This window comes from Pseudomonas sp. EA_5y_Pfl2_R50 (assembly GCF_963970475.1).
Taxonomy (GTDB): domain Bacteria; phylum Pseudomonadota; class Gammaproteobacteria; order Pseudomonadales; family Pseudomonadaceae; genus Aquipseudomonas.
In genome coordinates, this window is sequence record NZ_CAXAPT010000020.1 from 1 (window position 1) to 57,158 (window position 57,158).

Below are 57,158 nucleotides of genomic sequence, written 5' to 3' on the forward strand. Positions count from 1 at the left end.
TGATTACATCGAGATGTTCTACAACGTAAAACGCCGCCATGGTTTCAACAATCAGCTGTCACCGGTAGAGTTTGAAAAGCGTTACGCAATGAGCTTGCAAGGTGTCTAGAGAATCCGGGGCGATTCAGACGACCCGTTTTTTGAGATCCACTTGGGAGAGCGTAAGCGTGGCAATCTCAGATGAGCGCATGGTCGTTTCCACGGCGATTCGCGCCATCCATCCGAGCATAGGGTTGCTATGCGCATCAGCAGCACCTAGAAACCGGTCCCCTTCGTCCCCTACAAAACGCCGCTCTCGACCCTTTCCAGGCTTGGGCTTCCGAATGCTCGCAACTGGATTGAATGTGAGGCCGAGCCCCCATTCTTTGATTGCCGTTGAGTAAAGATGTCCCAAGAGCGCCAACTCAAGCCGAACGGTGTTGTTGCTGGTCAATGTGCGCTTGCGGGCTGCGGGCTGAGACAGTCGCTTGTCACGGTAGGCTGCGATGATTTCGCTGGAGAGGGCTGCAAGGGAGTATTTACCCAGCTCGGTAGTGAGCTTTTTTGCCTTGCTTGCTTCGCCATTCTGAGTAGAAGGCTTTTTGGTAGGAGTGACCTCAGACAGATAACGCTTCAGCGCCGCTTCTAGGGTCATCCGCTCTGATCCGCTGCGCTGGATGTAGACACCTCTGACCATCTCGTCTTCGGTTCGACGTGACCAATCCTCTGCATCGCGTTTGGTGCGAAACGTTTTGGACGCTGTCGGCCATCCGACTTTTCGGATGACCGCTTTCCAGGTTCCTGATGGGGTTTTTACGAGAGTTGCCATGCTGTTCTCCGAAGACATCGGCACGGACTGTACCGAAACTGTACCTCGGAGGCATTCCAAAACACCCTCTCGAAACTGCAGCATTGCTGCAGCCCTTGGTTTATATGGTGGGCCCACACGGACTTGAACCGTGGACCAAAGGATTATGAGTCCTCTGCTCTAACCAACTGAGCTATAGGCCCTCAGTAGGTCGCGGATTATAGCGACGGTTTCTCGGCTGTGCTATCCGAATAATCCGATATGGTTACATGCAGAAACGTCGCGGCGAATTCTTCGGGTGGCAGCGGCAGGCTGACGATGTAGCCCTGGATCTGCTCGCAGCCTTCAGCAGCGAGGAATTGTTGCTGGGCCTGGGTTTCTACGCCTTCGGCAATGACGGTGAATTGCATGCTGCGACCGAGGGCAATGATGGCCCTGACAATCGCTGCGTCGTGGGGGTCGTCGGGCAGGCCGCGGACGAACGACTGGTCGATCTTGAGGATGTCCAGCGGCAGGCGCTTGAGGTAACTGAGCGAAGAATAGCCGGTGCCGAAGTCGTCGATTGCCAGTTGCACGCCAAGGTGTTTGAGCTGGTGGAGCACGGCCAGCGCCTCTTCGGCCTGACTCATGATGAAATTCTCGGTAATTTCCAGTTGCAGTAAATCCGGCATCAGCCGGTTTTCCTTGAGCAGTTGTTCGATGCGTCCGAGCAGGTTTGGCTGGCGCAGTTGTGCGCCGGCGAGGTTCACCGAGAGCGGCCCGAGGCTGTCGTAGACCTGGTTCCATTCGAACATTTGCCGGCACGCGGTCTCCAGCACCCAATCGCCGATCTGCAGGATCATGCCGTTCTCTTCGGCAAGCGGAATGAAGTGCTCCGGCGGCACGTCGCCAAAGGTCGGGTGCCGCCAGCGGATCAGCGCTTCGGCACCGACCAGACGATGGTCGTCGAGGCTGATCTTCGGTTGGTAGTAGAGAAACAGTTCGTCGCGCTCGATGGCGCGGCGCAGTTCATGCTCCAGTGCCACGCGCTCGATGGCCTGGGCGGTGAGGTCGCGGGTGTAGCTCTCGACGCGGTTACGGCCCTTGGCTTTGGAGCGGTACATTGCCGCGTCAGCGTTTTTCACCAGAGTAGCGACGTCGCAACCGTCGCGCGGGTAGAGGCTGGTGCCAATGCTGGCGCTGATGAAAAACTCGTGTTCGCCGGCCTGGAAGGGCGCACCGAAGCAGTTGAGCAGCTTGGTGGCGATATTGTCGGCATCACTGGCCTGTTGCAGGCCTGGCAAGAGGATGATGAATTCATCGCCGCCCAACCGCGCCACCGTGTCGATATCGCGCAGTTGCTCCTTGAGACGCACGGCAATGCCCTTGAGCAGCAGGTCGCCAACCGGGTGGCCGAGGCTGTCGTTGATGTGCTTGAAGCGGTCCAGATCGAGGAACAGCACGGCGCCCTGGCCACCGTTTTCCTGCTGATTATTAAGCGCGGTGAGCAAACGACTTTCGAACAGGGTGCGATTGGGCAGGCCGGTCAGCGGGTCGTGGTGCGCCTGATAATCGAGCTTGGCCTGCGCGTGCTTGAGGCTGGAAATGTCGGCAAACACCGCGACAAAGTGAGTAATGAACTTGTCACGGTTGCGCACGGCGCTGATGGTCAGCCAGCTCGGGTACAACTCGCCGTTTTTACGCCGGTTGGATATTTCGCCCTGCCAGTGACCTTCGTCAGTCAATTGGTGCCACATCGCCGCATAGAAAGCGCTGTCATGCAGGCCGGAGGCAAGCAGGCGCGGGGTATGGCCGAGCGCTTCGCTTTCGCTGTAGCCGGTAATCTCGGTGAAGGCCCGATTGACCGCGCTGATGTGCTGCTGGGTGTCGGTAATCAGTACGCCTTCGGCGGTGCTCTCGAATACGGTCGCTGCCTGTTGCAGTTTTTCCTGCATCAGATGGCGTTCAGTGATGTCGCGGGCGATGGTCAGCATGCAGTCTTCATCACCGATTGGCAGCGGCCGGCTGGAGACTTCGCAGAGACGAATCTGCCCGTCGCTGCGGCGGATATGGCAGGTGAAGTCGCGGACGAAGCCATCGCGGTGCAGCAGGTCGAGCATCTGCTTGCGCTCGTTGAGGTTGACCCAAATCCCTAGGTCCAGCGCCGAACGGTCCACTGACATCGCGCTGTTGAACCCGGTTATGCGGCTGAAACCTTCGTTGACCTCAAGCAGCAGTCCGTCGCTCTGGCGCGACAGCAACAAGCCGTCCGGTGAGGCGTGGAAGGCCTTGGCAAACTTCTCTTCGGAGGTCTGCAGTTGTTGCTGGGTTTCCTTGAGCTGGGTGATGTCACGCACCACGACCACCAGTGCAGGCGTGGTGTCGAGGTCGAAGGGCTCGGCGGAAATCAGGCCGGTGAACAGTTGGCCATTGTTGCGGCGAAAGGGCATTTCCAGGTTGCGGATGCTGCCGGCCTGCAGGCGTTGCAGCAGGCCCGGGCCGACACCGGGAATCCCCCATATATTGAGATTGGTGGCGGTCTGGCCTATGACGTCTGTTGCTTTCAGGCCGATCTGTTCTTCAAACGCCTCGTTCACCTCCAGCAGGCAGCCGTCGGACAAACGGGCGATCACCAGAATATCCGGGCACTGCTGGAACACCGAGGCGAACTTCTGCTCCGACAGCCGCAAGGCTTCTTCGGTGCGCTTGATTTCGCTGATGTCGATCATCAGTCCGCGCATCACCGGTTCGTGGCCGTGTTCGATCAGGCTGACGATGTCGCGCACCCACAGACAGCGGCCATCGGCGGTGATCACCCGGTAGTCTACGATGTGATCGCGGCCTTCGCGCAACGCCTCTTTGCAGTAGCTTTGCGTGCGAGTCAGGTCAGCCGGGTGAATGATGTTGTGCCAGAAGCCCGGAATCAGCCAGTGCGACTGCGGATAACCAAGCAAATCCTCGGCGTGGGGCGACACATAGCTATAGGTGAAGTCGCTCATCCGCGCTTCCCAGGCGATAGCCGACAAGCTCTCGACCAGGCCGCGATAGTGGTACTCGCTGCTGCGCAGTTCCTGCTCGAGGTCAATGCGCCGGGCGATTTCCGAGCTCAGGCGACGATTGATGCGGATGACCACGGCGAGGATCGTCACCAGCAATAACAGCCCTGGCAAACCGTAGATCAGCAGATCCGACCAGAATGTCCGGTGATCGAGGACGTTGCCGACCCAATGCTCCTGAATACTGCTGATTTCATCAGGGCTCATGTCCGCGAGGACTTTGTCGAGAATACCGACGAGCACCTTGTTGTCGCGGGGCACGGCCATGGCCAGTTGATAGCGATAGGGCGTTTCGCCGCTGACGTACAAACCATCAAGCTTGAGCTGGCGCAGGCTCCAGACGCTGGAAGCCAGATCGCCGACTACCGCGTCCACCTCATCAGTGGCCAGCGCCTGCAGCGCCGAACTGACGTTGGGCATGGCAACCAGATTAAAATCGGGGTGATGGGTACGCAGCAGTTCGTGAGGGGCGTAGTTTTCGACCACGGCGATTTTCAGGCCGTACAGGTCATTCAGCTTGCGCGGCTGCGCACCACCAATGTGGGCGAGTATGACAATCGGAAAATCAAGGTAGGGTCGTGTGAACGCCAGGTAGTTCTGCCGCTCAGGTGTGGACATGATCCCCGGCAGCAGGTCGATTTGGCCTTGCTTGACCTGTTCCAGGACAACCGTCCAGCTCACTGGCTCGATGGGCGTCAATTTGATCGCCAGGCGTTCGCGGATCACGTCGATATAGTCGGCCGCCAGCCCTTGATAGCGGTTCTGGTCGTCGCGGTATTCAAAGGGCGGCCACGACGCATCAACACCCAGGCGCAAGTCCGGGTGAGCCGCCAGCCAGCTACGTTCTTCATCGGTCAGAGTCAGCGCGTCAGCCGTTGCGGTCCAGATCATCAGTGACAGCAAAAAAAGCACGGACGCCAGTCTGGGCATAACGCTCTCGTTATGGCTCGGGGATGATTGTTTCGAGTGTAGACGGGGTATGCGGGGGAGGGGCGTCGCGAAGGATTTAATCTGCCATATAAACAAAACCCCCGGCCTGGGCCGGGGGTTCTGGTATCACTCGTCGAGGAAGGAGCGCAGATGCTCGCTTCGCGTCGGGTGGCGCAGCTTGCGCAGCGCCTTGGCTTCGATCTGACGAATCCGCTCACGCGTTACGTCAAACTGTTTGCCCACTTCTTCGAGTGTGTGGTCGGTGTTCATGTCGATACCGAAACGCATGCGCAGTACTTTGGCTTCACGGGCAGTAAGGCCGGACAGCACTTCGCGAGTCGCTTCTTTGAGGCTCTCAACAGTGGCGACATCGATTGGCGACTGCATCGTCGAGTCTTCGATGAAGTCACCCAGATGGGAGTCTTCGTCATCACCGATTGGCGTTTCCATGGAGATCGGCTCTTTAGCGATCTTCAATACCTTGCGGATCTTGTCCTCAGGCATTTCCATGCGTTCGCCCAGCTCTTCCGGGGTCGGTTCGCGACCCATTTCCTGCAACATCTGCCGGGAAATACGGTTGAGCTTGTTGATCGTCTCGATCATGTGCACCGGAATACGGATGGTGCGGGCCTGGTCGGCGATCGAGCGAGTGATCGCCTGACGAATCCACCAGGTTGCATAGGTCGAGAACTTGTAACCACGACGGTATTCGAACTTGTCCACCGCCTTCATCAGGCCGATGTTGCCTTCCTGGATCAGATCAAGGAATTGCAGGCCGCGGTTGGTGTATTTCTTGGCAATCGAGATCACCAGACGCAGGTTGGCTTCAACCATTTCTTTCTTCGCGCGGCGGGCCTTGGCCTCACCGATCGACATGCGACGGTTGATGTCCTTGATTTCAGCGATGGTCAGACCGGTCTCGGTTTCCAGCGCGATCAGTTTCTGCTGGCAACGGAGGATGTCCGGCTGAACGCGACCAATGGCTTCGGCGTACTTGCTCTTGCCTTTGGCCAGGGCGTCGGACCAGCTTTCGTCGACTTCGTTGCCCGGGAACTGACGCAGGAAATCGGCGCGTGGCATGCGTGCATCACGCACGCACAGCTGCATGATCGCGCGCTCTTGCTGACGCAGACGATCCAGAGCACTGCGAACACGCTCGACCAGGCCTTCGAATTGCTTCGGCACCAGTTTGATCGGCATGAACAGCTCGGCCAGTGCGAGCAACTCGGCAATCGCTGCCTTGTTGTTGCGACCGTGCTTTTTCAGCGCCTTGCGAGTGATTTCCATCTGATCAGCCACGGCGCCAAAGCGCTGGGCAGCGATGACGGGGTCCGGACCGCTTTCGGCTTCTTCTTCGTCATCGGAAGATTCGGCGTCATCGTCGTCGGTGTCGTCGTCGGCTTTCGCGGCTTTCGCATCGATTGGCGGCGGCACTTCTGCCGCAGGCGGTGCAATGCCGTCGTCCGGGTCGATATAACCGCTCAGAACGTCGGACAGGCGACCACCTTCGGTGGTGACACGAGTGTACTCGGAGAGAATGTGGTCAACCGTGCCAGGGAAGTGCGCAATTGCGCTCATCACTTCACGGATGCCTTCTTCGATCCGCTTGGCGATTTCGATTTCGCCTTCACGAGTCAGAAGCTCGACCGTACCCATTTCACGCATGTACATGCGCACCGGGTCAGTGGTGCGACCGATGTCGGTCTCCACCGCCGCCAACGCAGCGGCTGCTTCTTCCGCAGCGGCCTCGTCGGTATCGGCGTCGGCCAACATAAGGGCGTCCGCATCCGGAGCACTCTCGTGTACGGGGATCCCCATGTCGTTAATCATGCGGATGATGTCTTCCACCTGCTCTGGATCTGAAATATCCTCGGGCAGGTGGTCGTTGACCTCGGCGTAAGTCAGATACTTCTGCTCACGACCCAGTTTGATCAACTCAATAATACGAGACTGCTGTTGCGCTTTTCCGGACATAACACCCTATCCACTGAAGGTCTTGGCGGGCAAAAAACAAGCCGAGGATTATACCTGAGCTATGACCTCACGCGCCAGTTGAGGTCGGGTTTGATGCGGAAACATTGCGACTTAGAAGGTCGCGCAGTTGATTTTTCTCTTCGATGCTCAGTTCGCTTTGACGGGCTTTCCTGAGTAACTGTTCAAGATTTCGCTCGCGTTGGCGGGCTGACAAGCTAGTAATGGTGTCGAAAAACTGTTGTTCAAGGTTATCTCCGTCAATCAGCCACTCCTTTTCCGCCAGCGCCTTCAGCAAGCGACCCTGTTCAGTGCCGTGCCATCGCGCGATCAACTGAAACGAGTTTAGCTTGGGATTCTTCTGTACGGCTTCGAGCAGGGCCACGAGTAGCTGGGCATTGGTCTGATTCTCGTCGGCAATGTGCCCGGCGTCCTCGACGCGCTCGGCCAGTTGCGGGTGGTGGAGCAGTGTGCGCAGGGCGGTCAGGGTCGGTGATTCGACGCCAATCGGTGTGCGCGGACGTTGCTGATCACGCTCGCCCCCGCGTTTGCCGTTCTTGTCCCACGGCTTCTTGTCCCACTTCTTGCCGCCTGCGCCGGGTTTCTTTGGCGTCCACTCCTGCTGCGGCACATACATGTCCTGTGCCTGCGGCTGATGGTAGTCGCTGTAGTCCGGCATTGCGTCGTAATCGATGCCCGGATCATAGGCGGGCGGCGCTTCCTGCGGCGCGCTTTGCGCCAGCTGGCTGACGGTCTCGCTGCTCAGTCCGGTGATTTCGGTCAGGCGCTGACGCATCAGGATGCGCAGGTTGGCCCCCGGCACCTTATCGATCAGCGGTGCGGCGAGGGTGGCCATGTGCGCCTTGCCTTCGAGCGAGCGCGGGTCTGATTCTTCGGTCAATTGCTGGAAGAAATAATCCGCCAGTGGCTGCGCATGCTGATTGATTCGTGCCTTGAAGGCGTCGGTGCCTTCGGTGCGGATCAAGGTGTCCGGGTCTTCGCCTTCGGGCAGAAACAAAAAGCGCGCGCGGCGTCCGTCCTGCAGGCACGGAAGTGTTGCTTCCAGTGCGCGCCAAGCGGCATTGCGGCCAGCCTGGTCGCCGTCGAAGCAGAACAGTACGTTCGGCACGACACGGAACAGGCGCTTCAAATGCTCTTCACTGGTCGCCGTGCCCAGCGTCGCGACGGCATTCTTCAGACCTTGCTGGGCGAGGGCGATGACGTCCATATAGCCCTCGACGACGATGATTTCGTCGAGGTTGCGGTTGTTCTTGCGTGCTTCATAGAGGCCGTAGAGTTCCTGGCCTTTATGGAATACCGGGGTTTCCGGTGAGTTCAGGTATTTCGGCTTGTCGTCGCCGAGTACGCGACCGCCGAATGCGATGATCCGGCCGCGAGTGTCGCGGATCGGGAACATCACGCGATCACGGAAGCGGTCATAGCGTTTGCCGGTTTCGGCGTTCTCGATCAGCAGTCCGGCGTCGATCATGGCTTTTTGCTGAAGCGTATCGCTGCTCAGGTGCTTGAACAGATTGTCCCAGCCCGGCGGTGCGAAACCGAGGCCGAAGTCCCGGGCTATCTCGCCGGTCAGGCCACGGCCCTTGAGGTAATCCACGGCAGCCTTGCGGGCGGGATGGCTCTTGAGGGCCTGCTTGTAAAAGTCAGCGGCGGCGGTGAGCAGCGGGTAAAGCGGCGAATCGGTCGGTTGCCGTGGCTTGCGCTCGCGGCCGCTTTCTTCGCGGGGGATTTCCATGCCGGCCGCTTTGGCCAGATCTTCGACAGCCTGGGGGAAGTCCAGGTTGTCGTGATCCATGAGAAAGCCGAGGGCATTACCGCCGGCGCCGCAGCCGAAGCAGTAATAGAACTGCTTGTCGGGGCTGACGCTGAACGACGGGGTTTTCTCTTTGTGAAACGGGCAACAGGCGGTGTAGTTCTTGCCGGCCTTCTTCAATTGCACGCGCGAGCTGACCACGTCGACGATGTCGGTGCGGTTCAGCAGGTCGTCAATGAAGCTCTGGGGAATCAGCCCGGCCATGGCGTTCTCGTCGTCTGCGCTGCAATAGGTCCGATGCGTAAGGCTGTTGGACACGGGTCGTTGTTTGAAGCGCGCAAAAGGTGCGGCTCGACCTGTGTCGTCTGCGTAATCGCTGTCGGGAAGTGTATCTGCCGAAAATCCACTGACGTTAGTACCTATCAGTCTTCGACTATCTGAAAGTGTTGCGCTGAATCCGCTGATGGCCGGTCATGGCCTCGGATAGCTCAATAAAGCGGGCACGCATGCAGGTGCCTTGGGCTGATCGTCGTAAGAGGAATCAGTGGGTGTGCTCGTCAGTAGCCTTGAAAGGCTCGTCAGAAAAGACGTGCACCGCTGGCAAAAAAGCCAGGTCTGACGTGTAAAGCAGATTTGTCTCGGTCGCGTGTGCGGCTTCGACATTGAAGCATCAAGCGTTTTACGCAAATGCCATTAGCCCGGCTGAGGGCCGGGCTTAGGCAAGAAGCTTGCTACGATCGTCTGTGTATTAGTACAGACGAACGGCGCGGCGCTGTTCGCGCTGAACTTTCTTGGCGTGACGCTTAACAGCGGCTGCTGCTTTGCGCTTACGCTCAGAAGTTGGCTTCTCGTAAAATTCGCGGCTACGAACTTCAGCCAGTACACCGGCTTTTTCGCAGGAGCGCTTGAAACGACGCAGAGCTACGTCGAAGGGTTCGTTCTCTTTAACTTTGACGGCTGGCATCCAGAGCTACCTTCATTCATTACCGGGGTCAACATCCTCGCGGCAAAAGAGCACTTGAAGACGTCGGTTTTTAAGGGTTGCGGATGTTAACCCCTCATCGCTCGGAATGCAAAGCCTCTGATCGAAAACCGCTGGTCGGGGCATCACGTGGCGACTATTATGCGCGCCTTCGAATTCAGCCTAAACAAGGCGCAAACCCATGCTAGTACTGGGATTAGAAACCTCCTGCGACGAAACCGGCGTCGCATTATATGACAGTGAGCGCGGTCTGTTGGCCGACGCGCTGTTCAGTCAGATCGACCTGCACCGTGTCTACGGCGGTGTGGTGCCGGAGCTCGCCTCCCGTGACCACGTCAAACGCATGCTGCCCTTGATTCGTCAGGTGTTGGCCGAGGCGGACTGCGTGCCCACGGAGATCGATGCCATCGCCTACACCGCGGGTCCTGGCCTGGTTGGGGCGTTGCTGGTCGGCGCATCCTGCGCTCAGGCGCTGGCGTTCGCCTGGGGCATTCCGGCGCTCGGCGTGCACCACATGGAAGGGCATTTGCTCGCGCCGATGCTCGAGCCAAAACCGCCGCAATTCCCGTTCGTCGCTTTGTTGGTCTCCGGCGGTCACACCCAGTTGGTTCAGGTCGATGGCATCGGCCAATACAGCCTGCTCGGCGAGACCCTCGACGATGCTGCCGGCGAAGCCTTCGACAAAACCGCGAAGATGATGGGCCTCAATTATCCGGGCGGACCGGAAATCGCCAAACTGGCCGAGAGGGGCGTCGCAGGGCGTTTCACCTTCCCGCGTCCGATGTGTGATCGGCCGGGCCTGGATTTCAGCTTTAGCGGCTTGAAGACCTTCGCCCTCAATACCTGGCAGCAATGTGTCAGCGCCGGGGACGACAGCGAGCAAGCCCGTTGCGACATCGCGCTGGCGTTCCAGCAGGCCGTGGTGGAGACTTTGACCATCAAGTGCAAGCGTGCCTTGAAGCAGGCGGGCATGAAGCGCCTGGTAATTGCTGGCGGCGTCAGCGCCAACAAGGCTTTGCGCGTTTCGCTGGAGAAAATGCTCGGCGACATGAAGGGCGATGTGTTTTATGCCCGTCCGGAGTTCTGCACTGATAACGGCGCGATGATCGCTTTTGCCGGTTGCCAGCGCTTGAAGGCCGGTCAGCACGAAAGTCTGGCGATCAGCGTGCAGGCGCGCTGGCCGATGGAGCAGTTGTCGGCGTTGTGATGAGCGGCGCTCAGGTGCGGTATTTAAAAATGCCGTTCGCGCCCGGCAAACAGGTCGCGTAGATTGCCGCGGTGGCGCCAGACGATCAGCAGCGTAAGCGCGCTCATCGGCAGCAGCGCCTCCGGTTCCTGCCAGGCCAGCAATGGCAGGGTCAGCGGCGTGGCGATCAGCGCAGCCAGCGAGCTGGTGCGGGTCAGGTAGAACGTCAGCAGCCAGGCGCACACGGCCAGCAGTGCGGCCGGAGGATACAGGCCGAGCAGCATGCCGGCGGCGGTGGCGACACCCTTGCCGCCACGAAAGCGGAAGTACAGTGGGAACAGGTGACCGATCACGGCGCACACGCCGATCCAGGCCTGATCCTGTAGCGAAAGGCCCGCCGCTGCTGCGACAAGCACCGGCACCAGGCCTTTGCACAGATCACCCAGCAGGGTCAGGATCGCCAGTTTGCGACCGGCCAGGCGCAGCATGTTGGTGGCGCCGGCATTACCCGAGCCACTCATTCGCGGGTCCGGATTTCCGGTCAGGCGGCTGAGCAAAATGGCGAAGGACAGCGAGCCGAGCAGGTAGGCGAAAGTCGCCAGTAACCAAAACATGCTAACTATTCCGGGCGAGGACGCCCTGATTCTAACGGCGCATCGCGCCCTTGTCGTGCAGCGGAGAGAAGTGCTTGGACAGAGTGTTTATCGAGGGCCTGGAAGTCGATACCGTCATCGGTGCCTACGACTGGGAGCGCGGCATCCGACAGTGCCTGCGCCTTGATCTGAGCTTCGCCTGGGACAACCGCCCGGCCGCCGCCGGTGATGACCTGACCCTGGCGCTCGACTATGCCAGTGTTTCCACGCGGATCATGGCGTTTGCCGAGCAGGCGCAGTTCCAGTTGGTCGAGACCTTTGCCGAGCGTCTCGTCGAAGTGCTGATGAGCGAATTCAACATCACCTGGGTGCGCCTGAAGCTGACCAAGCCCGGCGCGGTTCCGGCTGCCAAGGGCGGTGTCGGTGTGGAGATCGAGCGCGGATGTCGCTGACTCAGGTCTACCTCGGGCTCGGTAGCAATATCGAGCGCGAAACTCATTTGCGTGCCGGTCTTGAAGCGCTGGCCGCATTTCTGGTGGATATCCGTTGCTCGGCGGTGTTCGAAAGCCAGCCAGTAGGGATCAAGAGCGGCCCGTTCTTCAACTTCGTGGTGTCGGCGTATACCGACCTGCCGTTGATGGAACTGGATCGTCGCTTGAAGTTCATCGAGGCGGATAACGGCCGCTACGCCCCGGATCGCAAGGGTTTGCCGCTGGATATCGATGTGCTGCTGTATGGCGATCTTGTGGGGAATTTCGACGGGTTGGTATTGCCGCGAGCGGAAATTCTGAAAAATGCTTTCGTGCTGTGGCCGCTGTCGTTGATTGCTCCGGATCGGGTGCATCCGGGGGTGGGCAAGAGCTTTGCGATGTTGTGGGCTGAGGCTCAGATTGATCAGGTGTTGGCGCCGGTGGAGTTCGAGTGGCGGGGGGAGCAATTAACCCCTGCAGATTTGCGTTGATCTGACTTACGTTTTCGCGAGCAGGCTCGCTCTCACATTGGATCGAGGTCTCCTGTGGGAGCGAGCCTGCTCGCAAAGCTTTTTATCAGGCTGTCGCCGCCTCTTTGTAGGCTTTCAACGCCTTTAGTCGTTCCCGCTTCAGCGCTTCGCCCAGTTCCGGGCCTTTGAATCCCTTCTCCAGCAACGGCTGCACCGCCACCGCTCGCGCAGCGTTCGCCGCTGCGCGCAAATAATCCGCCTGTGGATAACTGCGCTGCTCCAGGCCCTTGCGGCCACGGGCGTCCATCTCGCACGCGGCGATAAACTCTTCGAAACGCTGCGGTCGGCGGTACACATCGAAGCTCTGTAGCAATTCCAGCAACGTCGAAGCCTTCAACTCCAGGGCGCGGTGCCCGTGGGTGTGAAACTTGCCAACGAGCAAGGCCAGTTCCTGGCAATCCTTCGGCGCCTTGAAGCGCTCGTTGACCGCTTTGATCAGCTTCAGCCCGGTGCGCTCATGAGCGATATGCCGGGGCCATTCTTCTTCCGGCGTCAGGCCTTTGCCCAAGTCGTGCAGCAGGCAGGCCCAGCGCACCGTCAGTGGTTGTTTGTGCAAGGCTGATTGCTCCAGCACGCTCAGGGTGTGCAGGCCTGTGTCGATTTCCGGGTGATGGGTCTCTGGCTGCGGCACGCCGAACAAGGCGTCGACTTCCGGCATTAGCTCTTTGAGTGCGCCACAGTCGCGCAAGACCTGGATGAACACCTGTGGATGGTCTTCCATCAGTGCCCGGGAAATCTCCTTCCAGCTGCGCTCGGCAGTCAGCGCCTGCAGTTCGCCGGACTCACTGAGCTGACGCATCAATTCCATGGTCTCGTCGGCGACCGTGAAGCCCAGTCCCGCGTAACGCGCAGCAAACCGGGCAACGCGCAGCACTCGCAGCGGATCTTCGGCGAACGCCGGGGAAACATGGCGAAGGATTCGTGCCTCGAGGTCGCGCTGGCCATGGTACGGATCGGTCACGTTGAGCTGATCGTCCTCGGCCATGGCGTTGATCGTCAGGTCGCGGCGAATCAGGTCTTCTTCAAGCGTGACTTCCGGACTCGCGTAGAACGTGAAACCGCCGTAACCGCGACCGCTTTTGCGTTCGGTACGGGCGAGTGCGTATTCCTCACCGCTTTTGGGGTGAAGAAACACCGGGAAATCCGCGCCGACCGGGCGAAACCCCTGGGCGAGCATTTCTTCAGTGGTGGCGCCCACCACGACCCGGTCGACATCGGTAACCGGTAATCCCAACAAGCGATCACGTACTGCGCCGCCAACCTTGTAAATCTGCATAAAAACCTCCGTCAGTCCGACAGGATAACCCTTGCGTCAGACTTTCGGAGGCCGGAACCGGATCAAAGATGAATCACGGCCAGATCGAGCCGGCCGTAATCGCCTTCGCTGTGTTCACTGCGTGGTGGAACGTGATGGGTTTTCATGATCTGGTCGCCTTGCAGGGTTTCCAGATGAATGTCGAAGCCCCACAGGCGATGCAGATGTTTGAGCACTTCTTCGGTGGAGTCGCCCAGTGGTTTGCGGTCGTGTTGTTGATGGCGCAGGGTCAGCGAACGGTCGCCACGCCGATCAATGCTGTAGATCTGCACGTTGGGTTCGCGGTTGCCGAGGTTGTACTGCGCGGCCAAGGTCTCGCGGATGATCCGGTAGCCGGGTTCGTCGTGAATCGCGGGCACCAACAAGTCGTCCTTCTGATCGTCATCCATGATGCTGAACAGTTTCAGGTCGCGGATCACTTTGGGCGACAGGTACTGAAGGATGAAGCTCTCATCCTTGAAGCTGCTCATGGCGAACTTGATGGTCGACAGCCAGTCGCTCCCGGCAATTTCCGGGAACCAGTGACGATCTTCCTCGGTAGGCTCTTCGCACATGCGCCGGATATCGCGGTACATGGCAAAGCCCAGTGCATAGGGGTTGATGCCGCTGTAATAAGGACTGTCGAAGCCCGGCTGGAACACCACGCTGGTGTGCGAGGTCAGGAACTCCATCATGAAACCGTCGGTGACCAGGCCTTCGTCGTACAGGTCGTTCATCAGCGTGTAATGCCAGAACGTGGCCCAGCCTTCGTTCATTACCTGGGTCTGCCGTTGTGGATAAAAGTACTGGGCGATCTTGCGCACGATCCGCACAATCTCGCGCTGCCACGGCTCCAGCAGCGGCGCATGTTTCTCGATGAAGTACAGGATGTTCTCCTGCGGCTCGGCCGGGAATCGCGCGTTGTCCTTGTCGCTGTATTTGTCCGCGCCCTTGGGAATGGTGCGCCACAGATCATTGATCTGCTTCTGCATGTGTTCTTCGCGATCCTTTTGCCGACGCCGTTCCTCTTCGGCGGAAATCGGATACGGACGCTTGTAGCGGTCGACGCCGTAATTCATCAACGCATGGCAGGAGTCGAGCAGATCTTCCACCGCATCAATGCCATGACGCTCCTCGCACTGCATGATGTACTGCTTGGCGAACACCAGGTAATCAATGATCGAACTGGCGTCCGTCCAGGTGCGGAACAGGTAATTGCCCTTGAAGAAGCTGTTGTGGCCGTAGCACGCGTGCGCCACCACCAGCGCCTGCATGCAGATGGTGTTTTCTTCCATCAGATAGGCGATGCACGGATCGGAGTTGATCACTATTTCGTAGGCCAGGCCCATCTGCCCACGGCTGTAGGATTTTTCAGTGCTGAGGAAGTGTTTGCCGTAGGACCAGTGGTGGTAACCCAGCGGCATGCCCACCGAGGCATAGGCGTCCATCATCTGTTCGGCAGTGATCACTTCGATCTGGTTGGGGTAGGTGTCCAGCGCATAGCGGGCCGCGATCCGGGCGATTTCGCGGTCATAGGTCTGGATCAGCTCGAACGTCCATTCGGAGCCGGTGGAAATGGGTTGGCGCTTCTGCTCTTTGGCGGTCATGTCACTAACCTGCGCTGGAAGAGTTCACGGAAGACCGGATAGATATCCCCGGCCGAGACCAGTTGCTGCTGGGCAAAAGTGTCAGAAAAGGCTTCGGCGATGCGTTCGTACTCATACCACAAGGCCTGATGTTCACGCGGGGTGATCTCCACGTAAGTGTAGTACTGCACAAACGGCATGATCTGGTTGATCAGAATGTCGCGGCAGATTGGCGAGTCGTCGTTCCAGTTGTCACCATCGGAAGCCTGAGCCGCGTAGATGTTCCACTCGTTGCTCGGATAGCGCTCGGCCATGATTTCCTGCATCAGCTTCAGTGCACTGGAAACGATGGTGCCGCCGGTTTCCCGCGAGTAGAAAAACTCCTCTTCGTCGACTTCTCGGGCGCTGGTGTGGTGGCGGATGAACACCACGTCGATCTTGTCGTAGTTCCGTTTCAGGAACAGGTACAAGAGGATGAAAAAGCGCTTGGCGATGTCCTTGGTCGCCTGGGTCATGGAGCCGGACACGTCCATCAGGCAGAACATGACCGCTTTCGAGCTGGGGTTCGGTTGCTTGATCAGCAGGTTGTATTTGAGGTCGAAGGTGTCGAGAAACGGTACGCGATGGATGCGCGCACTGAGTTTTTCGACTTCTGCCTCGAGTTCCTGAATATCGCCGAAGTTGTCCGGCTCTTCGCGTCTTAGTCGCTCAAGTTCTGCTTTGACTTCGCGCAGTTTCGCGCGGCTGCTGCCGGACAGGGCGATGCGCCGCGCGTGCGCTGAGCGCAGGGTACGGATGATATTGATGCGCGAAGGGTTGCCTTCGTTGCTGATCCCGGCGCGCACGGTTTTAAAGGTGTCGGTGCCGCTGAGGTTGCGTTTGACCAGGTTGGGCAGTTCGAGGTCTTCGAACATGAATTCGAGGAACTCTTCCTGGGTGATCTGGAAGACGAACTCGTCCATGCCCTCGCCGGAGTTGCCGGCCTTGCCCGGTCCGCGTCCGCCGCCACCGCCCGGCGGGCGGGCGATATGTTCGCCGGCAGTGAATTCCTTGTTGCCGGGGTGAACCACGGTCTGCTTGCCGCCGCGGCCGTGGTGAAGCACCGGTTCGTCAATGTCGCGACCGGGAATACTGATCTGCTCGCCGTGCTCCATATCGGTAATGGAGCGCCGGCTGACCGCCTCTTCGACAGCCTTCTTGATGTGGTCACGGTAACGCCGCAGAAAACGCTGGCGGTTCACCGTGCTCTTGTTCTTGCCATTGAGACGTCGGTCGATCACATAACTCATAGGAAGCCCTCCGGGCAGCTTCAAGTTGTGAACTTCAAGCTGCAAGTAAAAGCAGGTTCCCGGGCATCAGTGGGTTACGCGCTTTGTTCTTGCAGCTTGTAGCTAGAAGCTTGCAGCTGCTTCACTGCGACTTCCGTACCCGCAGGTACCATTCGGAAAGAAGCCGTACCTGTTTGTCGGTGTAGCCGCGCTCGACCATACGAGTGACGAAGTCGTTGTGCTTCTGTTGATCCTCCTTGCTGGCCTTGGCGTTGAAACTGATGACTGGCAGCAGGTCTTCGGTGTTCGAGAACATTTTCTTCTCGATGACCACCCGCAGTTTTTCGTAGCTGAGCCAGGTCGGATTCTTGCCGTTGTTGTTGGCCCGGGCGCGCAGGACGAAGTTGACGATTTCGTTGCGGAAATCCTTCGGATTGCTGATGCCCGCCGGTTTTTCGATTTTTTCCAGTTCTTCGTTCAGCGCAACGCGGTTCAGGATCTCGCCGGTTTCCGGATCGCGGTATTCCTGATCCTGAATCCAGAAGTCCGCGTACAGCACGTAGCGGTCGAAGATGTTCTGACCGTACTCGCTGTAAGACTCGAGGTAGGCCGTCTGGATCTCCTTGCCGATGAATTCGATATAACGCGGTGCCAGGTATTCTTTCAGGTAGCGCAGGTAGCGCTCGCGGGTTTCGGCCTGGAACTGTTCCTGTTCGATCTGCTGTTCCAGCACATAGAGCAGGTGCACCGGGTTGGCGGCGATCTCATGGGGGTCGAAGTTGAAGACCTTGGACAGGATCTTGAACGCGAAGCGGGTCGATAGACCGTTCATGCCCTCGTCGACCCCTGCCGAGTCGCGGTATTCCTGGATCGACTTGGCCTTGGGATCGGTGTCCTTGAGGTTCTCGCCGTCGTAGACGCGCATCTTCGAATAGATGTTGGAGTTTTCCGGCTCCTTGAGGCGTGACAGCACGGTGAACTGCGCGAGCATCTTCAGCGTGTCCGGCGCGCAATGGGCCTTGGCCAGGGAGCTGTTGAACAGCAATTTGTCGTAGATCTTCACTTCATCGCTGACGCGCAGGCAGTACGGCACTTTGACGATGTAGATCCGGTCGATGAACGCTTCGTTGTTCTTGTTGTTGCGGAAGGTATGCCACTCCGATTCGTTGGAGTGAGCGAGCAGGATGCCGGTGAACGGTATCGCGCCGAGGCCTTCGGTACTGTTGTAGTTGCCTTCCTGGGTGGCGGTCAGCAAAGGGTGCAGCACCTTGATCGGTGCCTTGAACATTTCGACGAATTCCATCAGGCCCTGGTTTGCACGGCACAGCGCACCGGAGTAGCTGTAGGCATCGGCGTCGTTCTGTGGATATTCCTCGAGTTTGCGAATATCGACCTTGCCCACCAGCGCCGAGATGTCCTGGTTGTTCTCGTCACCTGGCTCGGTCTTGGCCACGGCGATCTGATTGAGGATCGACGGGTACAGCTTGACCACGCGGAACTGGCTGATGTCGCCGCCGAATTCGGCCAGGCGTTTGGTCGCCCACGGCGACATGATGGTGTTCAGGTAGCGCCGTGGAATGCCGAAGTCTTCTTCGAGGATCGCACCATCTTCAGTGGCGTTGAACAGACCCAGCGGCGACTCGAATACGGGAGAGCCCTTGATCGCGTAGAAGGGCACTTTTTCAATCAGCTGTTTCAGCTTCTCGGCCAGGGATGATTTACCACCGCCTACAGGACCGAGCAAATAAAGGATCTGCTTCTTCTCTTCCAGGCCCTGGGCGGCGTGGCGGAAATACGAAACGATCTGGTCGATGCATTCTTCCATCCCGTGGAAGTCTTCAAAGGCCGGATAGCGACGGATAACCTTGTTGGAGAAGATGCGTGACAGCCTCGAGTTGGTCGAGGTGTCGAGCAGCTCTGGCTCACCGATTGCCAGCAATAGACGCTCGGCGGCGGAAACGTAGGCACTGCGGTCCTTCTTGCACAGCTCCAGGTACTCTTGCAGCGAGAATTCTTCCTGGCGTGTGGACTCGAAGCGTTGTTGGAAGTGGCTAAAGATACTCATGACGTCACCTCGCTCGATACGTGGAGCCGACGCCGGATCACTCAGTCGATGCTGGCAAGCAACCGCACTGGTCGCTTGTTTACCCCCCAGAACACTTTCGCGGTCAATAACCTTGAAAGTCACTCCCGATGACCCGTGCGCCGGTGTACCGGCTCTCCCCTGTTTTGGATGGCCTGGGCTTAAGGATAGTTGGGAATTCAGGAGGTAAAGGCGAGATACGTAATTAGTTGTGGCAGACCGTTCGTCTGCCACCGCGCCGGCCCACGGAAGCCGGGGCCTGCGGGTTACAAAAAAATTATTCGGGGGTGCCTTGCGCCGTTTCCGAAGGATAAATTGTTCTCCAGAGCTCGAATCCGCCGTCCATGCTGTAGACGTCGGAGAAGCCTTGGCCGACCAGATAAGCCGCAGCCCCTTGGCTGGAATTGCCGTGGTAGCAGACGACGACGGTCGGTGCATCGAGGTCGGCGCCTTGAATGAAGGCGTGCAGCGAATGGTTGTCCAGATGCTTCGAGCCGCTGATGTGCAGCGCCGCAAAAGTGGCAGGGTCGCGGACGTCGACCACCACGGCACCTTGCTCGCGCAGGGCCTGGGCCTGTTCCGGGGGGATTCGTTTGAATTCGCTCATGGCGGTTTCCTGTTGCTCGGCTGAAAGCGCAGTCTAACGCGGCGCGCTGACTGGCGAAGTTTCGGGGATAAGTGGTGCGACGGTTGGCGCGAGTCCGCCGTGTTCATCGCATTTGCATGACACACGCTCGCCGCTGTCGACGTTCATCAGGGTCAGGCTGCCGCCCCAGACACAACCGGTGTCCAGCGCAGAAATGCCTGGTTCGTGGACGTCGCCTTCCAGCGCGGCCCAGTGACCGAAGATGATGCGCAGGCCTTTGGTCTTGCGCTCCTTGTGCTGAAACCACGGTTTGTAGCCGGGCGGGGCAGTTTCGAGGCCTTCCTTGCTCTTGAGGTCGAGTTTGCCTTCTGCGGTGCAGAAGCGCATGCGCGTGAAATAGTTGGTGATCACACGAAGGCGGGCCACGCCTTTGAGGTCGTTGTCCCATTTCGCTGGTTCGTTGCCATACATGCCGTCGAGGTAGGCGAGCAGCATGTTGTCGTCTCGCAGGGCCGTCTGGACTTCATCAGCGCACTTCAAGGCGCGGCGTAACGACCACTGCGGTGGGATGCCTGCGTGGACCATGGCGACATCCCGCTGCTCGTCGTAGTGCATGAGCTTTTGCTGACGCACCCATTCCAGTAGTTCGGCGCTGTCCGGTGCTTCGAGAATCTCGCGCAGGGTATCGGACTTCTTCAAACGCTCGATGTTTTTTGCCGCTGCCAGCAGGTGCAGGTCGTGATTGCCGAGTACGCAGACCAGCGATTCGCGCATGCCATAAAGAAAGCGCAGGGTTTCCAGCGACTGCGGGCCACGGTTGACCAGATCACCGACCAGCCACAGACGATCGAGCTTGGTGTCGAACGCTACTTGCTTGAGCAGGCACTTGAGCGGTTCGAGGCAGCCTTGCAGGTCGCCGACGGCATACGTCGTCATCAGTGCAAGGCTCCAGGCACGGCGAGGCGGAAAGGTTTGATGATGGCGTCGAAATGCTTGCCGTCGTCGGCAACCATTTCGTAGGTGCCCTGCATGGTGCCGACCTTGGTGGTCATCACCGTGCCGCTGCTGTAGGTGTGACTTTGGCCGGCGTCGATCAAAGGTTGCTGGCCGACGACGCCGGCGCCGCGCACTTCTTCGACATGGCCGTCGCCATCGGTGATCACCCAATGCCGCGACATCAGGCGTGCGGGCTGTTCGCCATTGTTCTGCACGGTGATGGTGTAGGCGAAGGCGAAGCGGTCGTGCTCGGGTTGCGATTGGTCTGCCAGATAGTGGGTAACGACACTGACATCGACCTGGTAACGGGAATCGGACATGCAAAAGGCCTTAAACGGAGCGGAACGCGGGGCGTAGCTGATGGGGAATCAGTCTAGGCAAGTATCGGGCAGTAAACCAGAGTGGCGTCCTGCCCGATAGCGTTCATCGCCGCTCAGTCGGCGGCGGGGGCGGTGGGGACTTGAACGGCGAGCTGATCGGCCAGGCGGACGAACGCAGCCAGATCCAGTTGCTCCGGACGCAAGCTGCCATCGACGCCGGCGGCTTCGATCTCGGCGTTGCTGAGCAATTGCTTGAGGGTGTTGCGCAGGGTCTTGCGGCGCTGATTGAAGGCTTCGCGAACCACGCGCTCGAGCAGGCGATGATCCTTGGCCGGATGCGGCAATACCGCGTGCGGCACCAGGCGAACAATGGCCGAATCGACTTTCGGTGGCGGGTTGAACGCGCCCGGGCCGACATTGAACAGGTGTTCCACACGGCAGTGGTACTGAACCATGATCGACAGACGACCCCAGTCACCGCCACCCGGGCCGGCCGCCAGACGCTCGACCACTTCTTTCTGCAGCATGAAGTGCATGTCGCGAATGATGCCGGCGTTGTTCAGCAGATGAAAAATCAGCGGCGTCGAGATGTTGTAAGGCAGGTTGCCGACCACGCGCAGGCTGTTCGGCGCGGCGTTGAGCGTGTTGAAGTCGAACTTCAGCGCATCACCCTGGTGCAGGTTGAAGTTGCTCTTGTCGGCGAACTGCTGGTTAAGGATCGGGATCAGGTCCTTGTCGAGTTCCACCACGTCGAGTTGCGCTCCGCTGCTCAGCAGGCCGGCGGTCAATGCGCCCTGGCCCGGACCGATTTCCAGCAGACGGTCTTCGCCCTTGGCATGGATGGAGCGCAGGATACGGTCGATAACGCCGGCATCGTGCAGGAAGTTCTGGCCAAAGCGTTTGCGCGCCTTGTGTTGGTATTGCTCGGTCATAAACGGGTCTCGGCCATCCGGTAGGCGGTTTCCAGGGCGACTTGCAGGCTGCCGGTGTCGATCTTGCCGCTGCCGGCCAGATCCAGGGCGGTGCCGTGATCAACCGAGGTGCGGATGATCGGCAGGCCCAGGGTGACGTTGACGGCAGCGCCGAAGCCTTTGTACTTGAGCACGGGCAGGCCCTGGTCATGGTACATCGCCAGCACTGCGTCGCAGTGCTCCAGATATTTGGGGGTAAACAGAGTGTCGGCAGGCAGCGGGCCACGAAGGTCCATGCCCTCGCCGCGCAAGCGCTCTAGTGTCGGTTCAATGATGTCGATTTCTTCATGGCCCAGGTGTCCGCCTTCACCGGCGTGCGGGTTGAGCCCGCACACCAGGATGCGGGGCCGGGCAATGCCGAATTTGTTCTGCAGGTCGGCGTGCAGAATCCGCGTGACCCGCTCCAGCCGCTCGGGCGTGATCGCATCGGCAATCTCGCGCAGCGGCAGGTGAGTGGTAACCAGCGCCACGCGCAAACCGCGTGTGGCGAGCATCATCACCACTTGCGCGGTGTGGGTCAGGTCGGCGAGAAACTCCGTGTGCCCGGAGAATGCGATGCCTGATTCGTTGATCACGCCCTTGTGCACCGGGGCGGTGATCATTCCGGCGAAGTCGCCATTCAGGCAGCCGTTGCCGGCACGGGTCAGGGTTTCGAGGACGAAAGCGGCATTGGCCTTGTTCAATTGCCCGGCAACCACGGCGGCGCTGAGCGGGGTATCCCAGACGTACAGGCTGCCTGCGGGTGCGGGGGCGTCCGGCCAGTGATCCGGGCCGACGTCCAGCAGGTTGACGGCCAGCCCCAGCTGCGCGGCCCGCTCTATGAGCAGGTCGCGGCTGGTGATGGCAATCAGGGGGTGTGGCTGGGCTTGCGAGGCGAGCAGCAGGCACAGGTCGGGACCGATGCCGGCTGGTTCGCCGGGGGTCAGCGCGAAACGCCGGGGTTTCACTGCGCTGCCTGGTCTGCACCAGGAAGTTTGATCTCTACGTAAGCTTCGTCACGGATCTGACGCAGCCAGGTTTGCAGCTCTTCATCGTATTTGCGGTTGCGCAGTACGGTCATGGCTTGCTGCTCGCGGGCCTGTTCGGTGCTGTCGGTGGCGCGACGGCCAAGGACTTCGAGAACGTGCCAGCCGTATTGGGTCTGGAATGGCTTGGACAGCTGACCTTGCGGGGTCTTGGCCATCACTTCGCGGAATTCCGGTACCAGTGCGTTCGGATCGATCCAGTTCAGATCGCCGCCGTTGAGGGCCGAACCCGGGTCTTCGGAGTAGTTTTTCGCCAAAGTGGCGAAATCTTCACCGGCCAGGATGCGTTCGTACAGGGATTCAACCAGGGCCTTGGTCTTGGCTTCGTCGCGAATCGGGCTCGGCTTGACCAGGATGTGGCGAACATGCACTTCGTCGCGCATCTGCGCTTCGCCGCCGCGCTTGGCCAGCAGCTTGAGGATGATGAAACCACCCGGGGTGCGTGCAGGCTGAGTGATATCGCCAACGGCCATGCTGCTCAACTCGCGGTCGAATGGCGGTGGCAGTTGAGCGGCTTTACGCCAGCCCATGTCGCCGCCTTCCAGAGCGTTGTCGCTGCCGGATTTGGCCACGGCCATCTGACCGAAGTCAGCGCCTTGCTTGAGTTGCTGGTAAACCTCCATCGCCTGGCGTGCGGCAGCCTGAATCGCTTCAGAGTTGGCGCTTTCCGGGGTCGGAATCAGGATGTTGGCCAGGTGCAGTTCTTCGGACAGTTGCATCTTGCCCAGGTCGGAGGCGAGGAAGTTCTTCACTTCCTGCTCGGAGACCTGGATGCGTTCTGCCACGCGGCGCTGACGGACACGGCTGATGATCATTTCGCGGCGGATCTGCTCACGAGCGTCATCATAGTTCAGTCCGTCGCGGGCCAGAGCGACCTTGAACTGCTCCGGAGTCATGTTGTTGCGCTGAGCAATGGTACCGACCGCCTGGTTCAGCTCTTCGTCGGTGATGCGGATGCCGGAACGTTCGCCGATCTGCAGTTGCAGGTTCTCGACGATCAGGCGCTCGAGCACCTGTTGATCCAGCACGCCGGCAGGCGGCAAGCCGCCACCACGCTTGGCAATGGTCTGCTGAACTTCATGGACGCGCTGGTCCAGTTGGCTCTGCATGACGACGTCGTTGTCGACGATCGCTACCACTTTATCGATGGACTGTACTGCGGCGTTGGCCGCAGTACCCAGGAACAGCGCGCCCAGCATCAGCGGGCGCAGACAATCAGAAAGCTTGGTCTTCACGTTGACGATAACCTTGGATGCCTTTGTCGAGGAAGCTCTCTACCTTGGCGCCAGTGAGGCCGCCGAGTCCCTTCAGAACAATTTGGAGGAAGACGCCGTGGTCGCCTTTTTCGTTTTCCGGGGCGTTCTGACTGAACTCGTCATAGCTGACCCAGTAACGGTTGATCAGGCGCAGTTTCCAGCAGCAGTTGTCATATTCGAAACCACCGAAGGCTTCCAGCGTGCGGTTGCGGTTGTAGTCGTACTGCCAGCGGCTGATCGCACTCCACTGGGGAACAATTGGCCAGATGACCGAGAAGTCGTGCTGCTCGATCTTGTAGTAGTCCTTCACGTAGTTCGCGTCGCCTGGACGGCCGTAGTCACCATCACCCACCGACCATTTGCCGGTGTTCTGGTCGTAACGAACCTGGTCGTTGCGATAGCGATAGCCGAGGTTGACCACCTTGTTCGGGTTGTCTTCAGGCTGGTAGTGGAACATCGCGCTGCCGGAGCGCGGGCTGCGGCTGTCCGGGTCCCAGTTGTAATCGGCCGTGGTGCGCCAGTCGCGGTTCCAGCGGTATTCGTATTCCAGTGCGTATGGCGAAACGTTGGCGCGGGCATCGTCGCGGTCGGCGAAATTCACGCCAGGCAACTGAACCTTGCGATCCTTGAAGTACAAGGCCTGACCGATGCTGACGCGTTGGCGTTCGAAACCGTCGTCTTCGATCCAGCGGCTGGTAACGCCCAGCGACAGCTTGTTCTCGTCACCGACACGGTCGGCACCGGAGAAGCGGTTGTCGCGGAACAGCGAGGCGTAGTTGAAGGTGTATTCGCTGGTGTCGAACACTGGAATGTCTTTCTGGTCTTCCTCGGGTACATAGAGGTAGAACAGGCGCGGTTCCAGGGTCTGGCGGTAGTTCTTGCCGAAATAGGATGTATTGCGGTCGAAGTACAGGCCGCTGTCGATACTGGCAATCGGTACGCCACGATTTTGCGAGCTGCTGAACGACTCGCCGAGTGCGGACGCATTGTTGCGATTGGTGACCAGATCGTTTTTGCCTTGCCCATCGAGATCAAGATCGTACTGAGTGTACTGATACTTGAGCGAAGGCTTGAGGAACCCGTAAGTCCAGTTCATCGGCAGGCTGACGCCCGGCTTCAGATTCAGACGGTTGCCGTTGGCACGATCCAGGCCGGCGACGTTGGTGTCCAGTCGTCGTTCGACAGTGCCATCTTCATTGGTGAAGTTGCCGGTTTCCAGATCACGGTCGAAGCGAACGATCTCGGTCTCGTAATCGAAATTCAGGCCTTCCGGGTGGTACGGCAGCTGACCATTGAAAGTGATCTGCGGCAGACGACCATACGGCGTGATGTTCGAAACGGTTGCCAACTGGTACTGCTGAGCATTCAGGCGAGCAACGTAGCTGTCACCCCGGTACGTAACCGAGCCCTGCTGATTGACGAAGTCGTCGGATTTCACCCCGATCTGATCAGACTGCAGATCCTGGAAGTAGTACGGATCGCTGATCTTGGTGTAGTCAACTTCGGTCAGCACGCGGGAGTCGAGACCACCCTTGTGCTGCCAGTTGTACATGTAGCGGGTCTTGTCGTAGTCGGTCTGGCCTTTACGCTCGTCGTCCTCGTCGTTCAGGTATGCCGCACCGAACTGGCCTTCGCTGGACTTGGTCAGGTAGCGGAATTCGCCTTCGACCAACATGCCGCGCTTGCTCATGTAGCGCGGGTACAACGTGGCGTCGTAGTTCGGTGCCAGGTTGAAGTAGTACGGTGTGACCAGCATGAAGCCGGTATCGCTGCCGCTGCCGATGGTCGGCGGCAGGAAACCGGACTGGCGACGGTCGTCGATCGGGAAGTAGATGTACGGCGTGTACAGGATCGGGATGTCCTTGACCCGCAGCGTCACGTTGGTCGCGGTACCGAAGCCGGTGGCCGGGTTCAAGGTGATGTTGTTGCCCTTGAGTTGCCAGGCGTTGCTGTTCGGTTCGCACGTGGTGTACGTGCCATCCTTCAAGCGGATGATCGCGTTTTCGGCACGCTTGGCGTACAGCGCGTTACCGCGGATGCGCGATTTATGCATCACGTATTCGGCGTTGTCGACTTTGGCTTCACCGGTGTCGAGTTGCACATCGGCGTGGTCGCCGACGATCAGTGCGCCGTTGTCACGGATGCGCACATCGCCATTGAGTTCGGCGCGGCTCTCGGCCTGATACAGGCTCGCCTCGTCGGATTCGACCTGCATGCTGCCCTGACGCAGAACCACGTCACCGGCCAGGGTCCCGACTTGATCATCGGTGTTATAGCGCGAGGCTTTTGCGCCGATAAAGGTCGGAGCGTCGCTTTTGTTCGTCTTGTCATTCATGCCAGGACGAATCGGCTCGATATAGGCACCAGAGCAGTAAGGACCGGTCTCGGCCAGTTGAGCGGCGGTGAGCTTCTCGCGCGGAACCCAGTCGAGGTGACTGAAGTCTTCGCTACGGGATTTCAGGCCGCGGCCCTTGGCTTCGGTGACCAGTGCCGTTTTGGGGGCTGTGTCGGCAACCGAACCGTTCTCGCTCGCCGCGTTGCCGGTGGCGCTGACGGCACTGCCGTCATGCACGGGACGTGGCGGCAACGCTGCAGCGGATGATTTGGGCGCACAGGCCCAACCACCCGAAGCCGAGACGGAGCAGTCATACTGCTCGGCGGCAACAACGAATTGACTGGCCAGAGGTTGCATAGCCAGCAGACTGCCGGTTACCAACAACGGAAATTTTTTACGAAACGCGGGGGATTTCAATGCCATCTTATTAGTCCGGGCTTCCTGCGTGCCATCTGCCCGCGGTGTGGGCCGCACGCCTCTCGATGGTCTGAAAAAGATGCTGGATAATAAAGCATGACCCGCTTGACGGCTAGCGCCGTCGGAGACCCTTGCAATGCCTGACCAAGATGTACGCTTGCAACACCTGAAAGTTTGGCTCGATGAACAGCTGACAATCCTTTTTGCCGATCAGGGCTGGGGCGCAGTACCCCCGGCCACGTTGACTGCGGCCAGCAGTGACGCGAGTTTCCGCCGTTACTTCCGTTGGGAAGGCGCCGGCCGCAGCTTCGTTGTGATGGACGCACCGCCGCCTCAGGAAAACTGCAAACCGTTCGTGGATATCGCGTTTTTGCTGGCGAAATCCGGAATTAATGTGCCGAAAATTTATGCAGAGGACCTCGAACGCGGTTTTCTTTTACTCAATGACCTGGGCAACAAGACCTATCTCGACGTGATCGATGGCGAAAATGCCGACGCATTGTTCGGCGATGCCCTGCAAGCGCTGCTCGCTTTTCAGCAGTTGCCGATGGTGGCACCGCTGCCAGGTTATGACGTTGCGTTGCTGCGCCGTGAACTGGAACTGTTCCCCGAGTGGTACGTGAAACGTGAACTCGGCGTCGAATTCGATTCGACTCAGCAGCAACAGTGGCAGCAGGTCAGCGATCTGTTGATCGACAGCGCACTGGCTCAGCCGAAAGTCCTGGTGCACCGCGACTACATGCCGCGCAACCTGATGCTCAGCGAGCCGAACCCCGGCGTGCTGGATTTTCAGGATGCGGTGTACGGCCCGGTGACTTATGACGTGACCTGCCTGTTCAAGGACGCGTTCCTCAGCTGGCCTGAAGAACGCGTGCGCGGCTGGCTGCAACGCTACTGGCAGCAAGCCTCGGCGCTGAATATTCCGGTGCAGGCGGATTTTGAAGACTTCCTGCGTGCCAGTGACCTGATGGGCGTGCAACGTCACTTGAAAGTCATCGGTATTTTCGCACGCATCTGCCATCGCGACGGCAAGCCGCGTTATCTCGCCGATGTGCCGCGTTTCTTCTCCTATATAGAAGCGGTCATTGCGCGTCGTCCTGAATTGGCGGAGCTGCAAGCGCTGTTCACCAGCCTGCGGGGTGGAGCAACAGCATGAAGGCAATGATTCTGGCGGCAGGCAAAGGCGAGCGCATGCGCCCGCTGACCCTGACCACCCCCAAGCCGCTGGTACGTGCCGGCGGCGTGCCGTTGATCGAGTATCACCTGCGCGCTCTCGCGGCGGCCGGTTTCAACGATATCGTGATCAATCATGCCTGGCTTGGTCAGCAGATCGAGGACTATCTGGGCGATGGCTCGCAGTTCGGCCTGAGTATCCAGTATTCGCCCGAAGGTGAACCGCTGGAGACGGGCGGCGGCATTTTCCGTGCGCTGCCGTTGCTGGGCGACGATGCCTTCCTGGTGGTCAATGGCGATATCTGGACCGATTACGACTTCAGCGTCCTGCACCAGCCGATCAATGGTCTGGCGCATCTGGTACTCGCCGACAACCCGGCGCATCACCCGAGCGGCGATTTTTCCCTGATCGACGGTCAGGTAATCGACGGCCAGCCTGGCGCGACAACGCTCACCTACAGCGGCATTGCCGTGCTGCATCCGCAATTGTTCGATGGCTGCACCGACGGCGCTTTCAAACTGGCACCGCTGTTGCGCAAAGCGATGGCTGACGGCGAGGTCACGGGCGAGCGTCTGAAAGGTCATTGGGTGGACGTCGGCACGCATGAGCGCCTGGCAGAAGCTGAAACCCTTATAGAAGCGAGTCGCTGACATGTTGTGGCCAGGGACTCTGATTGGAGCCGGAGCGGGTTTTGCAATTGCCAGCATTCCGGGGGCCATGCTTGGGGCGTTGCTGGGACAGGCGCTGGATCGGCGTCTGCATTTGCAGAGCTGGGGGCACTTGCGGGAAAGACTCGGCGGTCGGCCGATGCTGCGCAACGACGAATTGTTGTTTGTGCTGCTTGGGCGTCTGGCCAAGAGCGACGGGCGGGTCACCGACGGGCATATCCAGCAGGCACGCAACGAAATGCGTGCGCTGGAAATGGGCGAGCCGGCAACGCGTCGGGCAATTGCAGCCTTCAATCGCGGCAAATCCGGCAGCGATAATCTGCGCGGTTATCTGAAACGTCTGAGTGGGCAACCGCATGCTGCCGAAGGCGTATTGCGCGCCTGTTGGCGGATGGTGTGGGCCGATGGCCGCGCCGGCGTCAGTGAGCGTGAATTGTTGGCGCAATGGGGTAAATGGCTGGGCTGGACGACGCATCAGGTGCAGGCGCTGGCCAGTGATTACGAACCGGGCAAGCGGCCGATTGTCAGCGCCGCGGTGAGTTATCAGGAAGCGATGCGCTTGCTCGGAGTGTCGGCGACCAGCGAACCGGCACAGATCAAGCGAGCCTATCGACGGTTGTTGAGCCGGCATCACCCGGACAAGATTGCCGGCACCGGCGCAACGGCGGCGCAGGTGCGGGAGGCGACCGAGAAAACCCGGGAGCTGCGCAATGCCTACACGCTGGTTCGTGAGCGGCGGGATTTTCGTTAGTCGCTGGTGATGGGGTGCGGCTCAGGGCCTCTTCGCGAGCAAGCCCGCTCCCACATTGGATTGCCTGCGCAGATTCAATGTGGGAGCGGGCTTGCTCGCGAATGGGGGCCACCCGGTCTTTCAGTCAATCCGTATTCTGTGGACTCAACCAGCCCCGCACCCGGCGGAACAATTGCTCTTGTTCAGCTCTTTTATCCGGCAACGCCTGTAGCGCGACCTGGCTGAACGCCGACGTCTTCAAGCGCTTGCTCGCCTGCATGCGTTCCAGCGCCGCGTTGCGATCCAGCGGTTTGTCCATGTAGAAAATATCCGCAGTCGGCAGCTTCAGGGGCGGGGTCAGCTCAGCCAGTTGCGGCTTGGCTTTGGCCGGTGCCTGGGCGTCGACCATGACGAATTTCTCGACCTGCGCGGTTTGTTTCTCGCTCAGATAGCGTGCCGCCCAATAGGCGCCGGTGCCGTGGCCGAGCAACACGATGCGCCGGGTGCTTTGCTGTTCGGCGTAGTCGATGGCAGCGTCAATGCGAGCAAAAATCCGCTCGGCGTCGGCCTTGGCCTGTTCTTCGATGGTTTGCGCGACGACCTGATCGGCCACTTCCGCTTCACCGCCCGCAGCCTGTTCGATAGGCTGCGCGGTGGTGGAATCCTTGGTGCCGGTTTCCGGTGCCTTCGGCGCTGCCGCCGACTCGATGACGCGTGGCGCAATGGCATCGCTTTGCAGGTCGGGCAGCGTGATACTCAGGCTGCTCCAGTCGGCGTCCGGCAGTTTGCGGCGCAAGGGAGCGATTGCCTGCGGCCAGTCAGCCGTTTCACCAGCGCCGGGGATGATGATCACCGCGCCTTTCGGTTCAGGGGTATTGGCCGGTTTCCACAGGGCGAGGAAGGTGTCGCTGCCAGCCTGCAATTGTTGCTGTTCGTGCGCCGGGAGTTTACGTTCCAGTGCCGCGGCCTCTTCCTGACTACGCTCAAGCAGTGGCTGGCGTTCGGCTGGTTTTTCTTCGGCAGGTTTTTCGGCAGCAGGTGCCGGGTCGGCGGCTTCGACGGAAAACGCACAAGGCAGGAGCAGCGACAGGCACAATGCTGGCATTGCCAGGCGGTAGACAGAGGGCATCGGTTATTCCAGGCCAGAAAGTATCCCGGCAGCCTAATGGGTTGGTCAGAATTTGTCAGTTCAAGAGACTTCAATGAAGCGATTTTGCTGCCTGTGGGTTATCGGCTGTTTGTGGTTTCCCTTGATGGGGTGGGCGGCGCCTGCGCCCCCGGCACATTTGGCTCAGTTGTCAGCGAGCCAGCAGCAATGGCTGGCGCAGCACAACGAGCTGCGCGTTGGCCTGGTGTTACAGGCGCCGTATGCAACCTACGACCGTCGCCTGCAACGGCTGTCGGGGGCCAACGTCGAATTGATGAAATTGCTGGCCAAAGCGCTCAACGTCGAATTGAGCTGGCGCAATTTTCAGGATCTGACGCAACTGGAAACAGCGCTGCGAGACGGCGAGATCGACATCGCTCCGGGCCTGAGCCAGACCCCAAGTGCCCTGCGTCTGTGGCAGTTTTCCGATCCGTACATGCGCGTGCCGCAACTGATCGTCAGCGATCAGAAAGCCGGCGCTGTAGTCGATCTGGAAAAACTCGACAGCCAGGCCCGCGTGGCGGTGCGCATGCCCAGTACCACGGCCGATTATCTGCGTAGCAACTATCCGCATCTGAACCTGCAAGGCGTGCCGCTGGAGCGTCAGGCGCTGCAGTTACTGTTGAGTCAGCAGGCGGCTTACGCGGTGGTCGATGAAGCGCAACTCGGGCGTCTGTCCGCAGAACCGGAGTTCGCCGAACTGGTGGTGGTCGGGGATATCGGTCTGCCGCAGTTGTTGCGGGTCGCTTCGCGCCGCGACTGGCCGGAACTGGCCGGCATCGTCCAAAGTGCCTTGCGCGCAATCCCGGCCAAAGATCTGGAGCAACTGCACAATCAATGGCTGCAGCCGAAATACCCGCGACTGTCGGAGTCGCCCGGGTTCTGGCAGAACCTCAGCCTGCTGTTTGCGGTGATGCTGCTCAGTTGCGTGGCCATCGTGTTCTGGCAGCGACGTCAGCAGCACAGTCTCGAACAGCGCTTGCTCGCCGCGCGGGAAGACATCGCCTTGCGCGCGGCGAGTGAAGAAGCGCTGCGGCTGACGCAGTTTTCCATCGATCAAAGCACCGTCGGCATTCTCTGGGTCAACTGGGACAGCCATGTGCGCTACGCCAATCGTGCGGCGGAAGTCATGCTCGGCTACGCCGCCGGTGGATTGATCGAGCGCCCGTTGATCGACTTCGAGCCGGGTCTGCACATGGATCGCTGGCTCAACCTGTGGAAACGCGCGCGGGCCAGTGAAGAGGGGCCGCTGAGCTTCGAAACCAATTGCGTGCGCGCCGACGGCAGTGTCTTGCCAGCGGACGTGTCGCTGAGTTTTCTGCGTTTTCGCGAGAGTGAGTATCTGGTGGTGTATCTCACCGACGTCACCGAGCGCCGCCGCGCACTGGCGGCGTTGCAAGAAAGCGAGGCGCGTCTGCAAGGCATTGCGGCCAACGTGCCGGGGCTGGTGTTCCGCCTGGAGCGCGCACCGGTGACCGGGCAGATCGATTTTGCCTATATCAGCGAAGGCAGCGAAAACCTGGTCGGCTACGCGCCCGCCACCATTGCCCATCGCGACATGGGCCTGCGCGGTCTGGTTCACCCGGACGACAAAGTCAGCTATCACCAGACTCAGGATCAGGCGCTGGACACCGATAGCGACTGGTCATGGCAGGGGCGAATCCTCACCCGTCAGGGTGAGCAGCGCTGGGCGGAGATCAAGGCGATCACCCGGCAACTCGAGGATGGTGCTTATGTTTGGGACGGTATTGTCTGGGACATCACCGAAAGCAAGCGCATCGAGCTGGAACTGGCTGACTCACGTGAGCAACTGCGCGAACTGTCGGCGCACCTCGAAAGCGTGCGCGAAGAAGAAAAGGCGCGCATTGCCCGAGAGGTTCACGATGAGCTGGGGCAAATGCTCACGGTGCTGAAACTGGAGACGTCGATGTGCGAACTGGCCTACGCGCAACTCGACCCCGGTCTGAATGAGCGCCTGAACAGCATGAAGCGCCTAATCGCTCAGTTGTTTCAGTTGGTGCGTGATGTGGCGACGGCGCTGCGACCGCCGATTCTCGATGCCGGGATTGCCTCGGCAATCGAATGGCAGGCGCGGCGATTTGAAGCGCGCACGCAGATTCCGTGTCTGGTGCAAGTACCGGACAATCTGCCGGCGCTGAGTGATGCCAAGGCGATCGGCCTGTTCCGGATTTTGCAGGAAGCGTTGACCAATGTGATGCGCCATGCGCAGGCGCATACTGTGGAACTGACGCTGGAGCTTGCGGGCGACGAATTGTGTCTGACGGTCAGTGATGATGGCGTAGGATTTGTCGCCGCTACCGGTCGGCCAACGTCGTTTGGATTGGTCGGCATGCGTGAGCGGGTGCTGATCATGGGCGGGCGGTTGGTGTTGGAAAGCGAGCCGGGGGAGGGCACCAGTCTGGTGGTGCGGGTGCCGGTGAGTGAGGTTTGAAGATTTGTGGTGTCTGGGCTGACGCTTTCGCGAGCAGGCTCGCTCCCACAGGGTTTGTGTGTACCTGAAAACTGGAGAAAAACTTTGATCCGTGTACTGGTAGCCGAAGACCACACCATCGTGCGCGAGGGCATCAAGCAATTGATCGGCCTGGCCAAGGATCTGCAGGTGGTGGGGGAGGCGAGCAATGGTGAACAACTGCTCGAAACCCTGCGCAACGTGCCTTGCGAGGTTGTGTTGCTGGACATCTCCATGCCCGGCGTCAACGGTCTCGAAGCGATCCCGCGCATTCGGGCATTGAGCAATCCGCCGGCGATTCTGGTGCTGTCGATGCACGATGAAGCGCAGATGGCTGCCCGCGCGCTGAAGGTTGGCGCCGCCGGCTATGCGACCAAGGACAGCGACCCGGCGCTGTTGCTCACGGCGATCCGCAAGGTCGCGGCGGGTGGGCGTTACATCGACCCCGATCTGGCCGACCGCATGGTCTTCGAGGTCGGCCTGACCGATGCCCGGCCCTTGCATTCGTTGCTCTCCGAGCGTGAATTCTCGGTATTCGAACGCCTGGCTCAAGGCGCCAACGTCAATGACATCGCTCAGCAACTGGCGCTGAGCAGCAAAACCATCAGCACCCACAAGGCGCGGCTGATGCAGAAGCTCAACATCACCTCGCTGGCCGAACTGGTGAAGTACGCGATGGAACACAAACTCCTCTGAAGATCATCGTCACCAGAACGGTGGGAGCGGGCTCGCTCGCGAATGCGGTGTACCAGTCACTGAATCAGTTGAATGACCCTCCGCATTCGCGAGCAAGCCCGCTCCCACAGGTTTCTTCATCGTTCCTGCGAGATTGGGCATATCTGATAGCGACACGCGCTTTTGCTTGTTCTTGCAGCTTGCAGCTTGTCACTCGCCACTGCCTTATCCATCAGCGCCATCCTTGTAGGGCAATCCCTACCCCCAACCTTCCATCCGGCTGAGGCGATTCTCTCCTGCGCCCCGATTTGCGTGCCTGTCAGCAACCACTAGGCTTGATCTACAAGCAGTCATCAACAACAAAGGTGTGGGTATGAGCCAGGTCGATACAAACGCAGGGGCCAGTGATGTGCTGGTCAGCTTTCGTGGAGTGCAGAAGAGCTACGACGGCGAGAACCTGATCGTCAAAGACCTCAACCTGGACATCCGCAAAGGCGAATTCCTCACCCTGCTCGGGCCGTCCGGTTCCGGCAAGACCACCAGCCTGATGATGCTCGCCGGCTTTGAAACACCGACCGCTGGCGAGATCCTGCTGGCAGGGCGCTCGATCAACAACGTCCCGCCGCACAAGCGCGATATCGGCATGGTGTTCCAGAACTACGCGCTGTTCCCGCACATGACCGTCGCCGAAAACCTTGCGTTCCCGTTGACCGTGCGTGGCCTGAACAAGAGTGACGTCAGCGACAAGGTCAAGAAAGTCCTCAGCATGGTGCAGCTCGACGCATTCGCTTCGCGCTACCCGGCGCAACTGTCCGGCGGTCAGCAGCAACGTGTGGCCCTTGCTCGCGCGCTGGTGTTCGAACCGCAACTGGTGCTGATGGATGAACCCCTCGGTGCCCTCGACAAACAACTGCGCGAACACATGCAGATGGAAATCAAACACCTGCACCAGCGCCTCGGCGTGACTGTGGTCTACGTGACCCACGATCAGGGTGAGGCGCTGACCATGTCCGACCGCGTTGCAGTGTTCCACCAAGGTGAAATCCAGCAGATTGCGCCGCCGCGCTCCCTCTACGAAGAGCCGAAAAATACCTTCGTCGCCAACTTCATCGGTGAGAACAACCGCCTCAACGGCCGCTTGCTCAGCCAGAACGGCGAGCGCTGCGTGGTCGAGCTGGGCCGTGGGGAAAAGGTCGAAGCGCTGGCGGTCAACGTCGGCCAGACCGGCGAACCGGTAACCCTGTCGATCCGTCCGGAGCGCGTCAGCCTCAACGGTTCGAGCGATCAATGCGTCAACCGCTTCTCAGGGAGGGTGGCGGAATTCATCTATCTGGGCGACCACGTCCGGGTGCGCCTGGAAGTCTGCGGCAAGACCGACTTCTTCGTGAAGCAACCGATTGCCGAGCTCGATCCTGCGCTCGCCGTCGGTGACGTGGTTCCGCTTGGCTGGCAGGTCGAGCACGTTCGCGCGCTTGATCCGCTGTTAGAGGCGAACTGATCGCCCCCTCAATACCAACACCAACCCTGCACGTGGAGAGAACAATAAATGTTGAGATCCCTGAAGTTCACCGCCCTGACCCTGGGCCTGATGGGTGCGACCGGCGCAATGGCCGCTGGCCCGGATTTGACCGTGGTGTCGTTTGGCGGGGCGAACAAGGCGGCGCAAGTCAAAGCCTTCTATGCACCGTGGGAAGCGGCGGGCAACGGCAAGATCATCGCTGGCGAATACAACGGCGAAATGGCCAAGGTCAAAGCCATGGTCGACACCAAGAGCGTGTCGTGGGATCTGGTCGAAGTTGAATCGCCAGAGCTGTCCCGTGGTTGCGACGAAGACATGTTCGAACAACTCGACCCGGCACTGTTCGGCAAGACCGAAGACTACGTCAAAGGCGCCATCCAGCCGTGCGGCGTGGGCTTCTTCGTTTGGTCAACCGTACTGGCTTACAACGCCGACAAGCTGAAAACCGCACCGACCAGTTGGGCGGATTTCTGGGACACCAAGAAATTCCCGGGCAAGCGTGGCCTGCGCAAAGGCGCCAAGTACACCCTCGAGTTCGCCTTGATGGCTGATGGTGTCGCGCCCAAAGATGTTTACAAAGTGCTCGCCGGCAAGGACGGTCAGGACCGTGCGTTCAAGAAGCTCGATGAGCTGAAACCAAGCATCCAGTGGTGGGAGGCTGGCGCGCAACCGCCGCAATACCTCGCTTCCGGTGACGTGGTGATGAGTTCGGCCTACAACGGTCGCATCGCTGCCGTGCAAAAAGAATCCAACCTGAAAGTGGTATGGAATGGTGGCATCTACGACTTCGACGCCTGGGCCATCCCGAAAGGTCTGGACGCCAAGCGCGCGGAAGCGGCGAAGAAATTCATTGCCTATTCGGTGCAACCGCAGCAGCAGAAGACCTACTCGGAAAACATCGCCTACGGTCCGGCCAACACCCAAGCCGTACCGCTGCTGGCCAAAGACGTCCTGAAAGACATGCCGACCACCCCGGAAAACATCGCCAACCAGGTGCAGATCGACGTCAGCTTCTGGGCTGACAACGGCGAGCAACTGGAGCAGCGCTTCAACTCCTGGGCTGCGAAGTAACCCGAGGGCTCGCCCTCCTGTGGGAGCGGGCTTGCTCGCGAAAGCGTCAGTGCATTCAACATCAATGTCGACTGATACGCCGCTTTCGCGAGCAAGCCCGCTCCCACCTGGATCTGTGTGCATCAATCGATCGAGGTGGCTCGCCACCTCTGTAACGATCAAAGATTTGCGGAGTACGTCATGGCCATCGCCGTTCCCCTGAACGAGGGCAACAGCCCCACCTTGAAGCAGAAGCTCAAGCACGCCGAGCGGGTCAACCGCTGGAAGGCTCAAGCGCTGATCGCGCCGTTGGTGCTGTTTCTGTTGCTGGTGTTTCTGGTGCCGATCGTGGCGCTGCTCTACAAGAGCGTCGGCAACCCCGAAGTGGTCGGCGGCATGCCGCGCACCGTGGCGGCCATCGCCAGTTGGGACGGCCGAGGCCTGCCCGCTGAACCAGTCTACAAAGCTGCCGGCGAAGACCTTGCCGAAGCGCGCAAAAACCAGACGCTGGGCGACCTGTCCAAGCGCTTGAACATGGAGCTGGCCGGCTATCGCAGCCTGCTGACCAAAACCGCCCGGGCGCTGCCGTTCGCCAGCGAACCGGCCTCTTATAAAGAAGCGCTGGAAGGTCTCGACGAACGTTGGGGCGACCCCGCCTACTGGCAAGCGGTCAAACGCAACACCAGCAGCATTACGCCTTATTACCTGCTGGCGGCCGTCGATCACCGGATCGACGACCTCGGCGAAATCGCCCCGGCCACCCCGGATCAGGCGATCTACCTCGACATCTTCGCCCGCACCTTCTGGATGGGCCTGGTCATCACCGTGATCTGCCTGTTACTGGCTTATCCATTGGCGTACCTGCTGGCGAACCTGCCATCGCGGCAGAGCAACCTGCTGATGATTCTGGTGCTGCTGCCGTTCTGGACCTCCATTCTGGTGCGGGTCGCGGCGTGGATCGTGTTGCTGCAATCGGGCGGGCTGATCAACAGCGCGCTGATGGCGGTGGGCGTCATCGATAAACCGCTGGAACTGGTGTTCAACCGCACCGGCGTGTACATCTCGATGGTGCACATCCTGTTGCCGTTCATGATCCTGCCGATCTACAGCGTGATGAAAGGCATCTCGCCGACCTACATGCGCGCCGCCATTTCTCTCGGCTGCCATCCGTTCGCGAGTTTCTGGCGGGTCTACTTCCCGCAGACCTACGCCGGTGTCGGCGCCGGTTGCCTGTTGGTGTTCATCCTCGCCATCGGCTACTACATCACCCCGGCGCTGCTCGGCAGCCCGAACGATCAAATGGTCAGTTACTTCGTCGCCTTCTACACCAACACCAGCATCAACTGGGGTATGGCCACCGCGCTGGGTGGGCTGTTGCTGCTGGCGACCGTGGTGCTTTATCTGATTTACAGCTGGCTGGTCGGCGCCAGTCGCCTGCGCCTGAGCTAAGGGGAATTCGAGATGCTGAGTCCTTACATGTCGCCCATCGAACGGGTGTGGTTCTACAGCCTGCGGATTCTCTGCGGCCTGATTCTGTTGTTCCTGATCCTGCCGGTGCTGGTGATCGTACCGCTGTCGTTCAACTCGGGGAGTTTCCTGGTCTATCCGCTGCAGGGCTTTTCGCTGCAGTGGTATCACGACTTCTTCGCCTCGGCAGAGTGGATGCGCGCACTGAAGAACAGCATCATCGTCGCCCCGGCGGCGACGGTGTTGGCGATGATTTTTGGCACGCTGGCAGCGATTGGCCTGACCCGTGGCGACTTCCCTGGCAAGTCCCTGGTGATGGCGCTGGTGATCTCGCCGATGGTCGTGCCGGTGGTGATCATCGGTGTGGCGAGTTATCTGTTCTTCGCGCCATTGGGGCTGGGCAACAGCTTCTTCTCGCTGATCGTCGTGCATGCGGTGCTGGGTGTGCCGTTTGTGATCATCACGGTGTCGGCGACGTTGCAGGGGTTTAACCACAATCTGGTGCGTGCGGCGGCGAGTCTGGGCGCATCGCCACTGACGGCGTTCCGCCGGGTAACCTTGCCGCTGATTGCGCCGGGGGTGATTTCCGGGGCGCTGTTTGCCTTTGCCACATCGTTTGATGAAGTGGTGGTCACGCTGTTTCTCGCAGGCCCAGAGCAGGCAACGTTGCCACGGCAGATGTTCAGCGGGATTCGCGAGAACCTCAGCCCAACGATTGCGGCGGCGGCTACATTGCTGATTGCCTTCTCCGTGATCCTGCTGCTGACCCTGGAATGGCTGCGTGGGCGTAGCGAAAAACTGCGTACCGCTCAGGTCTAGCGGCGAACTGAAGATCCTTTCCCCCTCACCCCAACCCTCTCCCCCATGGGGGGAGAGGGCTAGGGAGGGGCTCTTGGTCTTCTACCCGACCAACCATTCACACCCTGAATAGCAGACAACCCCAAATCACCAGCTAATCTTGTGCCCAGCTCCCACATCTATAAGAGGCTGCGCACGATGAGTCTGTCCCAGTTCAAAATCGCTCACAAACTGATCACCGGCGCCGCAGCCATCGAACAACTGGCTGGCGAACTTACCCGGCTGGACATCGACAATCCCCTGATCGTTACCGACGCTGCGCTGGTCAAATCCGGCACCGTCGCGCTGGCGCTGGTGCAACTCGGCGGGCGCGACTACGAGATTTTCGACCGCGTATTGCCCGACCCGGAAATCGCCATCGTCGAAGACTGCATGCGCGTGTACCGCGAGGGCGGGCACGACGGCTTGATCGGCCTCGGTGGCGGCAGCGCCATCGACATCGCCAAAAGTGTCGCCGCGTATGCCGGTTATCACGGTGCGCTGGAAGACCTGTTCGGCGTCGATCAGGTGCCGCGCAAAGGCCCGCCGCTGATTGCCATCCCGACCACCGCGGGCACCGGCTCCGAAGTGACCAATGTGGCGATTCTCTCGGACAAAGTCGCGCAATTGAAGAAAGGCATCGTCAGTGACTATCTATTGCCGGACGTGGCGCTGGTCAGTCCGCAGATGACCCTGACCTGCCCGCGCAGCGTCACCGCCGCCAGTGGTGTCGACGCGTTGGTGCACGCCATCGAATCCTATCTGTCGGTGAATGCCTCGCCGATCACCGACTCGCTGGCCATCGGGGCGATCAAACTGATCGCCAACGCCTTGCCCAAGGCCTATGCCAACGGCGCCAATCTGCAAGCCCGCGAAGACATGGCCACCGCCAGCCTGATGGCCGGGATGGCGTTCGGTAATGCCGGGGTCGGTGCGGTGCATGCGCTGGCCTATCCTTTGGGCGGGCGATTCAACATTGCCCACGGTGTGAGCAACGCCTTGCTGCTGCCATATGTCATGACCTGGAACAAGATGGCTTGCGTTGAGCGCATGCAGGATATTGCCGAAGCCATGGGGGTGAAGACCGCTCATCTGAGTGCAGCCGAAGCCGCAGACAAAGCCGTGCAGGCCATGACCGATCTGTGCGCGGCGGTGGAAATCCCGGCCGGACTGCGCAGTTTCGGCGTGCCTGAAGAGGCGATCCCGGCCATGGCGGCAGAAGCCGCGGGCATCGAGCGCTTGATGCGCAATAACCCGCGCAAGTTAAGCGCCGTCGATATCGAGAAGATTTACCGGGCGGCGTACTGATCATCGCGGTCACGGTGCGCGCATCAATGCATGAGGCTACAATGCGCGCCATCGTGATTTAGCTCAGAAAAGGTGCGTCATGCAGCCCTTCGTAATTGCTCCGTCGATTCTCTCCGCCGACTTCGCCCGCCTCGGCGAAGAAGTGGACAACGTTCTCGCCGCTGGCGCCGACTTTGTCCATTTCGACGTCATGGACAACCACTACGTGCCCAACCTGACCATTGGCCCGATGGTCTGCGCGGCATTGCGCAAGTACGGCGTCACCGCGCCAATCGACGCGCACCTGATGGTCAGCCCGGTGGATCGCATCGTTGGCGACTTCATCGAGGCCGGTGCCACCTACATCACCTTCCACCCGGAAGCCACGCTGCACGTTGATCGCTCGCTGCAACTGATCCGTGAAGGCGGCTGCAAATCCGGTCTGGTGTTCAACCCGGCGACCCCGCTGGACGTGCTCAAGTACGTGATCGACAAGGTCGACATGGTTCTGCTGATGAGCGTCAACCCGGGGTTCGGCGGGCAGAAGTTCATTCCCGGCACCCTCGACAAGCTGCGCGAAGCGCGGGCGATCATTGATGCCTCGGGCCGTGACATCCGCTTGGAAATCGACGGCGGCGTCAACGTCAACAACATCCGCGAAATAGCTGCGGCTGGCGCTGACACCTTTGTCGCCGGCTCGGCGATCTTCAATGCGCCGAACTATCAGGAAGTCATCGACAAGATGCGTTCCGAACTGGCGCTGGCCCGTCCATGAGCGGATTTGAGCAGCTGTTCCCGGGAAAACTGCCTCGGCTGGTGATGTTCGATCTGGATGGCACGCTGATCGACTCGGTTCCGGACCTGGCAGCCGCAGTGGACACCATGCTGCTCTCTCTCGGCCGTCAACCGGCGGGCATCGATTCGGTGCGCGAATGGGTGGGCAACGGCGCGCCGGTGCTGGTGCGCCGTGCGCTGGCCGGTGGCATTGATCATTCGGCGGTGGATGACGTGGAGGCCGAGCATGCGCTGGAGGTTTTCATGGAAGCCTACGGCGCCAGCCATGAGCTGACCGTGGTCTATCCCGGCGTGCGCGACACCCTCAAATGGCTGCACAAGCAGGGCGTGGCGATGGCGCTGATCACCAACAAGCCGGAGCGCTTCGTCGCGCCGCTGCTGGATCAGATGAAGATCGGTCGTTACTTCAAGTGGATCATCGGCGGCGATACTCTGCCGCAGAAGAAGCCTGATCCGGCGGCGCTGTTCTTCGTCATGAAAATGGCCAACATTCCGGCCTCGCAGTCATTGTTCGTCGGCGATTCGCGCAGCGACGTGCTGGCGGCGAAGGCCGCCGGGGTCAAATGCGTCGCGCTGAGTTACGGCTACAACCATGGCAGGCCGATTGCCGAAGAATCGCCGGCCCTGGTGATCGACGATCTGCGCAAGCTAATTCCCGGTTGCCTCGTCACGGCCGCTGAGATAACGTTGCCCGACGCTGCTCAATCCCCTTCTGGAAACGCCATCGTGGTGGTCACTCGCAAACTCTGGATGAAAGTCATCAAGGCCCTGGCCCGCTGGCGTTGGCGCGCCTGACTTGTTCCTGGCCGGCCTGCCGGTGCGTTTGCATACCTGACTGATTTGCCCCTCACACCACGAGGCACCTTATGATCCGCGAAGAATTCCTGCGCTTGGCCGCTGACGGCTACAACCGCATTCCGTTGGCCTGCGAAACCCTGGCCGACTTCGACACGCCGCTCTCGATCTACCTGAAACTGGCCGACCAGCCCAATTCCTACCTCCTCGAATCAGTGCAGGGTGGCGAGAAATGGGGCCGTTACTCGATCATTGGTCTGCCATGCCGCACGGTCATGCGCGTTCACGATCATCACGTCAGCATCACCGTTGATGGCGTCGAAACCGAAAGCCACGATGTCGAAGACCCGCTGGCCTTCGTCGAAACCTTCAAGGCCCGCTACAACGTGCCGACCATCGCCGGTCTGCCGCGTTTCAACGGTGGCCTGGTCGGTTACTTCGGTTACGACTGCGTGCGCTATGTAGAGAAACGTCTGGGCAAGTGCCCGAATCCGGACCCGCTGGGCGTGCCGGACATCCTCTTGATGGTGTCCGATGCGGTCGTGGTGTTCGATAACCTTGCCGGCAAGATGCACGCCATCGTCCTTGCCGACCCGGCTCAGGCGGATGCTTACGAGCAGGGCCAGGCGCAGTTGCAGGCATTGCTGGAGAAACTGCGCCAGCCAATCACCCCGCGCCGTGGCCTGGACTTCAGCAAGCAACAATCGGCTGATCCGGTGTTCCGTTCCAGTTTCACCCAGGATGATTACGAAAAAGCCGTCGACACCATCAAGGAATACATCCTGGCCGGCGACTGCATGCAGGTCGTGCCGTCGCAGCGCATGTCGATCGACTTCAAGGCGGCGCCAATCGATCTATACCGCGCCCTGCGGTGCTTCAACCCGACGCCGTACATGTACTTCTTCAACTTCGGTGACTTCCACGTCGTCGGCAGTTCGCCGGAAGTGCTGGTGCGCGTTGAAGACAACCTGATCACCGTGCGCCCGATTGCCGGCACGCGCCCGCGTGGCGCGACCGAAGAAGCCGATGTGGCGCTGGAAGAAGACCTGCTGTCGGACGACAAGGAGATCGCCGAGCACTTGATGCTGATCGATCTGGGGCGTAACGATACCGGGCGCGTTTCGGAAATCGGTTCGGTGAAGCTCACTGAGAAGATGGTCATCGAGCGTTATTCCAACGTGATGCACATCGTCTCCAACGTCACCGGCCAGTTGAAAGCAGGGCTGACGGCGATGGACGCACTGCGGGCGATTCTGCCGGCGGGCACCTTGTCGGGCGCGCCGAAGATCCGTGCGATGGAAATCATCGACGAGCTGGAACCGGTCAAGCGTGGCGTGTACGGCGGCGCGGTTGGTTACTTTGCCTGGAACGGCAACATGGATACCGCGATTGCGATCCGCACGGCGGTGATCAAGAACGGTGAACTGCACGTGCAGGCCGGTGGTGGCATCGTCGCTGACTCGGTGCCGGCGCTGGAATGGGAAGAAACCCTGAACAAGCGCCGCGCGATGTTCCGCGCCGTCGCCCTGGCCGAACAAACGCCGGACTGATCACCGTTCCCACAGGGGGGATTGTGTCGTCAACAAAAAAAGCGGCGCCTGTGAAGGCGCCGCTTTTTTTGTACCTGCCATTCAGAAGTCCAACACCACCCCAACGTTGACGCCCTGCTGAGTAAAGTCATCGTCCTTGCGCAATGTATACCCGCCACGCAGCGCCAGATCAGCCGTGAGCTTGTGGCTGACGCCCAGGCTCAAGCGGTTGAGGTGGCTTTGCGGTGTGTAGCCTTCGAGTTTGAAATCGTTGGCCGGCAGGGTGTTGAGCGCGATGTTGACCTTTTGCACGTCATCTTCGTACTCACGCTCGTGGGCGTATTCGCCAAACACCTGGGTTTGCGGGGTGAAGTTGTATTTGCCCTGGATACCGAGGCCCAGACGTTTCGAATCGCGGGTCTGGTCATCGAAGCTCAGCGCCGTGGCGCGATTGCTCTTCTCCGAGTACCCATCGACATCGACGCTGGCATAGTCGGCACTGACGAACGGCGACAGGTGCCATTCGCTGCCCGGCTGGGCGATGTCGTAGCCGACACGGGCGCTGAACGCCCACAGACTGCCGTCGGTGTCGCCTTTCTCCGCACCCTCGCTGGCGCCGAGATCGAATTTGCGCTTGAGGTTGTCGTAGTCGAGTTTGCCGCCGGTCAATGCCGCATCGGCCCACCAGCGATTCTGCTGGAACTGGGCGAACGCGGTGGCCATGTAGCTGTTGAGTTTGTAGTCGGAATCGTTATGCCCGGCCTCCAGATTCTGCCGGTAGAAACCACCTGCGACGCCCACGCGCCAGGCGTCATTGAGGCGATAGCTGCCGCCGACGTTGAGGTTGTAGCCGCTGCCATCGGCGCTGGCGCCGCTGCTTTGGCTGTCGACATCCAGATGCTGACCGCCGGCGGAAACAATCGCCCGCCATTGACCCACCGCCTGCCAGTTTTCCCAGTCCGCTTGCCATTGGTTGCGCAACTCATCCTGATGCGCACGCACCGTGGTGTGGGCCATTTCCGGCAGCAAGGTCAGTTCCCACGGCGCGGCCAGCAGCGAGTAGGCGTAATCGGATATCAGTTTCTGCCCGGCCTCGGTCGGGTGCACGCCGTCGTTGTAGATCAGCTTGCTCGGGTCCGGGGTTGCGCTGTTGATGCCGTAACGGGCGTTTTCGGTGCAGCCGCTGCCACTGAAGCAGGTGGCGGTCAGGTTCTGGTCGGTGGCCAGGCCGAAGCGGCCCGGATCGGCGAACACTTCCGAGAGCAGTACCGGGATGTTCAGCGGAATGATTTCGGCGTTGATGCCTTGCAGGCGCGTGACCAACTGGTTGTTGAACTGGCTGGCGAGCTGGCTGCTGAAGGCCTGGAGCGGTGTGCCATTGATCGCCGGGGTCAGGCCGACATCAGGCAACAGCCACACCATCACGTATTTGGCCCCGGCCGTTTGCAGGGCTTGCACGCTGTCGGCCAGACGGTCGGCGCCGGCGTTGGCTTGCGGCAGGCTGAGGATACGCCCTTGCAGGAAATCGTTACCGCCGCCGGAGATGTAATACAGCGCATTCGGATCGGCGCGCAAGCCGTTCGATGGCAGGTAACCCGAGCGAGTGCGCTCACCGGTGGCGGACTGGGTGGTGATGGAGTCGAGAATCTGGTCGGTGCGATAACCGCCGACTGCCCAGTTGTTGCCGTCAGTCTGGCCGTTTTCAGCGCGCACAGCCGAACTGGAAGATGCAGTTTGATCGGGCGTGAAGCCCAGGCGTGCGCCCAGCCGTTGCGTGGCGTTCAGATCACGGGATTCACCGCTGCCGTCCAGATAGATCGGGCCGGTGCGGTTGGTGTAGCGCTGAGTGGCGCCCGCCGGGCCACCGGTGTCTCTGAAGGTGCCGGCATCGTTGAGGCTGTCGCCAAACACGACGAAATTCGAATAAGGATTGGGCGCGGCATACGCTTGGGCGCAAGCCAGTGCCAACAAGCAGCCGGCCAGCGGTACAAACAACGTCTGTTTGATCATGAGCAAGTCCGTTTATTTATTGTTGTAGGTGAACGAAACGACAGTACCAAAAACCTGCGGCGTTTTGCCATCGGTCGCGAATCCTTGTCTGGATTTATCCCCCAAAGGCCCGGCCATATTGCACGCTCCGCCCAGCTAAGTTACTGTGCCGGAACGTATGAACGAGACCTTTCCCGTGTTGATCACCAGCAAACTTCTGGATCAAGTCATCAAGGCACACGCCCGCTGGCGTTGGCGCGCCTGAATCTTTTCTGCCGGCCCCGCCGGATCTGTATCGCTTTGCCTTCCTTGCCCGTTTGATATGCCGCGTTGCCGACGCCATTGGCGCGTCCGACATCGTGCAGCGCCCTGCGGGCAAGTCATCTGAAGGCTGTCTCCAAGTTCAGAATTCAAGAGGTTCGACCCGCCATGTTGCTGATGATCGACAACTACGACTCCTTTACCTACAACGTTGTGCAATACCTTGGCGAGCTGGGTGCCGAGGTCAAAGTCGTGCGCAATGACGAATTGACCATCGCCGAAATCGAAGCCCTGAACCCCGAGCGCATCGTGGTTTCTCCCGGCCCTTGCACGCCAACCGAAGCCGGCATCTCCATCGAAGCCATCAAGCATTTCGCCGGCAAACTGCCGATCCTCGGTGTCTGCCTTGGCCACCAGTCCATCGGTCAGGCGTTTGGCGGCGATGTAATCCGCGCCCGACAGGTCATGCACGGTAAGACTAGTCCGGTATTCCACGAGGACAAGGGCGTTTTCAACGGCCTGAATCATCCATTGACAGTTACCCGCTACCACTCGCTCATCGTCAAGCACGATACTTTGCCCGATTGCCTCGAGCTGACGGCGTGGACGCAACACGATGACGGTTCGGTCGACGAAATCATGGGTCTGCGTCACAAGACCCTGAACATTGAGGGTGTACAGTTTCACCCCGAGTCGATCCTCACCGAACAGGGGCATGAACTGTTTGCCAACTTCCTCAAACAAACCGGCGGCACGCGCTAAGGACTTCCCATGAATATCAAGACAGCCCTGAGCCGTATCGTCGATCACCTTGATCTCAGCACCGATGAGATGCGCGACGTGATGCGCGAAATCATGACCGGCCAATGCACTGACGCGCAGATCGGCGCGTTCATGATGGCCATGCGCATGAAGAGCGAGAGCATCGACGAAATCGTCGGCGCCGTGTCGGTCATGCGCGAGCTGGCCGATCAGGTCGAATTGAAGACCCTCGACGGCGTGGTTGATGTCGTCGGCACCGGTGGTGATGGCGCAAACATCTTCAACGTGTCGACCGCTTCTTCCTTTGTTGTCGCAGCCGCCGGGTGCACCGTCGCCAAGCACGGCAACCGTGCGGTATCGGGCAAGAGCGGCAGCGCCGATTTGCTCGAAGCCGCCGGCATCTATCTCAACCTCACACCGGTTCAGGTCGCCCGTTGCATCGACAACGTCGGCATCGGTTTCATGTTCGCCCAGACCCACCACAAAGCCATGAAGTACGCCGCCGGCCCGCGTCGCGATCTCGGCCTGCGGACGTTGTTCAACATGCTCGGCCCGCTTACGAATCCGGCCGGTGTGAAACATCAGGTAGTGGGCGTGTTTACCCAGGCGCTGTGCCGGCCATTGGCCGAAGTCTTGCAGCGTCTGGGCAGCAAGCATGTGCTGGTGGTGCATTCGAAGGACGGTCTGGACGAGTTCAGTCTCGCCGCGCCGACCTTTGTCGCCGAGCTGAAAAACAACGAAATCACTGAGTATTGGGTCGAGCCGGAAGATCTGGGCATGAAGAGCCAGAGTCTGCACGGCCTGTCGGTTGAAGGCCCGGAAGCATCGCTGGCGCTTATCCGCGATGCCCTCGGCAAGCGCAAAACCGAAAACGGCCAGAAAGCCGCCGAAATGATTGTGCTCAACGCCGGCGCCGCGCTGTACGCCGCCGACGTGGCCAGCAGTTTGAAACAGGGCGTCGAGCTTGCACACGACGCGCTGCACACCGGCCTCGCTCGGGAGAAACTCGAGGAACTGGGTGCCTTTACCGCGGTATTCAAAGTGGAGAATGAGGGATGAGTGTACCGACGGTTCTGGAGAACATTCTGGCCCGCAAGGTTCAGGAAGTCGCCGAGCGTAGCGCTCGTGTGAGCCTGAGCGAGCTGGAAACTCTGGCCAAGGCGGCCGATGCACCCCGTGGTTTTGCCCAGGCACTGCTGGCGCAGGCCAAGAAGAAAGAGCCGGCGGTGATCGCTGAAGTCAAAAAGGCCTCGCCGAGCAAAGGCGTGATCCGCGAGAACTTCATTCCCGCCGACATCGCCAAGAGCTACGAGAGGGGCGGGGCGACCTGCCTGTCCGTGCTGACCGACATCGATTACTTCCAGGGCGCCGACGCCTACCTGCAACAGGCGCGCGCCGCATGCAACCTGCCGGTGATTCGCAAGGACTTCATGATCGATCCGTACCAGATCGTTGAAGCTCGCGCGTTGGGCGCCGACTGCGTGCTGCTGATTGTCTCCGCACTGGACGACGTTAGAATGGCCGAGCTGGCCTCCGTGGCCAAAGGCGCCGGTCTCGATGTTTTGGTGGAAGTGCACGATGGCGATGAGCTGGAGCGCGCGCTGAAAACCCTCGACACGCCGTTGGTCGGGGTCAACAACCGCAACCTGCACACGTTTGAAGTCAGCCTAGAAACCACCCTTGACCTGCTGCCACGGATTCCGCGTGATCGTCTGGTCATTACCGAAAGCGGCATCCTCAACCGGGCCGATGTCGAACTGATGGAAATCAACGACGTGTACTCGTTCCTGGTCGGCGAAGCGTTCATGCGTGCGGAGAATCCGGGCACAGAATTGCAGCGCTTGTTCTTCCCGGAGCGCGGTGTTCCGGTCAGTGGTTCGACCCTCGACTGACTCAATCAGACCGAGTCGACTCATTCGCGAGCAAGCCCGCTCCCACAGGAGGAATGCATTCCAATGTGGGAGCGGGCTTGCTCGCGAAGAGGCCATAAGATTCACCATAGACTGATCATCTAGCGGACTTCTTCATGACTCCAGTTTCTCTGACCATCGCAGAAGGCCTGCAAGCCGAACAGGATTTGCTGGCCTCGGTCTGCGCCGGTGACGCGGAATTCGGCCTGCTGTTCTGGCAACCAAGCGATCGCGCGTTGGTCATGCCGCGCCGCCTCAATCGTCTGCCTGCTTTCGAGCACGCCTGCGACGTCTCCGCCGTGGCTGGCTGGCCCGTCCTGCTACGGGAAACCGGCGGCGAACCGGTCCCGCAATCTGCCGCGACGATCAACATCGCTCTGGTCTATGCGCCACCGCGCAGCGAAGGCGATCTGAACCGCATCGAAACCGGCTACCGTCGACTGTGCGACCCGATCTGTCAGTTACTGGATGAGTTGGGCGGCACATCATCGTTGGGTGAAATCGACGGCGCGTTTTGTGATGGTCGCTTTAACGTCAACCTTGATGGCCGCAAAATGGTCGGCACCGCGCAGCGCTGGCGCCAGAGTCAGGGCGGACAGCGCCCCGTCGGGCTGGTACACGGGGCGATGCTGATGGATAACGAGCGCGAATCGATGGTCGCGGCGGTCAATCGCTTCAATCAAGCGTGTGGCCTGGAGCAGCGGGTGCGGGCGCAAAGCCACATTGCCCTGCATGAGAAATTCAACGCGCCACAGGCCTTGGCGCGTCTGGATGAGCTGTTTCGTCTGATGCTGGCGCAGATGTACAGCGCCTGAGTTTGCGGATTTAGCGCGTACCGAAGACCACCATGGTCTTGCCTTTCACATCGACCAGGTTGCGTTCTTCAAGATCCTTGAGCACGCGACCGACCATCTCCCGCGAACAACCGACAATCCGTCCGATCTCCTGACGCGTCACTTTGATTTGCATGCCGTCCGGGTGAGTCATTGCATCCGGCTGCTTGCACAGCTCCAGCAGACAACGTGCTACCCGGCCAGTGACGTCGAAAAACGCCAGATCGCCAACCTTGCGCGTGGTGTTGCGCAGGCGTTGTGCGATTTGTCCACTGAGGACGTAGAGAATGTCTGGGTCCTGCTGCGACAATTCGCGGAACTTGGCGTAGCTGATTTCGGCGGTTTCGCATTCAACCTTGGCCCGTACCCAGGCGCTGCGCTGCTGCTCCTGGCCGGCCTGTTCGAACAGGCCCAGTTCACCAAAGAAATCTCCGGCGTTCAGGTAGGCGATGATCATTTCACGGCCATCATCGTCTTCAATCAGGATCGTCACCGAACCCTTGATGATGAAGTACAGCGTGTCCGAACGGTCGCCGGCGCAAATGATATTGCTCTTGGCTGCATGACGACGGCGCTGGCAATGCATCAACAGCTTGTCGAGGTTCTTGATTTTTGGGGTGGGGGTAATAGCAACCATGGTTGTATCCCGAAAAGACTGCACGGTGATGTTTGATTTTTTATGAGGCGCTGAAGGCGGTCGCTGCACAGCTGGCATGGGCGCCAGCGAATTGGCGCCAGCTTAACAGACACGTCGTCGCAAATTCGAGAAATTACCTACGTTGTAGAGGCATCCGTCCTAGGAAGGATCGCACGCTGTCCGGGCAAAGCCCTGTGCTAAGCTGGCGACCCTTTTTTTACAGTGGAGTCTGGGCGATGAAGGCACGCATCCAATGGGCTGGCGAAGCCATGTTCCTCGGCGAATCCGGCAGCGGTCATGTCGTGGTGATGGACGGGCCACCGGACGCTGGTGGTCGTAATCTGGGGGTTCGCCCGATGGAAATGCTTCTGCTGGGCGTTGGCGGTTGCAGCAACTTCGACGTGGTCAGCATCCTGAAGAAAGCCCGTCAGGCCGTTGAAAGCTGCGAAGCCTTCCTTGAAGCCGAGCGCGCGAGCGAAGATCCGAAGGTGTTTACCAAGATTCACATGCACTTTGTGGTCAAGGGGCGAAATCTCAAGGAAGCCCAGGTCAAGCGCGCCATCGAACTGTCCGCCGAGAAGTATTGCTCGGCCTCGATCATGCTTGGCGCCGCTGGCGTGGCTATCACCCACGATTACGAAATCGTCGAACTCGGTTGAGTAGATCAATCAAGAGTACAACGCGAAGCGCCTGACGCAGAGCAACCGGTCTGCCGAGCAACGTGCTCAGCTGACTGACCGGGTGAAACACGAACTGCTGGAAATCTTCTACGCGCGCAACGCCGACCTAAGATTTTCAGGCATAAAAAAGGCGCCTACTTTGCGGTAGTCGCCTTTTTTATTGCTCAATACAGGGCCTGTGGGGAGCTGGCTTGCCAGCGCGCAGACTTCAGATCCGATAAGTACTCTTGGTCATCACTTTGGCCAGAATACTCATTCCGAACTTTACCGGTGCTGGAAACCGGAAACCACCAGCCTCCAGCGCACTGTCCGCATGATGCTCTTCATCAATGCGCATCTGCTCCAGAATCGCCCGGGACTTCTCGTCCTCCGCCGGCAACTGCTCCAGATGTTCATTCAAATGTTTGCACACCTGATGCTCGGTCGCCGCGACAAAACCGAGGCTGACCTTGTCGCTGATCAATCCGGCTACCGCGCCGATCCCGAACGACATGCCATAAAACAGCGGATTGAGCACGCTGGTATGGCTGCCCAATTGGTGGATGCGTTGCTCGCACCAGACCAGATGATCGATTTCTTCTTCGGCGGCGTGCTCCATGGCTTCACGCACTTGCGGCAGCTTGGCGGTCAGCGCTTGCCCTTGATACAGCGCCTGGGCGCAGACTTCGCCGGTATGGTTGATCCGCATCAGACCGGCGACGTGACGGGTGTCTTCATCGCTCATCTGCGTGTCCGGTTGCAGAATGGCTGGCGATGGGCGGTATGGCTGGCCACTGAAGGGCAGCAGGGTGCGCATCGCGGCGTCGGCTTGCAACAGAAGACGGTCAATTGGCGAGTAGTGACGTTGGGTAGTCATGCTGACCTCCGGGAAGAATCTCGACGGCCAGTTTAACCGAATCGGCCGGGGAAGGTTTGCGCTGGGTCATTTGCCGCGCGGTCGTGCTTTTTGTGGGCGCGGGCTTGCTTGCGAAGGCAGAAGGACAGGCGCTGGCAGGTTGAAAGTGCCGACATCTTCGCGAGCAAACCCGCTTCCACGGGGAATGGGTCGAGTGTCAGCCCGGCGGCCAGTTCATCTGACGCTGACCGAGTACGTGCATATGAATGTGGTAGACGGTCTGCCCACCCATTTCGTTGCAGTTCATCACCACGCGGAAACCTTCTTCGCAACCCAGTTCCCGCGCCAGGCGTTGCGCGGTAAACAGAATGTGCCCGGCCAGCGCTTTATCGTCTTCGGTCAGGTCATTCAGGGTGCGTATCGGCTTCTTCGGGATCACCAGAAAATGCACCGGTGCCTGAGGGGCGATATCGTGGAACGCCAGCACCTGGTCGTCCTCGTAGATGATGTTGGCCGGAATCTCCCGGTTGATGATCTTGGTGAACAGAGTATCCACTGCTGTTTTCTCCGTTGTTTGGACTGAGTCGAGTGTACGGCTTTGAATCCGGGTGCTTCAGCGAGGGCAATAAGCCTTGTTGACCATGCCGACAATGGTGCGGTTGAGCCAGCGTGATCCCAGCCTTGGCAGGAACGCGAACCAGCGATTGCGTCGCCCCGGGATTATGATTGCACGGTTTTTGTCGAGGGCGCGCACGGTGTACAACGCGACTTCCTCAGGGCTCATCATCATTTTGCTGTCGTTGAGTTTGTCGCTGTTCAGCTGCGCAGTGCGGAAAAACGCCGTGCGTGTGGGGCCGGGACAGAGCACCGAAACCTTCACCGCGCTTTGTTTGAGTTCTACTCGCAAGGCTTCCGAGAAGTGCAGGACATACGCCTTGCTGGCGTAGTAGGTGCTCATCCACGGGCCCGGATTGAACGCGGCAACCGAGGCGACGTTGAGGATCTGCCCGCCACCCTGTAGCGCCATGCTGTTACCAATGGCATGGCAAAGACGGGTCAGGGCAAGGATGTTCACTTCGATCAGATCCTGCTCGGTCATCCAGTCTTGCGCGAGGAACGGCCCACAGGTGCCAATGCCGGCGCAGTTCACCAGCAGATCAATCTGCCGGTCTCCTTCTTCCAGCTCCAGCAAAAAACCGGACAGACGCAGGGGCTCGCCGAGGTCGCAGGCCCGGAACAACACTTCAACGCCGAAGCGCTGAGTCAACTCGATGGCGATACTTTCCAACTGATCACGTTGTCGTGCCACCAGAATCAGGCTGCGGCCGCGCCGGGCCAGCGCTTCGGCCATGGCAAGGCCGATACCGCTGGAAGCGCCAGTGATCAGAGCGTAACGGGTCATGCAATTCTCCATCGCAACAGCTCCGCGCCGGCGACGCGGGTGTCACGGCAGGGAGCGCTGTTCATTCTTTCGCAGAGTCTACAGGGGCCTGTGCCGCTTCGGCTGCATCGTCGGCGGAATTCGCTGGGGATTCGACTTCCACGTCGATTTCGTCAGTGGTCACCGAGCCGCTTTCGTAGCTGCTTTCGAGGGTGCTTTCATATTCCTGCTGGATGGCCGAGATGCCGCCGAGAATGCCGCCCAGGAAAAACAGGGCGATAAACACGATCCACAGCGAGCACAGCACCTTGACCGCAGTGCTGTTCGGTGGGGGCGGTGGGCCGTAGCGGTTGGCAACTTTATCGCCGGGTACGATCATGAGCACAAAAGGAAAGAAACTGCCCACGAAGGGCACCAGGTTGAGCAACCAGAGCCAGCCGGACCAGCCGATATCGTGCAGGCGTTGAACGCAGAACAGGATGCTGACGATGATCAGCGCCAGGCACAAAAAGACCGCGATGATGCCGCCGCCGATCAGGCCACTGGTGGACTCGCTACTGACCAGTCCGAGAAAAATCAGTGCAAAGATACTGATGATCGGCAGAGTCACCAGGGTCATCACCATCGACCATGCCAGAAAGCGCAGACGTCCGATCCGGCCTTCCACCCCGAAGGGCTTGAGCGTTGCGAACGCCGGCAGGCTTGCGCCGACATTCGCACGGGGTGGCGCATACGGAGAAGTCGGCTCCGCCATGGCCGCGGAGTGTTCCTGCACGTCCGCCAGATTCAGTTCGATGGCCGTTTCAGGTTCGATTCGCGCGTCGATGCCGGTCTTGCTCAACGCTTGTAGATATGTCTGCGCATCGCCGTGGGACAGCTCACGTTTGAGTGCAACGGCGCGGCCACTGAACAGACGCTCGATGGCGGCCACATCGCTTTTGAACAGATCTGCCAGATTGAGCTTGGCAGTGGTGATGTCGACACCGGGCTGTAGAGCTCCGTCGAAAACGATCTTGTAACGGGGTTCGCTCATGGCCGAGGCATCCTTGTCGCGAATGGATTGAAAGGTCGTCAGTGTAAGGCCAGTCCGCCAGTGACTGGCCTGATTTTTAGCGTGGCCAGCGTTGTGGCAGTTGCGCTGCGCGTTCCTGGGCCTGGCGGTATTCAGCGTCAAGGCGGGCGACCAACTGATCCACGCTTGGCAGGTCATCGATCTGCCCTACACCCTGGCCCGCCGACCACACGGTCTTCCAGGCTTTGGCTTCGTCGCTGATGGGCTTGAGTTTGTCGCCGAAATTCACTTCTCCCTTGCCTTGCAGGGCTGCCATATCGAATCCGGCCGCCTCCAGGCTTTGGCGCATGAAACTGGCCGGAACGCCCGACACCGCTGGAGTATGGATGATGTCCGCAGCCTTGGCTGTCAGCAGCATCTCCTTATAGGCGTCAGGCGCATGACTTTCCGTGGTGCCGATAAATCGCGTACCGAAGTAGGCCAAATCCGCACCGAGCAACTGTGCGGCGAGAATCTCATGGCCGTGGTTCAAACATCCTGCAAGCAACAGCGTCTTGTCGAAGAACTGGCGGATCTCGGCGATCAGTGCAAACGGGCTCCAGGTGCCGGCATGGCCACCGGCACCAGCGGCGACGGCGATCAATCCATCGACCCCGGCCTCGGCGGCTTTCTCTGCATGGCGTCGGGTTGTCACGTCGTGGAACACCAGTCCGCCGTAACTGTGCACGGCGTCAACCAGCTCCTTCACCGCGCCGAGGCTGGTGATGACGATGGGCACTTTGTGCTCGACGCAGATGTTCAAGTCCGCCTGCAGGCGCGGGTTACTGTTATGAACAATCAGGTTCACGGCATACGGTGCCGGGTTAGCCAGTGTCGCCAGTCCCGCTTCGATCTGTTCCAGCCAGGCTTTGAAGCCGCTGCTTTCTCGCTGGTTGAGTGCTGGAAAACTACCGACCACGCCGTTTCGGCAGCAAGCAAGTACCAGCTCCGGGTTGGAAATCAGAAACATCGGCGCCACCACCACGGGCAAGCGCAGACGTTGTTCGAGCAAAGCGGGCAGCGACATGGAAAGTCCCCCGAAGTGTGGTGGTTATTGAAGTTAGAACGGCTTGACCACGACCAGAATTACGATAGCCAGCAATATCAGCACCGGCACTTCATTGAACCAGCGATAAAAGACATGGCTGCGGGTGTTCTCGCCACGGGCGAAACGTTTTACCTGAGCGCCACACATGTGGTGGTAGCCGATCAGCAAGACAACGAGCGTCAGTTTGGCGTGTATCCAGCCACCCATGCTGAAGATGCTCGGGTTCAGATAGATCAGCCAGCCGCCGAAAATCAGCGTGGCGATCATCGCGGGGCCCATGATGCCGCGATACAACTTGCGCTCCATGACGCTGAAGCGTTCCTTGCTGATCGTGTCTTCACTCTGCGCGTGATAAACGAACAGTCGTGGAAGGTAGAACAGTCCGGCAAACCAGCACACAACACTGACGATATGAAACGCTTTGATCCACAGATAGAGCATTTTGGTTATTTCCTCATTCACGGTAAGCCGGATAGTAGAGGCTTGTGTGTCCGCACGTCACCTTGACGGTTGTCGCAGGCGCGCGCGGCCCATATTATCGACGGCTTTCCAGTGGGTTCGTTGAGGGCAGGTTTATGGTCAAGGTCGGTATCGTCGGCGGCACGGGTTACACCGGTGTCGAATTGCTGCGTCTGTTGGCGCAGCACCCGCTGGCAGAAGTGGTGGTGATCACTTCCCGATCCGAGACCGGTCTGGCCGTGGCTGATATGTACCCGAACCTGCGCGGCCACTACGACGGCCTGGCGTTCAGTGTGCCGGACATCAATACCCTGGGCGCTTGCGATGTGGTGTTCTTCGCAACCCCGCACGGTGTTGCTCATGCATTGGCGGGCGAGTTACTGGCGGCAGGAACCAAGGTGATCGACCTCTCGGCTGACTTCCGCTTGCAGGACGCTGATGAGTGGGCCAAGTGGTACGGTCAGCCGCACGGTGCGCCGGAACTGCTCGACGAAGCGGTATATGGTCTGCCTGAAGTCAATCGCGAGCAGATCAAGGCAGCTCGCCTGATCGCCGTGCCCGGTTGCTATCCAACCGCTACGCAGTTGGGTTTTTTGCCTTTGCTTGAAGCCGGTCTGGCTGATGCTTCGCGTTTGATCGCGGACTGCAAGTCCGGTGTCAGCGGTGCCGGTCGTGGTGCGGCGGTAGGATCTTTGTACTCCGAGACGTCCGAAAGCATGAAGGCTTACGCAGTCAAAGGTCACCGTCACCTGCCGGAAATTCGTCAAGGGCTGCGTCGCGCGGCGGGCAAGGACGTTGGCTTGACCTTCGTTCCGCACCTCACGCCGATGATTCGCGGCATTCACTCCACACTCTATGCGACTGTGGTTGATCGCTCGGTGGATCTGCAGGCGCTATACGAAAAGCGCTATGCCAACGAGCCGTTCGTCGATGTAATGCCAGCGGGCAGTCATCCGGAAACCCGCAGCGTGCGTGGTGCCAACGTCTGCCGAATCGCGGTTCATCGTCCGCAGGATGGCGATCTGGTGGTGGTGCTGTCGGTAATCGACAACCTGGTCAAAGGCGCGTCGGGTCAGGCTGTGCAGAACATGAACATCCTGTTCGGGCTGGACGAGCGCCTCGGTCTTTCCCATGCCGGTATGCTGCCGTAACATTTTCCTGAGTACAGCAAAGAGGCCCGCCGAACGGGCCTTTTTGCAGGGTGAGCAGAGGATCGGATTATTGATATACCGTAACAATAGTTGACCGATTTTCTAGGAGAAGCGGATAATGCGCGTCATCACGCATTATGGCGGCGTAACGCCGGGAGAGAGTCAGCATGAGCGTCGAATCCTTCACCCCCACGGCTTTGCAATTCACCCACGGTGCTGCGCACAAGGTGAAGAGCCTGGTCGATGAAGAGGGGAATGATCGCTTGAAGCTGCGCGTATTCGTTACGGGCGGCGGTTGTTCAGGTTTTCAGTACGGCTTCACTTTCGATGAAGATGTGGCCGATGACGACACCATTGTCGAGCGCGAAGGCGTGAGCCTGGTGGTCGATCCGATGAGCTTCCAGTACCTGGCCGGTGCCGAGGTGGATTATCAGGAAGGTCTGGAAGGATCGCGCTTCGTGATCAAGAACCCGAACGCCACCACGACCTGTGGTTGCGGCTCCTCGTTCTCGATCTGATCGCACCTCGCTTCAGATGACAAAACGCCGCAGAGCCTTACGGTTCTGCGGCGTTTTGCTGTGGGCGATTCAATCAGGCCGGGTAGATGGCGCCGAGTACCCGAAGACCGCGGGCGCCCGTGACACTCGGGCGATTGGCGGCGATGCCTTCGAGGCAGCAGTGGGCAAGCCAGGCGAAGGCCATGGCTTCGACCCAGTCGGGGTCAACGCCGTGGCTCGCGGTGCTGGCGACAGTGGTGTTCGGCAACAGTTCGCCAAGGCGCTTCATCAGTGTCGCGTTGTGAGCTCCGCCACCGCAGACCAGCATTTCCCGGGTATCCGCTTGAGCGCTTTGCAGCGACTCAATGATGGTCATTGCGGTCAGTTCAAGCAGCGTGGCCTGTACGTTCTCCGCAGCGAAGGCAGGCAGCCGTGACAGGTGTTGTTCCAGCCAGGGCAGGTTGAACACTTCGCGCCCGGTGCTTTTCGGCCCTTGGGTCACAAAAAACGGGTCACTGAGCAAAGCCTTGAGCAGGCTCGGTTCAACGGTGCCGCTGGCCGCCCACTGGCCGTTGCGGTCGTAGCTTTCACCGCGTTGTTGCTGAATCCAGGCATCCATCAGCACATTCCCAGGGCCGCAGTCGAAACCGGCTACAGGCCTGGTCGGCTCAATCAGACTCAGATTGCTGAAGCCGCCGACATTCAATACGGCCTGGTTGCCGGTACGCTCTTCGAACAAAGCTTCATGGAAGGCAGGCACCAGAGGAGCGCCTTGCCCGCCGGCAGCGACGTCGCGACTGCGGAAGTCACTGACTACCGAGATGCCGGTCAGCTCGGTGAGCAGGGCAGGGTTGCCGATCTGCACGGTGAAGCCGCGCGTCGGTTCGTGGCGAATGGTCTGGCCGTGGCTGCCGATGGCACGAATGGCTTCGGGCTTGAGCTGCTGCTGATCGAGGAGCGTGTGGATGCCCTGTGCGGCGAGCTTCACCCAGTATTGCTGGGCAATCGCCGAGCGGGCGATTTCGTCGGGGCCGCTCGCGCACAGGGCGAGAAGCTCTGCGCGCAGGGATTCAGGCATAGGGATGTAGTGAGTGGCGATCAGTTTGATCGCCGAGTTCTGTTCGATCAG

At 59.8% G+C, this 57,158-nt stretch carries 50 protein-coding genes, 1 tRNA gene and 1 pseudogene (1 of these 52 running past the window's edge); 24 read left to right on the forward strand and 28 right to left on the reverse strand.

Going from position 1 to position 57,158, the window contains the following annotated elements:
- On the forward strand, positions 1-109 hold a 109-nt coding region (locus AACY19_RS25175), incomplete at its 5' end, for an IS3 family transposase (RefSeq protein WP_146427598.1).
- An 18-nt stretch (positions 110-127) separates the two neighbouring features.
- On the opposite strand, the pseudogene AACY19_RS25180 reads toward AACY19_RS25175, so the two are convergent.
- The 6 genes and pseudogenes from AACY19_RS25180 to rpsU all read right to left on the reverse strand — a co-directional run.
- Positions 128-808, reverse strand: a pseudogene (locus AACY19_RS25180) (site-specific integrase); the annotation flags it as partial.
- 105 nt (positions 809-913) lie between these two features.
- Positions 914-990 (reverse strand) — tRNA-Ile (locus tag AACY19_RS25185).
- Positions 991-1,005: 15 nt separating this feature from the next.
- Positions 1,006-4,752 carry a bifunctional diguanylate cyclase/phosphodiesterase gene (locus AACY19_RS25190; protein ID WP_339454270.1) on the reverse strand — a complete coding sequence of 1,249 codons (3,747 nt, stop codon included), beginning with the start codon at positions 4,750-4,752 and terminating at the stop codon, positions 1,006-1,008.
- 126 nt (positions 4,753-4,878) lie between these two features.
- Entirely contained in the window at positions 4,879-6,726 is a 1,848-nt protein-coding gene (rpoD, locus tag AACY19_RS25195; protein WP_339454271.1) for an RNA polymerase sigma factor RpoD, read from the reverse strand.
- A gap of 67 nt (positions 6,727-6,793) precedes the next feature.
- Positions 6,794-8,758 (reverse strand): DNA primase, encoded by a 1,965-nt coding sequence (gene dnaG, locus AACY19_RS25200; RefSeq protein ID WP_339454311.1) that lies wholly within the window; start codon positions 8,756-8,758, stop codon positions 6,794-6,796.
- Positions 8,759-9,242: 484 nt separating this feature from the next.
- Positions 9,243-9,458, reverse strand: a complete 216-nt coding sequence (rpsU, locus tag AACY19_RS25205) for a 30S ribosomal protein S21 (protein ID WP_002551877.1) — start codon at positions 9,456-9,458, stop codon at positions 9,243-9,245.
- A 199-nt stretch (positions 9,459-9,657) separates the two neighbouring features.
- On the opposite strand from rpsU, the gene tsaD reads away from it, so the two are divergent.
- A complete protein-coding gene (gene tsaD, locus AACY19_RS25210; protein ID WP_339454272.1) occupies positions 9,658-10,683 on the forward strand; it encodes a tRNA (adenosine(37)-N6)-threonylcarbamoyltransferase complex transferase subunit TsaD in 1,026 nt (341 codons plus the stop codon).
- Positions 10,684-10,706: 23 nt separating this feature from the next.
- On the opposite strand, the gene plsY is transcribed toward tsaD, so the two are convergent.
- A complete protein-coding gene (gene plsY / locus AACY19_RS25215) occupies positions 10,707-11,276 on the reverse strand; it encodes a glycerol-3-phosphate 1-O-acyltransferase PlsY (RefSeq protein ID WP_339454273.1) in 570 nt (189 codons plus the stop codon).
- Between the two features lie 74 nt (positions 11,277-11,350).
- Here plsY and folB point away from each other — a divergent pair, with 74 nt between their 5' ends.
- Both folB and folK read left to right on the forward strand, forming a co-directional pair.
- On the forward strand, positions 11,351-11,707 hold the full coding sequence (folB, locus tag AACY19_RS25220; RefSeq protein WP_339454274.1) for a dihydroneopterin aldolase: 357 nt from the start codon (positions 11,351-11,353) through the stop codon (positions 11,705-11,707).
- Positions 11,698-12,216, forward strand: a complete 519-nt coding sequence (gene folK / locus AACY19_RS25225; protein ID WP_339454275.1) for a 2-amino-4-hydroxy-6-hydroxymethyldihydropteridine diphosphokinase — start codon at positions 11,698-11,700, stop codon at positions 12,214-12,216. Before folB ends, folK begins: the two co-directional genes overlap by 10 nt.
- An 85-nt stretch (positions 12,217-12,301) precedes the next feature.
- On the opposite strand, the gene AACY19_RS25230 is transcribed toward folK, so the two are convergent.
- The 11 genes from AACY19_RS25230 to AACY19_RS25280 all read right to left on the reverse strand — a co-directional run bounded on the left by AACY19_RS25230 (position 12,302) and on the right by AACY19_RS25280 (position 26,398).
- Positions 12,302-13,531 carry a multifunctional CCA addition/repair protein gene (locus AACY19_RS25230; RefSeq protein ID WP_339454276.1) on the reverse strand — a complete coding sequence of 410 codons (1,230 nt, stop codon included), beginning with the start codon at positions 13,529-13,531 and terminating at the stop codon, positions 12,302-12,304.
- 62 nt (positions 13,532-13,593) lie between these two features.
- Positions 13,594-15,156, reverse strand: coding sequence for a SpoVR family protein (locus tag AACY19_RS25235; protein ID WP_339454277.1), 1,563 nt, complete (start codon positions 15,154-15,156; stop codon positions 13,594-13,596).
- A complete protein-coding gene (locus AACY19_RS25240; RefSeq protein WP_123454031.1) occupies positions 15,153-16,424 on the reverse strand; it encodes a YeaH/YhbH family protein in 1,272 nt (423 codons plus the stop codon). The genes AACY19_RS25235 and AACY19_RS25240 overlap by 4 nt, the downstream gene beginning before the upstream one ends.
- A gap of 121 nt (positions 16,425-16,545) precedes the next feature.
- Positions 16,546-18,468 (reverse strand): PrkA family serine protein kinase, encoded by a 1,923-nt coding sequence (locus AACY19_RS25245; protein ID WP_090286853.1) that lies wholly within the window; start codon positions 18,466-18,468, stop codon positions 16,546-16,548.
- Between the two features lie 295 nt (positions 18,469-18,763).
- Positions 18,764-19,093, reverse strand: coding sequence for a thiosulfate sulfurtransferase GlpE (gene glpE / locus AACY19_RS25250; protein WP_339454278.1), 330 nt, complete (start codon positions 19,091-19,093; stop codon positions 18,764-18,766).
- Positions 19,094-19,126: 33 nt separating this feature from the next.
- A complete protein-coding gene (locus AACY19_RS25255; protein WP_339454279.1) occupies positions 19,127-20,008 on the reverse strand; it encodes a symmetrical bis(5'-nucleosyl)-tetraphosphatase in 882 nt (293 codons plus the stop codon).
- Positions 20,008-20,388, reverse strand: coding sequence for a Co2+/Mg2+ efflux protein ApaG (apaG, locus tag AACY19_RS25260; protein WP_339454280.1), 381 nt, complete (start codon positions 20,386-20,388; stop codon positions 20,008-20,010). The genes AACY19_RS25255 and apaG overlap by 1 nt, the downstream gene beginning before the upstream one ends.
- Before the next feature lie 113 nt (positions 20,389-20,501).
- Positions 20,502-21,320, reverse strand: a complete 819-nt coding sequence (gene rsmA / locus AACY19_RS25265) for a 16S rRNA (adenine(1518)-N(6)/adenine(1519)-N(6))-dimethyltransferase RsmA (protein ID WP_339454281.1) — start codon at positions 21,318-21,320, stop codon at positions 20,502-20,504.
- The gene (pdxA, locus tag AACY19_RS25270; RefSeq protein WP_339454282.1) at positions 21,317-22,306 is read right to left on the reverse strand and encodes a 4-hydroxythreonine-4-phosphate dehydrogenase PdxA; all 990 of its coding nucleotides are present in this window, start codon (positions 22,304-22,306) and stop codon (positions 21,317-21,319) included. The genes rsmA and pdxA overlap by 4 nt, the downstream gene beginning before the upstream one ends.
- Positions 22,303-23,619, reverse strand: coding sequence for a peptidylprolyl isomerase SurA (gene surA / locus AACY19_RS25275; protein ID WP_339454283.1), 1,317 nt, complete (start codon positions 23,617-23,619; stop codon positions 22,303-22,305). Before surA ends, pdxA begins: the two co-directional genes overlap by 4 nt.
- The gene (locus AACY19_RS25280; RefSeq protein ID WP_339454284.1) at positions 23,600-26,398 is read right to left on the reverse strand and encodes an LPS-assembly protein LptD; all 2,799 of its coding nucleotides are present in this window, start codon (positions 26,396-26,398) and stop codon (positions 23,600-23,602) included. Before AACY19_RS25280 ends, surA begins: the two co-directional genes overlap by 20 nt.
- Positions 26,399-26,528: 130 nt before the next feature.
- Between AACY19_RS25280 and AACY19_RS25285 the strand changes: the two genes are divergently transcribed.
- From AACY19_RS25285 to AACY19_RS25295, 3 genes are read left to right on the forward strand one after another with little or no spacing between them, the layout of a single operon-like run.
- On the forward strand, positions 26,529-27,548 hold the full coding sequence (locus AACY19_RS25285) for an aminoglycoside phosphotransferase family protein (RefSeq protein ID WP_339454285.1): 1,020 nt from the start codon (positions 26,529-26,531) through the stop codon (positions 27,546-27,548).
- Positions 27,545-28,216, forward strand: coding sequence for an N-acetylmuramate alpha-1-phosphate uridylyltransferase MurU (gene murU, locus AACY19_RS25290; RefSeq protein ID WP_339454286.1), 672 nt, complete (start codon positions 27,545-27,547; stop codon positions 28,214-28,216). Before AACY19_RS25285 ends, murU begins: the two co-directional genes overlap by 4 nt.
- A 1-nt stretch (position 28,217) precedes the next feature.
- Positions 28,218-28,985, forward strand: a complete 768-nt coding sequence (locus AACY19_RS25295) for a DnaJ domain-containing protein (RefSeq protein WP_339454287.1) — start codon at positions 28,218-28,220, stop codon at positions 28,983-28,985.
- A 124-nt stretch (positions 28,986-29,109) separates the two neighbouring features.
- Here AACY19_RS25295 and AACY19_RS25300 read toward each other — a convergent pair whose 3' ends face one another.
- The gene (locus tag AACY19_RS25300) at positions 29,110-30,093 is read right to left on the reverse strand and encodes an alpha/beta hydrolase family protein (protein ID WP_339454288.1); all 984 of its coding nucleotides are present in this window, start codon (positions 30,091-30,093) and stop codon (positions 29,110-29,112) included.
- Between the two features lie 73 nt (positions 30,094-30,166).
- Here AACY19_RS25300 and AACY19_RS25305 point away from each other — a divergent pair, with 73 nt between their 5' ends.
- From AACY19_RS25305 to trpE, 10 genes are all read left to right on the forward strand, one after another.
- A complete protein-coding gene (locus AACY19_RS25305) occupies positions 30,167-32,563 on the forward strand; it encodes a PAS domain-containing sensor histidine kinase (RefSeq protein ID WP_339454289.1) in 2,397 nt (798 codons plus the stop codon).
- An 84-nt stretch (positions 32,564-32,647) separates the two neighbouring features.
- Complete coding sequence (locus AACY19_RS25310) at positions 32,648-33,277, forward strand: response regulator transcription factor (protein ID WP_339454290.1); 630 nt, start codon at positions 32,648-32,650, stop codon at positions 33,275-33,277.
- Positions 33,278-33,629: 352 nt separating this feature from the next.
- Positions 33,630-34,754, forward strand: coding sequence for an ABC transporter ATP-binding protein (locus AACY19_RS25315; RefSeq protein WP_339454291.1), 1,125 nt, complete (start codon positions 33,630-33,632; stop codon positions 34,752-34,754).
- A 48-nt stretch (positions 34,755-34,802) separates the two neighbouring features.
- Positions 34,803-35,846: an ABC transporter substrate-binding protein gene (locus AACY19_RS25320; protein ID WP_339454292.1), complete on the forward strand. Its 1,044-nt coding sequence runs from the start codon at positions 34,803-34,805 to the stop codon at positions 35,844-35,846.
- A 180-nt stretch (positions 35,847-36,026) separates the two neighbouring features.
- Positions 36,027-37,274 (forward strand): ABC transporter permease, encoded by a 1,248-nt coding sequence (locus AACY19_RS25325; protein ID WP_339454293.1) that lies wholly within the window; start codon positions 36,027-36,029, stop codon positions 37,272-37,274.
- Positions 37,275-37,286: 12 nt separating this feature from the next.
- Positions 37,287-38,111, forward strand: coding sequence for an ABC transporter permease (locus AACY19_RS25330; RefSeq protein WP_093097808.1), 825 nt, complete (start codon positions 37,287-37,289; stop codon positions 38,109-38,111).
- Between the two features lie 177 nt (positions 38,112-38,288).
- On the forward strand, positions 38,289-39,437 hold the full coding sequence (locus AACY19_RS25335; protein WP_339454294.1) for an iron-containing alcohol dehydrogenase: 1,149 nt from the start codon (positions 38,289-38,291) through the stop codon (positions 39,435-39,437).
- Between the two features lie 79 nt (positions 39,438-39,516).
- On the forward strand, positions 39,517-40,191 hold the full coding sequence (gene rpe / locus AACY19_RS25340) for a ribulose-phosphate 3-epimerase (protein ID WP_007918813.1): 675 nt from the start codon (positions 39,517-39,519) through the stop codon (positions 40,189-40,191).
- Positions 40,188-41,006 carry a phosphoglycolate phosphatase gene (locus AACY19_RS25345; protein WP_339454295.1) on the forward strand — a complete coding sequence of 273 codons (819 nt, stop codon included), beginning with the start codon at positions 40,188-40,190 and terminating at the stop codon, positions 41,004-41,006. The genes rpe and AACY19_RS25345 overlap by 4 nt, the downstream gene beginning before the upstream one ends.
- A 71-nt stretch (positions 41,007-41,077) precedes the next feature.
- Positions 41,078-42,556, forward strand: a complete 1,479-nt coding sequence (gene trpE / locus AACY19_RS25350) for an anthranilate synthase component I (RefSeq protein WP_339454296.1) — start codon at positions 41,078-41,080, stop codon at positions 42,554-42,556.
- 81 nt (positions 42,557-42,637) lie between these two features.
- On the opposite strand, the gene estP is transcribed toward trpE, so the two are convergent.
- Entirely contained in the window at positions 42,638-44,545 is a 1,908-nt protein-coding gene (estP, locus tag AACY19_RS25355) for an esterase EstP (RefSeq protein ID WP_339454297.1), read from the reverse strand.
- 408 nt (positions 44,546-44,953) lie between these two features.
- Between estP and AACY19_RS25360 the strand changes: the two genes are divergently transcribed.
- From AACY19_RS25360 to AACY19_RS25375, 4 genes are all read left to right on the forward strand, one after another.
- Complete coding sequence (locus tag AACY19_RS25360) at positions 44,954-45,547, forward strand: aminodeoxychorismate/anthranilate synthase component II (protein ID WP_339454298.1); 594 nt, start codon at positions 44,954-44,956, stop codon at positions 45,545-45,547.
- A 9-nt stretch (positions 45,548-45,556) separates the two neighbouring features.
- Positions 45,557-46,606: an anthranilate phosphoribosyltransferase gene (gene trpD, locus AACY19_RS25365; RefSeq protein ID WP_095050325.1), complete on the forward strand. Its 1,050-nt coding sequence runs from the start codon at positions 45,557-45,559 to the stop codon at positions 46,604-46,606.
- Positions 46,603-47,439 (forward strand): indole-3-glycerol phosphate synthase TrpC, encoded by an 837-nt coding sequence (gene trpC, locus AACY19_RS25370; protein ID WP_339454299.1) that lies wholly within the window; start codon positions 46,603-46,605, stop codon positions 47,437-47,439. The genes trpD and trpC overlap by 4 nt, the downstream gene beginning before the upstream one ends.
- 134 nt (positions 47,440-47,573) lie before the next feature.
- Positions 47,574-48,272 (forward strand): lipoate--protein ligase family protein, encoded by a 699-nt coding sequence (locus AACY19_RS25375; protein ID WP_339454300.1) that lies wholly within the window; start codon positions 47,574-47,576, stop codon positions 48,270-48,272.
- Positions 48,273-48,282: 10 nt separating this feature from the next.
- On the opposite strand, the gene crp is transcribed toward AACY19_RS25375, so the two are convergent.
- On the reverse strand, positions 48,283-48,927 hold the full coding sequence (gene crp / locus AACY19_RS25380) for a cAMP-activated global transcriptional regulator CRP (RefSeq protein ID WP_095122650.1): 645 nt from the start codon (positions 48,925-48,927) through the stop codon (positions 48,283-48,285).
- Between the two features lie 236 nt (positions 48,928-49,163).
- Between crp and AACY19_RS25385 the strand changes: the two genes are divergently transcribed.
- A complete protein-coding gene (locus AACY19_RS25385) occupies positions 49,164-49,586 on the forward strand; it encodes an OsmC family protein (protein WP_339454301.1) in 423 nt (140 codons plus the stop codon).
- A gap of 229 nt (positions 49,587-49,815) precedes the next feature.
- Here the strand turns inward: AACY19_RS25385 and coq7 are convergent, their stop codons facing one another.
- The 6 genes from coq7 to hemJ all read right to left on the reverse strand — a co-directional run bounded on the left by coq7 (position 49,816) and on the right by hemJ (position 54,363).
- Positions 49,816-50,463 carry a 2-polyprenyl-3-methyl-6-methoxy-1,4-benzoquinone monooxygenase gene (gene coq7 / locus AACY19_RS25395; protein ID WP_339454302.1) on the reverse strand — a complete coding sequence of 216 codons (648 nt, stop codon included), beginning with the start codon at positions 50,461-50,463 and terminating at the stop codon, positions 49,816-49,818.
- 196 nt (positions 50,464-50,659) lie between these two features.
- A complete protein-coding gene (locus AACY19_RS25400; protein WP_339454303.1) occupies positions 50,660-50,998 on the reverse strand; it encodes a histidine triad nucleotide-binding protein in 339 nt (112 codons plus the stop codon).
- Between the two features lie 57 nt (positions 50,999-51,055).
- Positions 51,056-51,844 (reverse strand): SDR family NAD(P)-dependent oxidoreductase, encoded by a 789-nt coding sequence (locus tag AACY19_RS25405; RefSeq protein ID WP_339454304.1) that lies wholly within the window; start codon positions 51,842-51,844, stop codon positions 51,056-51,058.
- Between the two features lie 61 nt (positions 51,845-51,905).
- A complete protein-coding gene (locus AACY19_RS25410; protein ID WP_339454305.1) occupies positions 51,906-52,856 on the reverse strand; it encodes a DUF805 domain-containing protein in 951 nt (316 codons plus the stop codon).
- Between the two features lie 76 nt (positions 52,857-52,932).
- Complete coding sequence (locus AACY19_RS25415) at positions 52,933-53,901, reverse strand: NAD(P)H-dependent flavin oxidoreductase (RefSeq protein ID WP_339454306.1); 969 nt, start codon at positions 53,899-53,901, stop codon at positions 52,933-52,935.
- 33 nt (positions 53,902-53,934) lie between these two features.
- Positions 53,935-54,363 (reverse strand): protoporphyrinogen oxidase HemJ, encoded by a 429-nt coding sequence (gene hemJ / locus AACY19_RS25420; protein WP_053124346.1) that lies wholly within the window; start codon positions 54,361-54,363, stop codon positions 53,935-53,937.
- Between the two features lie 134 nt (positions 54,364-54,497).
- On the opposite strand from hemJ, the gene argC reads away from it, so the two are divergent.
- Positions 54,498-55,532, forward strand: coding sequence for an N-acetyl-gamma-glutamyl-phosphate reductase (gene argC, locus AACY19_RS25425; RefSeq protein WP_339454307.1), 1,035 nt, complete (start codon positions 54,498-54,500; stop codon positions 55,530-55,532).
- Between the two features lie 167 nt (positions 55,533-55,699).
- Positions 55,700-56,050 carry an iron-sulfur cluster insertion protein ErpA gene (gene erpA, locus AACY19_RS25430; protein ID WP_003176443.1) on the forward strand — a complete coding sequence of 117 codons (351 nt, stop codon included), beginning with the start codon at positions 55,700-55,702 and terminating at the stop codon, positions 56,048-56,050.
- A 73-nt stretch (positions 56,051-56,123) separates the two neighbouring features.
- On the opposite strand, the gene AACY19_RS25435 is transcribed toward erpA, so the two are convergent.
- A protein-coding gene (locus tag AACY19_RS25435) for an anhydro-N-acetylmuramic acid kinase (RefSeq protein ID WP_339454308.1) crosses the window boundary here: on the reverse strand, positions 56,124-57,158 show its 3' portion. It continues 57 nt past the right edge of the window; the window shows 1,035 of its 1,092 coding nt (coding positions 58-1,092); its start codon lies beyond the right edge, outside the window; it ends in the stop codon at positions 56,124-56,126.

Excerpts from the sequence above, each read along its gene's own strand:
- AACY19_RS25190 (WP_339454270.1), bottom strand. The coding sequence starts at position 4,752 with ATGCCCAGACTGGCGTCCGTGCTTTTTTTGCTGTCACTGATGATCTGG.
- rpoD (WP_339454271.1), bottom strand. The coding sequence starts at position 6,726 with ATGTCCGGAAAAGCGCAACAGCAGTCTCGTATTATTGAGTTGATCAAA.
- dnaG (WP_339454311.1), bottom strand. The coding sequence starts at position 8,758 with ATGGCCGGGCTGATTCCCCAGAGCTTCATTGACGACCTGCTGAACCGC.
- rpsU (WP_002551877.1), bottom strand. The coding sequence starts at position 9,458 with ATGCCAGCCGTCAAAGTTAAAGAGAACGAACCCTTCGACGTAGCTCTG.
- tsaD (WP_339454272.1), top strand. The coding sequence starts at position 9,658 with ATGCTAGTACTGGGATTAGAAACCTCCTGCGACGAAACCGGCGTCGCA.
- plsY (WP_339454273.1), bottom strand. The coding sequence starts at position 11,276 with ATGTTTTGGTTACTGGCGACTTTCGCCTACCTGCTCGGCTCGCTGTCC.
- folK (WP_339454275.1), top strand. The coding sequence starts at position 11,698 with ATGTCGCTGACTCAGGTCTACCTCGGGCTCGGTAGCAATATCGAGCGC.
- AACY19_RS25230 (WP_339454276.1), bottom strand. The coding sequence starts at position 13,531 with ATGCAGATTTACAAGGTTGGCGGCGCAGTACGTGATCGCTTGTTGGGA.
- AACY19_RS25235 (WP_339454277.1), bottom strand. The coding sequence starts at position 15,156 with ATGACCGCCAAAGAGCAGAAGCGCCAACCCATTTCCACCGGCTCCGAA.
- AACY19_RS25240 (WP_123454031.1), bottom strand. The coding sequence starts at position 16,424 with ATGAGTTATGTGATCGACCGACGTCTCAATGGCAAGAACAAGAGCACG.
- AACY19_RS25245 (WP_090286853.1), bottom strand. The coding sequence starts at position 18,468 with ATGAGTATCTTTAGCCACTTCCAACAACGCTTCGAGTCCACACGCCAG.
- glpE (WP_339454278.1), bottom strand. The coding sequence starts at position 19,093 with ATGAGCGAATTCAAACGAATCCCCCCGGAACAGGCCCAGGCCCTGCGC.
- AACY19_RS25255 (WP_339454279.1), bottom strand. The coding sequence starts at position 20,008 with ATGACGACGTATGCCGTCGGCGACCTGCAAGGCTGCCTCGAACCGCTC.
- apaG (WP_339454280.1), bottom strand. The coding sequence starts at position 20,388 with ATGTCCGATTCCCGTTACCAGGTCGATGTCAGTGTCGTTACCCACTAT.
- rsmA (WP_339454281.1), bottom strand. The coding sequence starts at position 21,320 with ATGACCGAGCAATACCAACACAAGGCGCGCAAACGCTTTGGCCAGAAC.
- AACY19_RS25280 (WP_339454284.1), bottom strand. The coding sequence starts at position 26,398 with ATGGCATTGAAATCCCCCGCGTTTCGTAAAAAATTTCCGTTGTTGGTA.
- AACY19_RS25285 (WP_339454285.1), top strand. The coding sequence starts at position 26,529 with ATGCCTGACCAAGATGTACGCTTGCAACACCTGAAAGTTTGGCTCGAT.
- murU (WP_339454286.1), top strand. The coding sequence starts at position 27,545 with ATGAAGGCAATGATTCTGGCGGCAGGCAAAGGCGAGCGCATGCGCCCG.
- AACY19_RS25295 (WP_339454287.1), top strand. The coding sequence starts at position 28,218 with ATGTTGTGGCCAGGGACTCTGATTGGAGCCGGAGCGGGTTTTGCAATT.
- AACY19_RS25300 (WP_339454288.1), bottom strand. The coding sequence starts at position 30,093 with ATGCCCTCTGTCTACCGCCTGGCAATGCCAGCATTGTGCCTGTCGCTG.
- AACY19_RS25305 (WP_339454289.1), top strand. The coding sequence starts at position 30,167 with ATGAAGCGATTTTGCTGCCTGTGGGTTATCGGCTGTTTGTGGTTTCCC.
- AACY19_RS25315 (WP_339454291.1), top strand. The coding sequence starts at position 33,630 with ATGAGCCAGGTCGATACAAACGCAGGGGCCAGTGATGTGCTGGTCAGC.
- AACY19_RS25320 (WP_339454292.1), top strand. The coding sequence starts at position 34,803 with ATGTTGAGATCCCTGAAGTTCACCGCCCTGACCCTGGGCCTGATGGGT.
- AACY19_RS25325 (WP_339454293.1), top strand. The coding sequence starts at position 36,027 with ATGGCCATCGCCGTTCCCCTGAACGAGGGCAACAGCCCCACCTTGAAG.
- AACY19_RS25330 (WP_093097808.1), top strand. The coding sequence starts at position 37,287 with ATGCTGAGTCCTTACATGTCGCCCATCGAACGGGTGTGGTTCTACAGC.
- AACY19_RS25335 (WP_339454294.1), top strand. The coding sequence starts at position 38,289 with ATGAGTCTGTCCCAGTTCAAAATCGCTCACAAACTGATCACCGGCGCC.
- rpe (WP_007918813.1), top strand. The coding sequence starts at position 39,517 with ATGCAGCCCTTCGTAATTGCTCCGTCGATTCTCTCCGCCGACTTCGCC.
- AACY19_RS25345 (WP_339454295.1), top strand. The coding sequence starts at position 40,188 with ATGAGCGGATTTGAGCAGCTGTTCCCGGGAAAACTGCCTCGGCTGGTG.
- trpE (WP_339454296.1), top strand. The coding sequence starts at position 41,078 with ATGATCCGCGAAGAATTCCTGCGCTTGGCCGCTGACGGCTACAACCGC.
- estP (WP_339454297.1), bottom strand. The coding sequence starts at position 44,545 with ATGATCAAACAGACGTTGTTTGTACCGCTGGCCGGCTGCTTGTTGGCA.
- AACY19_RS25360 (WP_339454298.1), top strand. The coding sequence starts at position 44,954 with ATGTTGCTGATGATCGACAACTACGACTCCTTTACCTACAACGTTGTG.
- trpD (WP_095050325.1), top strand. The coding sequence starts at position 45,557 with ATGAATATCAAGACAGCCCTGAGCCGTATCGTCGATCACCTTGATCTC.
- trpC (WP_339454299.1), top strand. The coding sequence starts at position 46,603 with ATGAGTGTACCGACGGTTCTGGAGAACATTCTGGCCCGCAAGGTTCAG.
- AACY19_RS25375 (WP_339454300.1), top strand. The coding sequence starts at position 47,574 with ATGACTCCAGTTTCTCTGACCATCGCAGAAGGCCTGCAAGCCGAACAG.
- crp (WP_095122650.1), bottom strand. The coding sequence starts at position 48,927 with ATGGTTGCTATTACCCCCACCCCAAAAATCAAGAACCTCGACAAGCTG.
- AACY19_RS25385 (WP_339454301.1), top strand. The coding sequence starts at position 49,164 with ATGAAGGCACGCATCCAATGGGCTGGCGAAGCCATGTTCCTCGGCGAA.
- coq7 (WP_339454302.1), bottom strand. The coding sequence starts at position 50,463 with ATGACTACCCAACGTCACTACTCGCCAATTGACCGTCTTCTGTTGCAA.
- AACY19_RS25405 (WP_339454304.1), bottom strand. The coding sequence starts at position 51,844 with ATGACCCGTTACGCTCTGATCACTGGCGCTTCCAGCGGTATCGGCCTT.
- AACY19_RS25410 (WP_339454305.1), bottom strand. The coding sequence starts at position 52,856 with ATGAGCGAACCCCGTTACAAGATCGTTTTCGACGGAGCTCTACAGCCC.
- AACY19_RS25415 (WP_339454306.1), bottom strand. The coding sequence starts at position 53,901 with ATGTCGCTGCCCGCTTTGCTCGAACAACGTCTGCGCTTGCCCGTGGTG.
- hemJ (WP_053124346.1), bottom strand. The coding sequence starts at position 54,363 with ATGCTCTATCTGTGGATCAAAGCGTTTCATATCGTCAGTGTTGTGTGC.
- argC (WP_339454307.1), top strand. The coding sequence starts at position 54,498 with ATGGTCAAGGTCGGTATCGTCGGCGGCACGGGTTACACCGGTGTCGAA.
- erpA (WP_003176443.1), top strand. The coding sequence starts at position 55,700 with ATGAGCGTCGAATCCTTCACCCCCACGGCTTTGCAATTCACCCACGGT.